Source organism: Caproiciproducens lactatisolvens, assembly GCF_052443335.1.
In the GTDB taxonomy this organism is placed as follows: Bacteria; Bacillota; Clostridia; order Oscillospirales; family Acutalibacteraceae; genus Caproiciproducens.
In genome coordinates this window covers 2,531,209-2,587,408 of record NZ_CP195750.1, presented here as the reverse complement: position 1 = coordinate 2,587,408, position 56,200 = coordinate 2,531,209, and the positions used below count along the sequence as shown (strand labels likewise).

56 protein-coding genes (2 of these 56 running past the window's edge) are annotated in these 56,200 nt (G+C 53.7%); 40 read left to right on the top strand and 16 right to left on the bottom strand.

The genetic code is table 11. The features are described from left to right. Positions 1-905, top strand: the 3' portion of a protein-coding gene (locus ACRQV7_RS12665) for a hypothetical protein (RefSeq protein WP_444658418.1). 325 nt of this gene lie to the left of the window's left edge; the window shows 905 of its 1,230 coding nt (coding positions 326-1,230); the start codon falls outside the window, past its left edge; it ends in the stop codon at positions 903-905. A 236-nt stretch (positions 906-1,141) separates the two neighbouring features. On the opposite strand, the gene ACRQV7_RS12660 is transcribed toward ACRQV7_RS12665, so the two are convergent. Genes ACRQV7_RS12660 through ACRQV7_RS12650 form a run of 3 tightly spaced genes read right to left on the bottom strand, consistent with a single transcriptional unit; the run spans position 1,142 to position 5,315 of the window. Further along, positions 1,142-3,088, bottom strand: a complete 1,947-nt coding sequence (locus ACRQV7_RS12660) for an ABC transporter ATP-binding protein (protein WP_444658417.1) — start codon at positions 3,086-3,088, stop codon at positions 1,142-1,144. After that, positions 3,081-4,832, bottom strand: coding sequence for an ABC transporter ATP-binding protein (locus ACRQV7_RS12655; RefSeq protein ID WP_444658416.1), 1,752 nt, complete (start codon positions 4,830-4,832; stop codon positions 3,081-3,083). The genes ACRQV7_RS12660 and ACRQV7_RS12655 overlap by 8 nt, the downstream gene beginning before the upstream one ends. 30 nt (positions 4,833-4,862) lie before the next feature. Beyond that, the gene (locus tag ACRQV7_RS12650; RefSeq protein WP_444658415.1) at positions 4,863-5,315 is read right to left on the bottom strand and encodes a MarR family winged helix-turn-helix transcriptional regulator; all 453 of its coding nucleotides are present in this window, start codon (positions 5,313-5,315) and stop codon (positions 4,863-4,865) included. Positions 5,316-5,648: 333 nt separating this feature from the next. Between ACRQV7_RS12650 and ACRQV7_RS12645 the strand changes: the two genes are divergently transcribed. From ACRQV7_RS12645 to ACRQV7_RS12635, 3 genes are all read left to right on the top strand, one after another. Continuing rightward, positions 5,649-6,446 (top strand): DeoR/GlpR family DNA-binding transcription regulator, encoded by a 798-nt coding sequence (locus ACRQV7_RS12645; RefSeq protein WP_444658414.1) that lies wholly within the window; start codon positions 5,649-5,651, stop codon positions 6,444-6,446. Further along, positions 6,443-6,637: a hypothetical protein gene (locus ACRQV7_RS12640; RefSeq protein WP_444658413.1), complete on the top strand. Its 195-nt coding sequence runs from the start codon at positions 6,443-6,445 to the stop codon at positions 6,635-6,637. The genes ACRQV7_RS12645 and ACRQV7_RS12640 overlap by 4 nt, the downstream gene beginning before the upstream one ends. Before the next feature lie 112 nt (positions 6,638-6,749). After that, positions 6,750-7,745, top strand: coding sequence for a reverse transcriptase family protein (locus ACRQV7_RS12635; RefSeq protein WP_444658412.1), 996 nt, complete (start codon positions 6,750-6,752; stop codon positions 7,743-7,745). A 73-nt stretch (positions 7,746-7,818) separates the two neighbouring features. On the opposite strand, the gene ACRQV7_RS12630 is transcribed toward ACRQV7_RS12635, so the two are convergent. Then, positions 7,819-8,076, bottom strand: coding sequence for an HPr family phosphocarrier protein (locus ACRQV7_RS12630; protein WP_444658411.1), 258 nt, complete (start codon positions 8,074-8,076; stop codon positions 7,819-7,821). 388 nt (positions 8,077-8,464) lie between these two features. Between ACRQV7_RS12630 and ACRQV7_RS12625 the strand changes: the two genes are divergently transcribed. From ACRQV7_RS12625 to ACRQV7_RS12590, 8 genes are all read left to right on the top strand, one after another. Then, positions 8,465-10,321: a BglG family transcription antiterminator gene (locus ACRQV7_RS12625; protein ID WP_444658410.1), complete on the top strand. Its 1,857-nt coding sequence runs from the start codon at positions 8,465-8,467 to the stop codon at positions 10,319-10,321. A 12-nt stretch (positions 10,322-10,333) separates the two neighbouring features. Continuing rightward, a complete protein-coding gene (locus tag ACRQV7_RS12620) occupies positions 10,334-10,795 on the top strand; it encodes a PTS sugar transporter subunit IIA (protein WP_444658409.1) in 462 nt (153 codons plus the stop codon). Between the two features lie 16 nt (positions 10,796-10,811). Then, positions 10,812-11,138 carry a PTS fructose transporter subunit IIB gene (locus ACRQV7_RS12615; RefSeq protein WP_444658408.1) on the top strand — a complete coding sequence of 109 codons (327 nt, stop codon included), beginning with the start codon at positions 10,812-10,814 and terminating at the stop codon, positions 11,136-11,138. 30 nt (positions 11,139-11,168) lie between these two features. Then, the gene (locus ACRQV7_RS12610) at positions 11,169-12,416 is read left to right on the top strand and encodes a PTS fructose transporter subunit IIC (RefSeq protein WP_444658407.1); all 1,248 of its coding nucleotides are present in this window, start codon (positions 11,169-11,171) and stop codon (positions 12,414-12,416) included. Between the two features lie 65 nt (positions 12,417-12,481). After that, the gene (locus ACRQV7_RS12605) at positions 12,482-13,555 is read left to right on the top strand and encodes a M24 family metallopeptidase (protein ID WP_444658406.1); all 1,074 of its coding nucleotides are present in this window, start codon (positions 12,482-12,484) and stop codon (positions 13,553-13,555) included. A gap of 3 nt (positions 13,556-13,558) precedes the next feature. Continuing rightward, positions 13,559-14,617: an aminopeptidase gene (gene ypdE, locus ACRQV7_RS12600; protein ID WP_444658405.1), complete on the top strand. Its 1,059-nt coding sequence runs from the start codon at positions 13,559-13,561 to the stop codon at positions 14,615-14,617. After that, complete coding sequence (locus ACRQV7_RS12595; protein ID WP_444658404.1) at positions 14,614-15,798, top strand: MalY/PatB family protein; 1,185 nt, start codon at positions 14,614-14,616, stop codon at positions 15,796-15,798. The genes ypdE and ACRQV7_RS12595 overlap by 4 nt, the downstream gene beginning before the upstream one ends. Positions 15,799-15,839: 41 nt before the next feature. Continuing rightward, positions 15,840-16,805: a type I phosphomannose isomerase catalytic subunit gene (locus tag ACRQV7_RS12590; RefSeq protein ID WP_444658403.1), complete on the top strand. Its 966-nt coding sequence runs from the start codon at positions 15,840-15,842 to the stop codon at positions 16,803-16,805. Positions 16,806-16,892: 87 nt separating this feature from the next. On the opposite strand, the gene ACRQV7_RS12585 is transcribed toward ACRQV7_RS12590, so the two are convergent. Beyond that, positions 16,893-17,177 carry a helix-turn-helix domain-containing protein gene (locus tag ACRQV7_RS12585; RefSeq protein ID WP_444658402.1) on the bottom strand — a complete coding sequence of 95 codons (285 nt, stop codon included), beginning with the start codon at positions 17,175-17,177 and terminating at the stop codon, positions 16,893-16,895. Positions 17,178-17,191: 14 nt separating this feature from the next. Next, positions 17,192-18,184: a hypothetical protein gene (locus ACRQV7_RS12580; protein WP_444658401.1), complete on the bottom strand. Its 993-nt coding sequence runs from the start codon at positions 18,182-18,184 to the stop codon at positions 17,192-17,194. Between the two features lie 310 nt (positions 18,185-18,494). Between ACRQV7_RS12580 and ACRQV7_RS12575 the strand changes: the two genes are divergently transcribed. The 11 genes from ACRQV7_RS12575 (at position 18,495) to ACRQV7_RS12525 (ending at position 29,366) form a co-directional block, all read left to right on the top strand. After that, positions 18,495-19,169: a GntR family transcriptional regulator gene (locus tag ACRQV7_RS12575; protein WP_444658400.1), complete on the top strand. Its 675-nt coding sequence runs from the start codon at positions 18,495-18,497 to the stop codon at positions 19,167-19,169. Positions 19,170-19,367: 198 nt separating this feature from the next. Next, entirely contained in the window at positions 19,368-20,450 is a 1,083-nt protein-coding gene (locus ACRQV7_RS12570) for an iron-containing alcohol dehydrogenase (protein WP_444658399.1), read from the top strand. Between the two features lie 60 nt (positions 20,451-20,510). Next, complete coding sequence (locus tag ACRQV7_RS12565) at positions 20,511-21,710, top strand: ABC transporter substrate-binding protein (protein WP_275715194.1); 1,200 nt, start codon at positions 20,511-20,513, stop codon at positions 21,708-21,710. 94 nt (positions 21,711-21,804) lie between these two features. Further along, positions 21,805-22,674 (top strand): branched-chain amino acid ABC transporter permease, encoded by an 870-nt coding sequence (locus ACRQV7_RS12560; RefSeq protein WP_442867990.1) that lies wholly within the window; start codon positions 21,805-21,807, stop codon positions 22,672-22,674. Between the two features lie 13 nt (positions 22,675-22,687). Then, positions 22,688-23,680: a branched-chain amino acid ABC transporter permease gene (locus ACRQV7_RS12555; protein WP_444658398.1), complete on the top strand. Its 993-nt coding sequence runs from the start codon at positions 22,688-22,690 to the stop codon at positions 23,678-23,680. Further along, a complete protein-coding gene (locus ACRQV7_RS12550; RefSeq protein WP_444658397.1) occupies positions 23,673-24,455 on the top strand; it encodes an ABC transporter ATP-binding protein in 783 nt (260 codons plus the stop codon). The genes ACRQV7_RS12555 and ACRQV7_RS12550 overlap by 8 nt, the downstream gene beginning before the upstream one ends. Positions 24,456-24,475: 20 nt before the next feature. Next, complete coding sequence (locus ACRQV7_RS12545; protein ID WP_275715200.1) at positions 24,476-25,186, top strand: ABC transporter ATP-binding protein; 711 nt, start codon at positions 24,476-24,478, stop codon at positions 25,184-25,186. A 30-nt stretch (positions 25,187-25,216) separates the two neighbouring features. Then, positions 25,217-26,506 (top strand): lactate racemase domain-containing protein, encoded by a 1,290-nt coding sequence (locus tag ACRQV7_RS12540; protein ID WP_444658396.1) that lies wholly within the window; start codon positions 25,217-25,219, stop codon positions 26,504-26,506. 120 nt (positions 26,507-26,626) lie between these two features. Continuing rightward, positions 26,627-27,277, top strand: coding sequence for a GntR family transcriptional regulator (locus ACRQV7_RS12535; RefSeq protein WP_444658395.1), 651 nt, complete (start codon positions 26,627-26,629; stop codon positions 27,275-27,277). Positions 27,278-27,441: 164 nt separating this feature from the next. Continuing rightward, a complete protein-coding gene (locus ACRQV7_RS12530; protein WP_275715208.1) occupies positions 27,442-28,344 on the top strand; it encodes a dihydrodipicolinate synthase family protein in 903 nt (300 codons plus the stop codon). 122 nt (positions 28,345-28,466) lie between these two features. After that, positions 28,467-29,366: a ribokinase gene (locus ACRQV7_RS12525; RefSeq protein ID WP_444658394.1), complete on the top strand. Its 900-nt coding sequence runs from the start codon at positions 28,467-28,469 to the stop codon at positions 29,364-29,366. 66 nt (positions 29,367-29,432) lie between these two features. On the opposite strand, the gene ACRQV7_RS12520 is transcribed toward ACRQV7_RS12525, so the two are convergent. After that, positions 29,433-30,953, bottom strand: a complete 1,521-nt coding sequence (locus ACRQV7_RS12520; protein ID WP_444658393.1) for a DUF4183 domain-containing protein — start codon at positions 30,951-30,953, stop codon at positions 29,433-29,435. A gap of 109 nt (positions 30,954-31,062) precedes the next feature. Here ACRQV7_RS12520 and ACRQV7_RS12515 point away from each other — a divergent pair, with 109 nt between their 5' ends. From ACRQV7_RS12515 to ACRQV7_RS12450, 14 genes are all read left to right on the top strand, one after another. Continuing rightward, complete coding sequence (locus ACRQV7_RS12515; protein WP_444658392.1) at positions 31,063-32,073, top strand: NAD-dependent 4,6-dehydratase LegB; 1,011 nt, start codon at positions 31,063-31,065, stop codon at positions 32,071-32,073. After that, positions 32,070-33,254 (top strand): LegC family aminotransferase, encoded by a 1,185-nt coding sequence (locus ACRQV7_RS12510; protein ID WP_444658391.1) that lies wholly within the window; start codon positions 32,070-32,072, stop codon positions 33,252-33,254. Before ACRQV7_RS12515 ends, ACRQV7_RS12510 begins: the two co-directional genes overlap by 4 nt. Beyond that, entirely contained in the window at positions 33,251-34,474 is a 1,224-nt protein-coding gene (gene neuC / locus ACRQV7_RS12505; protein ID WP_444658390.1) for a UDP-N-acetylglucosamine 2-epimerase, read from the top strand. The genes ACRQV7_RS12510 and neuC overlap by 4 nt, the downstream gene beginning before the upstream one ends. Further along, positions 34,461-35,522: a GNAT family N-acetyltransferase gene (locus ACRQV7_RS12500; RefSeq protein WP_444658389.1), complete on the top strand. Its 1,062-nt coding sequence runs from the start codon at positions 34,461-34,463 to the stop codon at positions 35,520-35,522. The genes neuC and ACRQV7_RS12500 overlap by 14 nt, the downstream gene beginning before the upstream one ends. 14 nt (positions 35,523-35,536) lie before the next feature. Beyond that, complete coding sequence (gene neuB / locus ACRQV7_RS12495) at positions 35,537-36,535, top strand: N-acetylneuraminate synthase (protein ID WP_444658388.1); 999 nt, start codon at positions 35,537-35,539, stop codon at positions 36,533-36,535. After that, positions 36,525-37,568 carry a Gfo/Idh/MocA family protein gene (locus tag ACRQV7_RS12490; RefSeq protein ID WP_444658387.1) on the top strand — a complete coding sequence of 348 codons (1,044 nt, stop codon included), beginning with the start codon at positions 36,525-36,527 and terminating at the stop codon, positions 37,566-37,568. Before neuB ends, ACRQV7_RS12490 begins: the two co-directional genes overlap by 11 nt. Beyond that, positions 37,565-38,500: a Gfo/Idh/MocA family protein gene (locus ACRQV7_RS12485; protein ID WP_444658386.1), complete on the top strand. Its 936-nt coding sequence runs from the start codon at positions 37,565-37,567 to the stop codon at positions 38,498-38,500. Before ACRQV7_RS12490 ends, ACRQV7_RS12485 begins: the two co-directional genes overlap by 4 nt. Next, a complete protein-coding gene (locus ACRQV7_RS12480; protein ID WP_444658385.1) occupies positions 38,497-39,246 on the top strand; it encodes an acylneuraminate cytidylyltransferase family protein in 750 nt (249 codons plus the stop codon). Before ACRQV7_RS12485 ends, ACRQV7_RS12480 begins: the two co-directional genes overlap by 4 nt. A gap of 125 nt (positions 39,247-39,371) precedes the next feature. Then, positions 39,372-40,418, top strand: coding sequence for a nucleotidyltransferase family protein (locus ACRQV7_RS12475; RefSeq protein WP_444658384.1), 1,047 nt, complete (start codon positions 39,372-39,374; stop codon positions 40,416-40,418). Positions 40,419-40,475: 57 nt separating this feature from the next. Further along, complete coding sequence (locus tag ACRQV7_RS12470) at positions 40,476-40,790, top strand: hypothetical protein (RefSeq protein WP_444658383.1); 315 nt, start codon at positions 40,476-40,478, stop codon at positions 40,788-40,790. Continuing rightward, positions 40,783-41,118: a hypothetical protein gene (locus tag ACRQV7_RS12465; RefSeq protein ID WP_444658382.1), complete on the top strand. Its 336-nt coding sequence runs from the start codon at positions 40,783-40,785 to the stop codon at positions 41,116-41,118. Before ACRQV7_RS12470 ends, ACRQV7_RS12465 begins: the two co-directional genes overlap by 8 nt. Next, on the top strand, positions 41,096-43,048 hold the full coding sequence (locus tag ACRQV7_RS12460; protein WP_444658381.1) for a motility associated factor glycosyltransferase family protein: 1,953 nt from the start codon (positions 41,096-41,098) through the stop codon (positions 43,046-43,048). Before ACRQV7_RS12465 ends, ACRQV7_RS12460 begins: the two co-directional genes overlap by 23 nt. After that, positions 43,032-43,403, top strand: coding sequence for a tetratricopeptide repeat protein (locus ACRQV7_RS12455; RefSeq protein ID WP_444658380.1), 372 nt, complete (start codon positions 43,032-43,034; stop codon positions 43,401-43,403). Before ACRQV7_RS12460 ends, ACRQV7_RS12455 begins: the two co-directional genes overlap by 17 nt. A 2-nt stretch (positions 43,404-43,405) precedes the next feature. Then, complete coding sequence (locus ACRQV7_RS12450; RefSeq protein ID WP_444658379.1) at positions 43,406-45,961, top strand: glycosyltransferase; 2,556 nt, start codon at positions 43,406-43,408, stop codon at positions 45,959-45,961. Positions 45,962-46,055: 94 nt separating this feature from the next. Here ACRQV7_RS12450 and ACRQV7_RS12445 read toward each other — a convergent pair whose 3' ends face one another. Then, the gene (locus ACRQV7_RS12445) at positions 46,056-46,427 is read right to left on the bottom strand and encodes a DUF4183 domain-containing protein (protein WP_275715242.1); all 372 of its coding nucleotides are present in this window, start codon (positions 46,425-46,427) and stop codon (positions 46,056-46,058) included. A 233-nt stretch (positions 46,428-46,660) separates the two neighbouring features. Here ACRQV7_RS12445 and ACRQV7_RS12440 point away from each other — a divergent pair, with 233 nt between their 5' ends. Next, positions 46,661-47,326 carry a class I SAM-dependent methyltransferase gene (locus tag ACRQV7_RS12440; protein WP_444658378.1) on the top strand — a complete coding sequence of 222 codons (666 nt, stop codon included), beginning with the start codon at positions 46,661-46,663 and terminating at the stop codon, positions 47,324-47,326. A 124-nt stretch (positions 47,327-47,450) separates the two neighbouring features. On the opposite strand, the gene ACRQV7_RS12435 is transcribed toward ACRQV7_RS12440, so the two are convergent. From ACRQV7_RS12435 to ACRQV7_RS12400, 8 genes are all read right to left on the bottom strand, one after another. Continuing rightward, on the bottom strand, positions 47,451-47,915 hold the full coding sequence (locus ACRQV7_RS12435; protein ID WP_444658377.1) for a hypothetical protein: 465 nt from the start codon (positions 47,913-47,915) through the stop codon (positions 47,451-47,453). A 76-nt stretch (positions 47,916-47,991) separates the two neighbouring features. After that, positions 47,992-48,717 carry a FadR/GntR family transcriptional regulator gene (locus ACRQV7_RS12430; protein WP_444658376.1) on the bottom strand — a complete coding sequence of 242 codons (726 nt, stop codon included), beginning with the start codon at positions 48,715-48,717 and terminating at the stop codon, positions 47,992-47,994. A 32-nt stretch (positions 48,718-48,749) separates the two neighbouring features. Beyond that, on the bottom strand, positions 48,750-49,517 hold the full coding sequence (locus tag ACRQV7_RS12425; RefSeq protein ID WP_444658375.1) for a fumarylacetoacetate hydrolase family protein: 768 nt from the start codon (positions 49,515-49,517) through the stop codon (positions 48,750-48,752). 17 nt (positions 49,518-49,534) lie between these two features. Then, positions 49,535-50,245: an ABC transporter ATP-binding protein gene (locus ACRQV7_RS12420; RefSeq protein WP_275715252.1), complete on the bottom strand. Its 711-nt coding sequence runs from the start codon at positions 50,243-50,245 to the stop codon at positions 49,535-49,537. 16 nt (positions 50,246-50,261) lie between these two features. After that, positions 50,262-51,041 (bottom strand): ABC transporter ATP-binding protein, encoded by a 780-nt coding sequence (locus ACRQV7_RS12415; protein ID WP_444658374.1) that lies wholly within the window; start codon positions 51,039-51,041, stop codon positions 50,262-50,264. Further along, a complete protein-coding gene (locus ACRQV7_RS12410) occupies positions 51,038-52,036 on the bottom strand; it encodes a branched-chain amino acid ABC transporter permease (RefSeq protein ID WP_444658373.1) in 999 nt (332 codons plus the stop codon). The genes ACRQV7_RS12415 and ACRQV7_RS12410 overlap by 4 nt, the downstream gene beginning before the upstream one ends. Positions 52,037-52,053: 17 nt before the next feature. Then, the gene (locus ACRQV7_RS12405) at positions 52,054-52,944 is read right to left on the bottom strand and encodes a branched-chain amino acid ABC transporter permease (RefSeq protein WP_275715258.1); all 891 of its coding nucleotides are present in this window, start codon (positions 52,942-52,944) and stop codon (positions 52,054-52,056) included. A 73-nt stretch (positions 52,945-53,017) separates the two neighbouring features. Continuing rightward, positions 53,018-54,268, bottom strand: coding sequence for an ABC transporter substrate-binding protein (locus ACRQV7_RS12400; RefSeq protein ID WP_444658372.1), 1,251 nt, complete (start codon positions 54,266-54,268; stop codon positions 53,018-53,020). A 338-nt stretch (positions 54,269-54,606) separates the two neighbouring features. Here ACRQV7_RS12400 and ACRQV7_RS12395 point away from each other — a divergent pair, with 338 nt between their 5' ends. Together ACRQV7_RS12395 and ACRQV7_RS12390 are read left to right on the top strand one after the other, a co-directional pair. Next, positions 54,607-55,341, top strand: coding sequence for a FadR/GntR family transcriptional regulator (locus ACRQV7_RS12395; RefSeq protein ID WP_275715262.1), 735 nt, complete (start codon positions 54,607-54,609; stop codon positions 55,339-55,341). A 142-nt stretch (positions 55,342-55,483) separates the two neighbouring features. Then, positions 55,484-56,200, top strand: partial view of an iron-containing alcohol dehydrogenase gene (locus ACRQV7_RS12390; RefSeq protein ID WP_275715264.1) — the 5' portion only. It continues 366 nt past the right edge of the window; the window shows 717 of its 1,083 coding nt (coding positions 1-717); the start codon lies at positions 55,484-55,486; its stop codon lies beyond the right edge, outside the window.

Here is a 56,200-nt window from a genome sequence, read left to right as displayed (position 1 = left end):
TCTCTATTCTGTTCGATTACGTCGGCGCCGCTGCGGGGGCGCGGATCGTATACAGCCTTGCCTCAAATAAGAAAAAAGGGGAACTTCTGGCGGCCGCCGCATGGCTGTGCATCTTGTTCCACCCGGTCGTTTTCATTAATTCGGCCTTTTGGGGGCAGTGCGATTTCATTTATGTGTCCTTTTTATTGCTGTGCATAAAAGAACTGATCCGGGAATCCTATGTGCCGGCTTTCGTGTGGTTTTCTTTTGCCCTTGCGTTTAAGCTTCAGGCCGTATTTTTTTTGCCGGTGCTTTTGATTCTATATTTCACAAATCGGTCCCATTCTGTCGTGCACTATTTGATCATCCCGCTGGGGGTGTCCGTTTTGTCGATTCCGGCTCTGGTCGCAGGAAGACCTGTCACAGATATTTTTAAGATTTATTTGGAGCAGACCCAGTTCAAACAACTGGTGTCCCACTTTCCCGGACTGTATTATCTGTTGATGGGAACCTACTCCCAATACGCGGTCGTGGGAATTTGTCTTTGCGTTGCTTTCTTGGGGGCGGGCGCCGTCCTTTGGATTTCGTATCAAAAGCCCGTCCGGGAGGAAAATATTTTATTGCTGGGCATGTGGGCTTCTTCCGTCTGCACGTATTTTTTGCCTTCCATGCATGAACGGTATTCATTCCTGACGGTGGTCCTGAGCGTTCTCTATATGCTTTCCGTGCGGAAAGACAGGCTGCCCGCCGTTCTGATCGCCGCCGGCTGGTCGTTCACCACAATGCTGACCTGTGTCAACGCAGTCAATATGGCGAATAAAATTCCGGTGGATTACATCGCTTTGTCAGCGGTGGATCTGGTGCTTGTGGCGGCGGTCACCTGGCTGATGATCCGCAGGGCGACGGAAAATACGTCGTCGGACTGAAACGGATTTTTGTCACGGAGTTCCGGCCGGGACTTTCACCTCCGTCACGAGAATATGCGGCTGATGAAAAAATAAGGGCTTGCCGTCTGTGAACTGAAGACGGCAAGCCCTTTCGGCTGTTTTTTAAAGCAATCCACTTTTTTGGAGAAAAAACGGTCTTTCGCTCTGCGGACCCGTTTCAGCGCTGTTTTTTGGCTTGACCGATACGCTCTGCAGGTCGGGCGGAACGGCTGGATTTATTCGAGTTCAAACGCGCCGGTGTAGAGCTGATAATATTTCCCCTTTTCGCTGATCAGCTGTTCGTGGCTGCCGCGCTCGATGATGCGGCCGTGTTCCAGAACCATAATGACGTCGGAATTCTGCACGGTGGAAAGGCGGTGTGCGATGACAAATACCGTTCTGCCTTTCATCAGCGCATCCATACCCTTCTGAACAATGGCTTCGGTTCTGGTGTCGATGGAGGAGGTGGCCTCGTCAAGGATCATGACGGGCGGGTCGGCCACCGCCGCGCGGGCAATGGAAATCAGCTGCCGCTGCCCCTGCGAAAGGCCGCTGCCGTCGCCCTCCAGCACGGTATGATACCCCTGCGGAAGCATGCGGATAAATCCGTCGGCGTTCGAGAGCTTTGCGGCCGCAATGCATTCCTCGTCCGTCGCGTCCAGCTTGCCGTAGCGGATGTTGTCCATCACCGTTCCCGTAAAGAGGTTCACGTCCTGCAAAACGATGCCGAGCGACCGTCGGAGATCGGCTTTCCTTATTTTGTTGATATTGATTCCGTCATACCGGATCTTCCCGTCGGCAATGTCATAGAACCGGTTGATCAGGTTGGTGATCGTCGTTTTTCCGGCGCCGGTCGCTCCTACAAAGGCGACCTTTTGGCCCGGCTCTGCGTAAAGCGTGATGTTGTGCAGGACGACGTTGTTTTCTTCGTAGCCGAAGTCCACGTCGTAAAAGCGGATGTCTCCCTGCAGCGGCGTATAGGTCACCGCTCCGTCGCTGTGCGGATATTTCCACGCCCATGTGTCCGTCCGTTCCCTGCATTCTTTTATTTCGCCGTTTTCTATTTTTGCATTGACCAGGGTGACGTATCCATCGTCCTGCTCGCTTTCCTCATCCATCAGGTCAAAGATTCTTGACGCGCCGGCGAGCGCCATGATTACCATGTTGAACTGCATGGAAATCTGGCCGATCGGGTTGATGAAGCTGCGGGAAAGGGTAAGGAAGGATACGATCGTACCGATCGTCAGGGTCTGGACCCCGGCGAAGCTCAGGTTGGGAATTCCCGCGATGCCCGCCGCGCCGCCGATGATGGCAAGGAGCACATAGAGCATATAGCCCAGATTGCCGACCACCGGCATGGTGATATTTCCGTACTTGTTCGCCTCGGTCGCGCAGTAGCAGAGGTCTTCGTTCTTTTTATCGAAGCCCTCCTCGGTTTTTTCTTCGTGACAGAAAACCTTTACGACTTTCTGACCGTTGATCATTTCTTCAATATAGCCGTTGACGTCTCCCAAAGACTGCTGCTGCTTCATAAAGAAGGCTCCGCTTCTTCCCACCAGGGCTTTGATTACCTTCAGCAAAATCACGGCGAACACGGCGACGAAAGCGGTAAGGCCGACGCTGAGATAAAGCATGGAGAAAAACGCAGCCGCCACGGAAACAAGGGACGCAAACATCTGCGGCAAGCTCTGGGAGATCGCCTGACGCAGCGTGTCGGTATCGTTGGTATAGCGGCTCATGATATCGCCGTGCGTATGCGTGTCAAAATATCGGATCGGCAGGCTCTGCATATGCGTGAACATTTCATCGCGGATTCTTTTCAGCGTGCCCTGCTCAATGATGACCATCATCTGGTTGTAGAACAAGGTGGACAGCACGCCGATGATGTAGATCGACCCCATTAAGAGAATCGCTTTGAAAAGGCCCGTGAAGGAAGGGGAGGCCTGGCCCAGCAGAGGGATAATGTACTTGTCGATCAGCGTCTGAAGAAACAAAGAGGACGCCGCGCCCGCGGCCGCGCTGATCAGGATACAGATAAAAACGAGGATCAGCTGAATCCGGTAGCCGGCCATATAGGCAAGCAGCCTTTTGATCGTACCCGGCTTAAAACGCTGCATCGGGGGCCTGCCGCCCGCCGCCGTTTTGCCGTATGCCTGCGGATTGTCTTTCGGCATTTTACTCATGGAGAGCGCCTCCTCTGTTCTGAGACTCGTAGACTTCCCTGTAAATGGCACAGGTTCCGAGCAGTTCCTCGTGCGTCCCGACCGCGTTGATTTTGCCGTCGTCGAGCACAATGATTTTGTCGGCGTCCTGAACGGAGGAAACACGCTGCGCGATGATAATTTTCGTCGTGTTCGGGATGTCCTTCCGAAACGCCTGGCGGATCAATTCGTCGGTTTTGGTGTCGACCGCGCTGGTGGAATCGTCCAGAATCAGAATTTTGGGCTTTTTCAGCAATGCCCGCGCGATGCACAGCCGCTGTTTCTGTCCGCCGGACACATTGGTGCCGCCCTGCTCGATATAGGTATCGTACTGATCCGGGAATTCCCGGATGAAGCCGTCGGCCTGGGCGAGCCTGCAGGCATGGATCATTTCTTCCTCCGTGGCGTCCGCACTGCCCCAGCGGAGGTTCTCTTTGACCGTGCCGGAAAAAAGAACATTTTTCTGCAGCACCATCGCCACCTGATTGCGGAGCGATTCAAGATCGTAATCCTGCACGTCGACGCCGCCGACGGTTACCCTTCCTGCGGTGACATCATAAAGGCGCGGAATCAGCTGAACAAGGCTCGATTTCGAGGAGCCGGTTCCGCCGAGGATACCGACCGTCTCCCCTGACGCGATGGACAGGTTGATCCCGTCAAGGACCGGCTTGTCGGCCTTTCTGGAATAAGTAAAAGTGACGTTTTCAAAGGTGATGGAACCGTCTTCTACTGTGCAGACAGGGTTTTCCCCGTTTTTGAGATCACTTTCCTCATTCAGGATTTCCACAATACGCTCCGACGACGCGCGTGCGATAATGATCATGACAAACACCATGGAAAGCATCATCAGGCTCATGAGGATCTGCAGGGCGTAGGTGATCAGGCTGGCCAGTTCTCCTGTCGAAAGCCCGATTACGGGATTGTTGTTGCTGGCGATGATTTCTTTGGCGCCAAACCAGGAAAGCAAGAGCATGCTGGCATAGAGGCAAAGCTGCATCAGCGGCATATTGAACGCGATTCTTTTTTCCGCCTTTGTGAAATCCTGAAAAATCGACTGGGAAATACCCGCGAACTTTTCGTCCTCATGGTCTTCGCGGGTATAGGATTTGACGACCCGGATGCCGAGCAGATTTTCCTGAACAATGCGGTTCAGCTTGTCGTAGGTGTTGAACACCCGAACGAAAATCGGGTGAACGTGCGTTGTGATCATAAAAAGGCCGACGCCGAGCACGGGGATCGTCGCAAGAAAGATCAGGGAAAGATGAGCGTCGATCCGGAAGGAAAAAATCAATGCGAACACGATCATCACGGGCGCCCGCACCCCGAGGCGGACCAGCATCTGGTAAGCGTTCTGCACATTGGTGACGTCAGTGGTCAGCCGTGTGATGATACTGGCGGTTGAAAATTTATCAATATTGGAAAAAGAAAATTTCTGCACGTTATAGAACATATCGCGGCGTAAATTTTTTGCAAAGCCCGAAGAAGCGATCGCCGCGCTGCGGCCCGCAAGAACGCCGGTCAGCAGCGAGATCATCGCGCAGACAATCAGCGCAAGCCCGATCCACAGAACATTGGGCATGCTTTTCTGATTGATTCCGTAGTCGATCAGATACGCCATCAGCGTAGGAATGACGATTTCAAGGATCGACTCGAAGGTCACATATGCCGGGGCAAGCAGGGAATTCTTTTTATATTCTCTCACGCTGGAGAGAAGCTTTTTCATCATATAAAATCTCCTTAACGTTTTACTGAAATATCAGGAAAGAGCAGGATTCATATCGGATATATTTGTCCGCATCCTTTGCAGGTAAGAGTACAGCGTTTCCACTTCTTCCTCCGTAAATCCGCTTGTCAGGGTCCGTTCCATCCTCTCGGCGTCCTCCCGCATGAGCCCTTTGATTTTCCACGCTTTTTCTGTGAGGACAATCTTTTTCAGGCGCGCGTCCTGTGCAACCGCCTGTCTTTGAATCAGGCCCTTTTGTTCCATCAGGCTGAGTACTTTCGACGCTGTGGAGCGGGTGATGGTAAAGTGATCCTCCAGATCCTTCTGATAGATATTTTTGTCCGCATTATCGGCAAGGTAGCCGATAATCCACCCGTTGTTTCCGGTGATGGTTTCGATTTCATTTTTATGGGAAGAAAATTCGAAATAACGCCGGATCATGTTGTTCAGCGAGCGAAGCTCCAGCCCGATCTTCATCTTTTCCATACAGCACTTCCTTTTTATGCGCAATAGGATTTGCAATACTGTTTTATGTCATACAGTTCTATCTACAACATTATAGTAATAAGCATGGCACTCGTCAATTGTCAGCATACATAAATTTTCACCGAAAAATCGAAGCAGAAACTGGTAAAATCGTCTATCCCCGGAAAGAGCAAGCTGACCGCCGGGACTGCCGCCGCTTTTACGGCCCGGATTGACGGTTTTTTCCAATGGTGGTAAAATGATACTAATAAAACAAAACAGAACAGATTGCTCTGTTTGATAATGAATTATCCGGATGCCAAAACGGCTTTCAGGAAAAGGGAGGTTCGGGCAATGGAAATGAGTGCCGCGCGGCGCAGAATGGAAATCTATCAGCTTCTGCAAAAGGAGAGCTCCGTGGCGGTCAATGATCTGGCGGAGCGGTTCCATGTTTCCGCCATGACGATCCGCAGGGACCTTCTTTTCTTTGAAAAGCAGGGCTTTGTGATCACCAGCTACGGGGGAGCGTACTTAAATACCCGCACGGCGATCGAGCCGAGCTTTTCCGTGAAATCCGGCCAGCTGACCGACCGGAAGCGGGCCATCGGGTATGAAGCATCCCGGCTGATCGAGGACGGGGATACCATCATTATCGACTGCGGGACCACAACGCTGCAAATCGCCAGATGCATCCAGGAGAAAAAGCTGACCGTTATTACCAACTCGTGGCCGGTGATCCAATATTTGGGAAGCCGCCCGAAAATCCGGCTGATTCTTGCCCCCGGGGAATACAACGAGGTTTCCGCAGGAGCCGTCAGCGGAATGACCGCCGAGTTTTTTCAGAATTTCCGGGCGGACAAGGTGTTTGCCGGCACGCACGGGTGCAGTCTGGAGTACGGCGCAACGGTGCCGGGACCGGAGGATGCTTTGGTAAAGAAGGCATTGCTCCGCGCGGGCAACCGGAAATACCTTCTGGCGGACCATACCAAATTCGGACAGACGTATCTGACCCGATACGCCGATCTTTCCGAATTTGACTGCGTCATCACCGACGGCGGCATTCCGCAGACGTATTACTCCAAACTGGAGAAGGTGTGTAAAAAAATCGTCACCGCCGGGCCGGACGCGGAAAAACGGGAGCAAAAGGATTGAGAGCCGCGGCGGCGGGGGACAAAAAATCGGGGGTGGGCTGGATTATTTCGGTCCGATGTGGTAAAGTACAGGATAAGCGGAAACGGCAGCAGATTCTGCGGATTTTTTTCGCAGGAGGACGGCGAGTCGCCGCCCCCGAAAGGGCAAACGGACCGGCGCTGCGCGCGCAGAAAGCAATCCTCACCGTGTAACCATACACTTCGTGTATTTCAAAACACGGCTGCGGTTGCATTCCGAAGGAGAATTTTGTGCCTTTTCCGCTTATTAAAAAATCAGCCGGGTCTGCGGCAGGAGGCAGCGGCCATGCTTCATACGCTTGAAGATTTTTGCAGATATCTTTACCATAACCGGGACGGGCGGAAGTTTTACCGGTGCTATTACCAGCTTCTGCGCCTTTCCCGTGAAAAATACCGGTGCGGCTGCTACACCCTTCGCGAGCTGCCGAAGGGAGAAAGCGGCACGCGGCTGCTCTGTGTTCCGAACCGCGCGCTCAGAAGGGTGCAGAAAGGCATTTTAGGGCTGCTGCCCGCCGCCGGACCGCGCTGCGCGACCGCTTATTTGCCGGGAAAATCCGTACTGGACAACGCGCGGCCTCATCTGGGACAGCCTCTGGTGGTCAAGCTGGACATCCATGCTTTTTTTGACAGCATTTCTTTCGCGCAGGTATTCCGCGCCGTTGACCGGGCGCTGGAGGTTTCGCCCTGCGTTGGGTGCCATTATCTCAATGCGGATGACCGCTCTTTTTTGGAAAACCGGAATTACAACGGTGTTCTCAGCTTTTATTTTGCGCGTTTTTGTACCCTGGGCGGCTCGCTTCCCCAGGGCGCGCCGACCAGTCCTCTCCTTTCCAATCTGGTTTTCGGGCCGATCGACGGGCAGATCAGCGCGTATTGCGGCAGGCGCGGGATCGCCTATACCCGTTACAGCGACGATATGACTTTTTCCGGTTCCTTCAATCCGCTGGCGCTCATCGATTTTGTGCGGCGCGTTCTGGCGGAAAACGGGTTCACCCTAAACGACCGGAAGACGCGGATATTAAATCGCGGACAGCGGAGAAAGATCACCGGGGTAGTGGCAAACCAAAAGCTTCAGGCCCCCAGGGAATACCGCCGCGAAATCCGCCGGGAGCTGTACTATATCCGGAAATACGGATGGGAATCCCATCTTGCCCATGAAAACATAGCGCAGGGGCCGGAGGAGTACCGGCGCAGCCTGCTCGGGCGCGTCGGCTTTGTGCTGCAGCTTTGTCCGGCGGACGGCGAATTTCTGCGGTACAGGCAGTGGCTTTTGGAAAATTGAAAAACAATAAAACAGCACCCCAATCGTTAGACAGAGATACTGAATAACGATTGGGGTGCTGTTTGTTCCCGGCTTATAAATTGGCCTTGAAAAAAGCCTGCAGCGTTTCAAAAGCTTTTGCCTCGTCGCCGCCTTCCACAGTAACGGTTACCGTCTCACCCTTTTTGGCGGCCAGCCCCATGACCGCGAAAATCTTTTTGGCGTTTGCCGCATTTCCGTCCTTGATTACCTGAATGTCCGAAGCAAACGCCGCCGCTGTCTTTACAAGCAGCCCGGCCGGACGGGCGTGGATTCCTTCGGCATCCGTAATGGTATAAGTAAACTGCTTCATAGAAATACTCCCCTTGATGATTTACGCCGCGGCGTAGATTTTTTTACTGCTTACTATGATATCATACCCGCAATAAAATGCAACCTCCGCTGTTTTCGGCGAAGCCGCGTTCCGTGCGCGGACAACCTTGGATTATTATTTTATGGAATGATATCCTCCGTATTCCTGCCTGTACGGTTCCGCTTTTTTCGCACTTCTGCCGGATGGCACACAGGCGAAAAGCCTTGAAACCGCCGGAAATTCAAGAATCGGACACATAAATTATACAAGATAGACAGTAATTTGTTTCCAGTGGCACCATCCCATGTCAAAGATTATAAGGAAATTCCCGAATAAAAAGTTATAATAGAATTGACCGGTGAGATCAAAATAAAAGCGAGGTGATTGGATGCTGACGAAAATTCAAATCAAACTGATACAACATCTCAGCGAGACGCAGACTCCCCTGACGGCGGAGGACATTGCCAAGCTGATCGATATTTCCTCCCGTACCGCCAAACGGTATGTTGAAATCATCAATGATGAAATCAAGGAAGACGGGCTGGAAATCGTTTCAAAGCGCGGCGTGGGCTATGAGCTGAAAGGCGACCTCAGGGCGGTGAAAAAGCTGCTGAGCGGCGAGTCCTACGAAGACAGCGCCGAACGTGTCAGAAGCATTCTTCTGACGATCATCCAGTCACAGCCCGTCACAATAGAAACGCTTTCCGGCTGCGTGCATTTGAGCCCTTCCACCGTAAACAAGATGATGCCGTCCATCAAGGACTATCTCCACAAATACAGCCTGGAGCTGTCTTCAAAGCCCTATTACGGACTGTTGATAGACGGCGGGGAAATCAACATCCGCGCACTGCTGACGGACATCGGATTCAACAACGGGCAGAGCAGCTTTCAGGTCAATCTGCCGAATCTGAGCGAAGACGAGTATCAGCAGATCGACGGTACCGTGCTGGAGCACTTGAAGAAGATTCACGTCGTCGCCGCGGACAGGGATATTCAGAATCTGTCCATGCGCATCGCCGTTTCCTTTTCCCGCGCAAGGCAGGGCTGCCGTCTGACCGATCTTTCGCTGCCGAAAAACGTGCGCCGGTATCACCTGCAGGTGATCCATCAGATGATGGACCCGCTCGCAAAGTCCTTTGGCATTGCGCTGAACGACGAAGAGGTTCAATATATTGCCGCGCTTTCCGGCCCCGTGATCCAGAGCTTTGAAGCGGATAAGGTAAATGTGGAAGACCATATCCACAACTTTGTAAAGGACCGGATCAGGGAAATCTCCCTGATTTCCGGCTCCGACTATTCCGCCGACGAAAAAGTGACCGAATCCCTGTCCGTACACATCAAAATTCTTCTGGAGCGGATGGAGAGCCAGATCCCGGTGAAAAATCCCCTGCTCAGCCAGATCAAAAAGAAGTATCCGATCGAGATGAACTACGCGATCTTTCTGGCGCAGAAGATTGAAAAGGAGTACGGCGTAACCATAGGCGAAGACGAATTAGGATACCTTGCCATGCATTTCGGCGCGTTCCATGAAAGGATGAACAGCCGGAAAAAGGCAGTCGTTCTGTGCAGCTACGGAATCGGCACAAGCCAGCTGATTACCGAGCGGATCAGCAGGGAAATCCCGGAGCTTGAAATTGCCGGCGTGTACCCGATCCACTATCTGGAAAGCGCGCTCGCACACGATCCCGATATTGTTATTTCCACCGTCGATATCGACGGCTATCACAGTGATATCCCTCTGGTGGTCATCGAGGATTTTCTGGGCAGCGACTGTATTATCCGGATCAGGGACGCCCTTTATCACAGCGGGGAAGAAAAGCCCGGCCTCGCCGCCATGTTCCGTCCGGAAGCATTTTTCCGGCTTCAGGCGCAGACGCGGGAAGAGGCGATTGAAGAGATTGGAAAAAGAATGCTGGCGATGGGCCTCATTCAAAAAAGTACGCTGGATTCCGTTAAGATGAGGGAGAAGAAATCCTCCACGGACATCGGCAATCTGGTGGCCGTTCCGCACACCATCTTTCAGGGGGAGCTGCCTTCCGTGGTAGGGATCGGCATTTTACAGCAGCCGATTAAATGGGGGGAGGAGAACGTTCAGCTGCTGTTCTTTATCAGCTTCAACAGTGCCGACAGCGCCAACGCATCCATGTTCCGGCAGCTGTACGGATGCGTAAAGGATATCAGACGGGTAAACCAGCTGATTGCTTCCTCTTCTTACGATGAATTTATGAATCATTTTTCTTTTTGAAGGAGAACACATATGCAGGAAGATAGCGTTTTTAAGAGGGAGTACGTCCTGCTGGATGCGGACGTTTCCACGAAAGAGGAATGCCTGGCCTTCATCGCCGAAAAGGCGGTGGAGTTCGGTATCAGTTCCGGCGTACAGGCGACCGTCGACGGCTTTATGGAGCGTGAAAACGTGGACAGCACCGGCTTCAGCGACGGGTTTGCCATTCCGCACACGCGCTGCGACGCGGTCCTGAAACCCTCGGTGCTTGTGGTCAAGACAAAGCACGGCATCGACTGGCCGTCCATGGACGGCGAACCGACCGTGGCGGTTCTCGCTCTGCTGGTTCCAAAGGAAGTGGGGGGCACGGTGCACCTGAAGCTCCTTTCCGCGCTTTCGCGCAAGCTGGTCAACGCGGAGTTTCAGAAATCACTGCTCAATTCATGTGATCCCGATGAAATATTCGGTATTATCAATCAAGCGATTCAAAGTTAAGAAGGAGGAACAGAATATGGCAAAGAAACTGGTGGCTCTGTGCGCCTGCACAATGGGTCTGGCCCATACCTTCATGGCCGCGCAGTCCCTGGAGGAAGCGGCGAAGGAGCTGGGGTATGAGGTAAAGATCGAAACGCAGGGCGCGGACGGGATCCAGAACGCGCTTACCCCAAAGGATCTTGCAGAAGCCTACATGATTATTCAGGCCGTGGCGATCACGCCGGAAAACAACGACCGTTTCGACAACTACGACGTGTATGAAATCAGCCTGCAGGACGCCATCAAAAACGCCAAAGGCACCATTCGGGAAATCGAGGAAATGATTTCCGCAGAAGCACAATAATTACATAATTTATTTTGAGGAGGAGTTAAAATGGCAATTACCAAAAAGAGCGCAGTCAACGGCGGAGCCGGCCGTCCGAAATTGAACATCGGTTCCACTGCCCCCGCACCGGAAAAAAAGAGCGTCTGGGCAGAGCTTTCCAAACATGTTATGACCGGTATTTCCAACATGATTCCGTTCCTGATCATGGGCGGACTGATCCTGGCACTTTCCCAGCTGATTCCTTACGTCATCCTCGGTGTCGATCCCTCCATGGGCATTGTTGACGCGATGAACTCCGGAAAATACACGGGGTCGTCCATCGGCCTGCTGAAATTTGCCAACCTGACCGCGGAATTCGGCGGAACCCTGTTCGGCTTTGCCATTCCGATGTTCGCGGCCTTCATGGCGAACTCCATCGGCGGAAAGCTCGCTTTCCCGGCCGGTTTTATCGGCGGCCTGATGGCTACCAAGCCGACTTCCATCCTGAGCCTTGTGGACAGCAAGTGGGAAGCCAATTCCCCGGTTGCTTCCACCTTCCTGGGCGCGATCCTGATTGCGATCGCAGCCGGTTATTTTGTAAAATGGCTGAATAAGTCCATTAAAGTAAGCCACAACATGCTTGCTTTCAAGAGCACCTTCCTGATTCCGATTATCGCGGCCGCCGGCGTGATGCTCGGTATGCACTATGTCGTTACCCCGCTTGGCGGACTGATCAACTCCTGGATCAAAGCGGCTCTGGGCGCGGCAGGCGCAGCTGGCAGCTACGGATACGCCATCGCGCTTTCCGCGGCGACCGCCATTGACCTTGGCGGCCCGATCAACAAGGCCGCAGGATTTGTGGCGCTGAGCTTTACGACCGACAAGCTGCTGCCGATTACGGCCCGCTGCATCGCCATTGTCGTTCCGTCCATCGGCCTCGGCCTTGCGACGATCATCGACAAACTGGTTGTCGGCAGACATGTCTTTGACAAGCAGTTCTATCCCCAGGGCAAAACCGCCATGTTCCTTGCCTTCATGGGCATCAGCGAAGGCTCCATCCCGTTCGCCCTTGAGAAACCCTCCATCACGATTCCTGCCTATATGATCGGCGCGATCGTCGGCGGTACCTCCGCCGTCGCCATGGGCGCCGTCCAGTGGTTCCCGGAATCCGCTGTCTGGGCATGGCCGCTGATCTCCAATATCGCCGCTTATATTGCGGGCATCGTCATCGGAGCGGTCATCACCGCGCTGATCGTTATTTTCGCACGGAACAATCTGATTAAAAAAGGCAAGCTGGAAGTAGACTCCAACGACTGATTACATAGGAGCTGAGAGAAAGGGGTACGTTTCGTACTCCTTTCTTAAATCATATAGGAGAAAACATGAACAGACTTGAAAAATGCCGCGCGCTTCTGGCGGGCCGCAACGCTCAGGCAATGCTGTGCACCTCTTACCACAACAAATTTTATCTTTCCGGGCTGTACAGCTCCTCGGGCTATGTGCTGATTACGCAGAAGCAGAAATATGTGATTGTGGATTCGCGCTATTACGAGGAAGTACGGCAGAACAACCGGGACGCACAGGTCTTTCTGATGACCGGGGAAAAGACCTATGACCTGCTCATCAACAGAATTCTTGAAGAAGAAAATATCCGTACCGTCGGTTTTGAAGGCGACGATCTGTCCTACGACCGGTACCGGTCGCTGGAAAAGAAGCTCCGCGCTTCGCTGGTTCCCGTCAATATCAATCCGATCCGGGCGGTCAAAGACGCTCAGGAAATTGAGACGATACAGAAAGCCTGCGCCATTGCGGACCGCGCTTACACGCACATTCTCGGCTTTGTCAGGGCCGGTATGCGCGAGGACGAAATCGCGAACGAGCTGGTTTACTTTATGAAGCAAAACGGCGCGATGAAGGAATCCTTCGACACCATTGCCGCCAGCGGTGTAAGGGGTTCCATGCCGCACGCCAAGGCCGGCGCCAGGCGGATTGAAGCCGGCGACCTTGTCACCCTTGACTTTGGGGCAAAGGTCGGCCAGTACTGCTCCGATATCACCCGCACGTTCGCGGTCGGGAAAATGCCGGTACCCGAATTGCGGAAAATCTATGAAACCGTCCGGAAAGCCCAGCAGAAGGGGATAGAGGCCGTCAGCGCCGGAACCCGCTTCTGCGACGCGGACCGGGCGGCCAGGTCGGTGATTGAAAAAGCCGGGTACGGCGGGTATTTCGGCCACAACCTGGGCCATTCGCTGGGCATCAACGATCACGAGGATCCGCGCCTTTCCCCCACGGAGGAAGCGCGCATGGAGGCCGGGATGGTCGTGACCGTAGAGCCGGGCATCTATGTGCCGGGACTGGGCGGCGTGCGGATTGAAGACGACGTGCTGGTAACGGAAAACGGCTCCCGGGTGCTGACCCGCTCGCCCAAGCAGCTGATTGTTGCAGATAAGGAGTAACCAATGGATATTGAGCTGGTAAAAAAACTGAGCAACGCGGACGCGGTCGCTTCGCACGAGGACGAGGTCAGAAGCATCCTGCTGAAAGAGCTGGAGGGTGTTTCGGACGAAGTCGATTTCGACAGGCTGGGCTCCGCCATCTTCCATAAAAAGGGGGATACGCAGGGCCCGCGCGTCATGGTGTGCGCCCATATGGACGAAGTCGGCTTCCTCGTCAGAAGCGTCAGCAAAATCGGCATGCTCCATGTCATTCCGGTCGGGAGCGTCCGCACTTTCTCCAAGTTCATGCAGGGGGTCCGGGTCACAACGGAATCCGGGCGTAAAATCCCCGGCGTTTTGAATTCCGTGTACGCGGACGGCGACGTGAAGGATCTGGTCGTCGACATCGGCGCCGTTTCCGATGAAGAAGCCCTTTCTCTGGGAATCCGCGCGGGGGATATGGTGACCTTCAGCAGCGAATGTCAGGAATACGGAATCGACGGTACCTTTGCGGGTAAGGCCTTTGACGACCGGCTCGGCTGCTACGTGATGGCGGAAACGCTGAAGCGCCTGGCGGGCACCCCGCTTCCGAACCAGCTGTATCTGGCGGCTACGTCCAGCGAAGAGGTGGGGCTGAGGGGCGGAAAGACCTCCGCGTACAGGATTCGGCCCGATATCGTGATCGTGCTGGACATCGCCTGCTGGGGAAACGAGCTGGTCAGGGACCACACCAACAACCGGCAGATCGGGCACGGCCCCATGCTGCTGCACTACGATAAGACCATGGTGCCTTCCTCCCGCCTTTTGAACCATATTCAGAAGGTCGCGGACCAAAACGGCGTTGCGCTGCAGCAGGATATGTTCAGCAACGGCGGTACGGACGGCGGCCAGGCGCACCTGACCCGGGACGGCGCGGTGTGCGCCGTGCTCGGCATCCCGCTTCGCTACGGCCACAGCCCGTGGTCCATCGGCAGCCGTGCCGATGTGGACAACGCGGTGCTTCTGCTGACGGAGCTGATCAAAAGCCTGGACCGGATCGCTTACCTTTCTACCGTGGATTTTGCGCACAGGAGGCAGCCATGACGGATTTTGACCTTTTCCCCGACCGCTACGCGGAAAAATGCCGCAAATGGGACAGAGCGAAAATTGAAGAGCACTTCGGCCCGGTCGGCGATGATTATATTCCCATGTGGATTGCCGACATGGATTTCCGCGCGCCGGAGCCGCTGCTGAACAGGCTGCGTCAGGCCGTGGATATCGGCGTTTTCGGCTATACCTACGTTTATGAGGAATTCTACGACGCGGTGATCCGTTACTTTGAACGGCATCATCACGCTTCCCCGAAAAAGGAATGGCTGACCCTGTGCTACGGCACGGTTTCCACTCTGCATTATACGGTGCAGGCCTTCTGCCGGAAGGGTGATTCCGTCATGCTCAGCACGCCGGTCTACGACCCCTTTGCGCGGGCGGCGGCCGCGTTTGGTGCGCAGGTGATCGAAAATGAATTGATCGTGGAAAACAACCGTTACCGGATGGATTTTGAGAAAATGGAGGAGCAGCTCAAACAGTACCGCCCGAAGCTGTATCTGCTCTGCAATCCTCACAACCCCTCCGGCAGGATCTGGAGCCGGGAAGAGCTGGTCACGCTGATTTCCCTGTGCCGGAAATACGGGACCGTCGTCGTCGCCGACGAGGTACACAGCGGGCTGATTTTTGACGGGATTTATACCTCCACCGTTGAGACCGGGGAACTTTTTCAAAATGTTATCCTTTTATCTTCACCGAATAAGCAGTATAATTTAGGTGGCCTGAAAACCTCTTACGCCATCATTGAGAATGACGAGCTGCGCAAGATCTTCCGCGACCGCCTGACGAAAAATTCCATCACTTCGCCGACGGTGTTCGGCATCCTCGCGCTCGTTGCCTGTTACAACGAGGGCGAGGAATACACCCGCGCGCTGACGGGCTATCTTGGGGAAAATTATCGTTACGCCCGCGAGTCCATCGGGACCCGGATTCCCCGGCTGTCCTACATGGAGATGGAATCCTCCTATCTGCTGTGGGTGAATATTCGGAAAACGGGGATGGACAGCGACACCTTTACCCGCCGCCTTGCAAAGGAAACGGGCGTGCTGGTGGAAAGCGGGAACAATTTTGTCGGCAACGGCGAAGGGTATATCCGCATCAATCTGGGGACGCAGTTCCGAAACGTAAAGGAAGCGTTTGCGCGGATGGGAAAATTCGTCGGAAAGGTTTCTCTGTAATGCGTAAAAGGCCGGGACAACAACGGAAAGGGGTCATTGACTTGGGACCGCTGAAACTCATTGCTCCCTGCAAGGATTATCTTTGGGGAGGAACAAAGCTCAGGACGGAGTACCGCCAGCAAAGCGTCGCGCAGAAGCTGGCGGAAAGCTGGATGCTCTCCTGCCATCCGGACGGACTGTCCGTGATTTCCGGGGGAATCTTCGACGGAATGACGCTGAAGGACCTGATCGCGCAGGAGGGACGGGGGATTCTGGGGACAAACTGCGGCCGTTTTGAGCAGTTCCCGGTGCTGGTTAAGCTGATCGACGCGCAGGACCGTCTGTCCATACAGGTCCATCCCGACAACGAATACGCTCTGGAGCACGAGGGCGAATACGGCAAGACGGAAATGTGGTATATTCTGGAAAACGAGCCGGGCGCCTATCTTTACTACGGCTTCCGGAAGGAAATCAGCAAAGAGGAATTCGCCGGGCGAATTCATAATCAGACCTTGACGGAAGTGTTAAACAAAGTGGAGGTCCACCCGGGCGACGTGTTCTTTATCGACGCGGGAACGCTTCACGCGATCGGCGCGGGGATCGTCCTTGCCGAAATCCAGCAGAGTTCCAACACGACCTACCGCATTTACGATTATGGAAGAGTCGGCGCGGACGGAAAACCGCGCGCGCTGCACGTGGACAAAGCGCTGGATGTCACGCAGCTGAAACGGCCCGTCCGCTCGGCGAAGCCGCAGGGCGAACCGGTGAGGGACGGGGACTGTGTCAGAACGCTGCTCGCGTCCTGTCCGTATTTTACCGTATCCCGGATTGCGCTTTCCGGTGAAACGGCAATGACGGCCGACACCTTTAGCTTTCAGTCGCTGCTGTGTGTTTCCGGCGAAGGAACGCTTTGCCGCGAGGAAGAAACGCCGGTTCCGCTTCAAAAGGGAGACAGCCTCTTTATCCCCGCGGGGATGGGCGGTTATGCGCTGAAGGGCAGTCTGGAATTTCTGCTTACCACGCTCTGAACGATTCCTGAACCGTATAGAAAACCGCCGCCGGGATTTGCTCCCGACGGCGGTTTTCTGCATGTTCCGAAAATTTCTGTACGGCGGTCAACCGGGGTCGCTTTCTTTTTTCGGGGCTGTCTGCAAAACATTCTTGATTTGCGGAATACTGAGTCCATCCTCTTTTAATTTTTTAATCCATTGGATTCTTTTCACGGTCTCTTCTCTTCGATACCTTCTGGTCAGGTTTTGCTCAGCCTGTTCAAACGGCAGCATGTTTTCTTCCGTGTAAAACTTGAGCGTACTGTAGCGGCACCCGATAATACGCACCAGTTCGCCGATGGAGACATATTCGGAGGCCAGGATAGCATCCATAGTACGTTGTCTCGACATGATTTTTTACTCCTTCAAAAAGGGAGGCGGGGCATTAGGCGGACTCCGTGAATCGGAACCCTCCCGTAAATCGCCTGCGGAACTGCCTTATAAACCAGATTGTCTATTTTAATGATCGGAACCGCCCCGGTCTGTAGTACCGTGAATGTATGACCGTATAATTTTAGCCGGTTTTTAACGTCCTCCAGCCTTTTGTCCGAATTGGAAAACCAAGCCTCCGTATCAATAAAAACCGATTGAGAGCGCTCAAGAACAGGATAAACAAAATTGATACCCGCAGCGAAAGGTCTTTTAAAAACTCTTTTTTTCCAATGCAGGAACTGCTTGACCGCCAGCTCTGCGCCGCGGCGGATGCGGATAGGGTATAAGGCTTTCGCAAGAGGATTTTGGTGATAAAGCCCGTTCATTCTGACGGCGACCGTTTCCAGGTCATTGAGGGAAAAGAAGTCGCTGAAACAGCCGCTTTCACGCAAAAGCCAGAGCATACAGACGGTTTCATCCGTTACAGGGCCGTTTTCCAGAATTTCCGCCTTTACGTTTTCTGTAATTGCCGCGTATTCCGAAATGCTGCTGCGATATTCCATATACGGGACTCCGGAAGAATCGAAATACAGGTCGCAACCCAGCAGATTCGGAATCTCTTCGATCAGGTCCTGACTTCTCAGGGAATCGGCAACGTTCTTTTCCAGCTTTTTTAACCTCTTGCCGGACAGCGCGGAAGCCGCTTTCAGGCACTGTTTCAGGCTGAAAGCCCGTGAGGCATTGACCTTTTTATGCTGAATCGGTTCCAGGACAGCTTGACGGTATCCTTCCGAATCGGGGAAAGCGATATTCTGTAAATCCACCGTATTCCAGCCCTTGTCCGTGTGATTGTCCAGAAGCACTTCCAGAATTATGGAAGCGGCCATGCATCGGAGGGCCACCTTTTTTACAGTAGTCAGGTAAAGGCTGTTCTGTGCATTCAGCGCGATCATCGAAAAGCTCTGCGTTAACTTCAAATCCTTCACAAAAAGTCCCCCTATTTATGAAATAGCTGAATTTTACTTACTACTTACTACTTACTACTTACTACACTATCTTATTCCGGTTTTTCGTATTTGTCAATCTTATCTTTAAACATATTTTATTTGATCGGCAAACTTCTCGGCATGACCAGTAATTTTGCTTATGAAATTTAAAATGATAATCTATGAAGATGTTTCCGCAATAGTAAGAGTCTAAAAAAATTTTTTATATTAAATTTTTAATTTCCTATTGTTTTTTGTACAGGTTTGATATATGATAAAGAAAAGATCGAAATACGAAGGACGATGCACCGTGTCAATAAAAAAAAATCTGGACATGATTGTCTATGAGAAAATAAAAGACAGTCTGATCAGCGGGGAGTATCTGCAGGGGCAGAAAATTTTTGTCGACGAACTGACGGACAAATACGGCGTAAGCCGTACCCCCGTCATACAGGCGGTTAAATTGCTTGCGAACGAGCGGATTCTTGAAGTGAAAAGCAACGGGCGCATCATCGTTCCCCAGTACGACGATAAGGAGATCACCGATATCTGTAAGGCGAGAATCCTGATTGAACGATTTGCCGTCACGGAAATATGCGATAGAAAAGACGGTAACGCTGTGGAATCCCTGACTCAGCCCGCACTTCTGTGCGGCGAGTATGTTAAGCAGGGGGAATACGTGAAATCCTGTAAGGAAGACCTCAACTTTCACAAGAAAATGGTGGCTTTGGCGGGCAACGACTGCATTACGGACGTCTACGACTCCATTCAGGGCAGGTTCCTGGTCGCCAGCTACCTTACCATGAATTCCGCAAGCCGAATGCAGGGAGTTGCGTCCGCCGACCATATGGCCTTGCTCGCCCATCTGAAACAGTTTGATGAAGAAAAGGCTATTGCTTTGGTCGAAGAACATATTTTAAGTATTCGCGGCCAACTGCTGGAAATTCGTAAAAAGTCCGGCTTTCCAAGCGTCAATGAAATGTAAATAGAAAAATAAAACATCCCTCCCCAATCGGGAGGGGTTTAAAAAAATAAATAAAAAATTTTTTATTTAAAATTAAAAATAAAGTTATTGCTCGATCTGGCTGATTTTGGGCCGTTTTCTCTGCGGCGGCCCCGGAATTCAGCTTTTGAGATATTACATGGATTTACACTGATTGATCCAGAAACAGGAGGTCACAGAATGTTAGACGGTAACAACATTCAGGTGGGCGCTGGAAGATATACCCAATGCCACGGCGCGCTGAAGCAGATCGGGCAGGAAGTATCCTTCTGCGGTAAAACAGCCTACATAGTAACTGATTCAACGGTTTGGAGCAAAACCGGCCATATTGTAAAGGAAAGCATGGAAAAAAGCGGAATCCGCTTTACGGTCGACGAGTTCGACGGGCCTTCCACACAAAAATCCTTTGAGTGGATCGCGAAAAGGCTGCGGGACACCGGCTCGGAAGTGGTTATCGGTCTGGGCGGCGGCAAGGTGATTGATATCGCCAAGGGGGCGGGAAATCTTACGGACAGAAAAATCATCACGGCGCCCACTTCCGCCGCGACCTGTGCGGCCTACGCGGTCCTTTATGTAACCTACGGCGAGGACGGTTCCGTTGCATGCAGCCAGTTTTTAACACATGAAATCAGCGCGGTGCTGGTGGACCTGGATTTTGTCGCCGACGACTGTCCCACACGCTACCTTGCTTCCGGCATTGCGGACGCAATGGCCAAAAAACCGGAATTTTACTTTACCATGCTCAATCTTGGCGCGGAGGGAATGACGGCAACTTCGGAAGTCGCCACGGGGATCGCGGACTATACCTATAAGAACTATATCAAAAAAGCGCTGCAGGCGATTGAAGACGCGAAAAACAGAGTGGACAGCGCACTGCTCGACGATGTGATCTGTATGAATATCATGCTGACCGGCATGGTCTCCGATTTATCCACAGGAGGAAAGCAGCTGGCCATTGCCCACAACTTCTACGACGCCGTCTGCTGCCTGCACAGGGAAGCGAGAAAAAATTTCCTCCATGGAGAGATCGTCGGCCTGGCCATCCCCCTGCAAATGGCTGTCAACGGTTCGCCTCAGAAGGAGACCGACGAAGCGAAAACCCTGCTCGCCGCCATGGGGATTCCCACCCGGATTGAGCAGCTGGGGATCGACTGCACGCCGGAAACCGTGCGGGAGCTGATCGATTATACGCACCGGAAGACGATCCCGGAAGATAAGGCCCTCTATGAAAAAATCAAGGAATGTATGAAGGTCATTATGTAACCTGTTTTGTTATGAAGGTTGATTCATAACAAAATGCGGATAAATGAAAGGAGATTACCTATGAAAAAAACCAGATTAGTAGCATTTGTTCTGGCATTTTGTATGGCCCTGAGCCTTGCGGGCTGCAACGGTTCTTCTGCCCCCACGGATTCCTCCGGCGCGGCCAGCGCGCAGACCTCCGCCGGTTCAGGTTCCGCGTCCTCCGGCGACACGATCAAGATCGGCCTGATCGCCATGCTGACGGGCGCGAACCCCCTCAACGGACTCAGAATGCAGCAGGCGGTTCAGCTCGCGGTTGATGAGTACAACGAAAAGGGTGGCTTGCTCGGGAAAAAGGTGGAACTTCTGACGGAGGACGACCAGACTTTGCAGGACATGGCGGTCACCTGCGCCAATAAGCTGATCAGCGAAGGGGTCGTAGGGATCGTCGGCCCGCACAGAAGCACGAACGCCATGGCTGTGGAACAGGTTGTGGCTTCCGCTGGGGTGCCGACCTTAACCGGAGGGACAACGCCGAAAATTTCCCAGCTCAATAATAAGTTTTTGTTCCGCTGCCGTGCGTCCGACGCGGTTTTCGCGGAGGTAGCCGCCCAGTATGCGGTTGAAAAGCTTGGCTCGAAAAAAGTCGGCATGTTTTATAATAACGATGAGTTCGGCACCGGAGGCAACGAGGTGGCAAAGGCCTATTGCCAAAAAGCGGGCGTAGAGTATGTTGAGGAAGGTCATAACACCAATGATAAAGACTTTACCGGCCAGATCATGAAGATGAAAAACGCAAAGGTGGATACCGTTCTGATATGGACCCATGACCCTGAGCTTGCCATTCATGCCCGCCAGATCAAGGACCTGGGGCTCAATGTCAATGTTGTCTGCTCACCCGGAATCACCATGCCGCAGGTGATTGAAATGTGCAAGCCCGAGCAGATTGAGGGTTGGTACGGTGTGACGGATTTCGTTTCCACCAGCACGGTCGATGTGACCAAGACTTTTGTCAAGAATTTTGAAGCAAAGTACAATGTCCCCGCGGAGCTCTATTCCGCTTCTTATTACGGGGCGGCCGTTTCTCTGCTGGAAGCCATCAAGACCGCCGGCTCAACGGACAGAACCAAGGTCAGGGACGCGCTTGCCGCTACCAAGGACCTGCAGGTCCCGGTCGGCACTATGACAACGGATGCGACCAACGACATGGTCCATGAGGTCCACGTTGCGAAGATGGTCAACGCCGAGCCCGTCTATCAGGAAACGGTAAAACTGCAGTAACGTTACCCGGGAAGGAGTTTATATGCCTCCCTCACATCGTTTATGGCGGGGAGGCATATAACGATGATCCGCATGTAGAAAAGGAGTGCAAGCCATGTTGGCAATATTGATTCAACTTTTGGTCAGCGGGATCGCGCTGGGCTTTATCTATGCTTTGGTCGGCATAGAATATACACTCGTCTGGAACTCTACAGGCTTGCTTAATTTCAGCCATGATAAGCTGATTACCTTGGGCGCATATATTTTCGGAGGAACTCTGGTGTTGGGGCTGGGCCTTAATTCCTGGCTGTCGGTGATCATCGCGATGATCGTCTCCGGTATCGTCGGGGCGCTGGTCGCATCCACCATCTTCAACCCGCTGAGAAACATGCGTTCCACCATTTTCGCCGTCATGGGCACAATTATGCTTGGCAGAATTCTTTACGAAGCCACCCGTCTGATTTGGGGGCCGATTCCCTTTACCGTCCCTAACTGGCTGACGGGAAATGTGATTATCCATGACATCAGCATTACAAAGGCAAATCTTTACATCTGCATTGTCTCCATTATTGTCGTCGCCTGTCTGCAGACCTTTCTCACTTTTACCAAAACCGGCAAGGCCATGCGCTGCGTCGCACAGAACAAAAAAGCGGCGGCGCTGATGGGAATCAACGTGTCCCAGAACATCTGCATCACAACAGGAATCAGTTCCATTATCTGCTGCATCATTGGTATGCTGATTATCCCGCTGTTCAATATTGATGTGAATATGGCTTCCATGATCGGGCTGAAGGGCTTTTCAGCCGGCGTGATCGGCGGGTTCGGATATATGCCAGGCGCTATTCTGGGCGGCCTGATTATCGGAATTGTTGAAAATCTTTCCGTTGCGGTTTTGCCCGCGGTGTATAAGGATGTCGTATCCTTTGTTCTTCTCATTTTGTTCTTACTGATTCGTCCCGGCGGAATACTGGGCAAGAGAGCATGAAAGGGGTGGCGGTATGACAAAATCAAATATCGCAAAACTGGCCGGCATCGTTTTATTGGGCATCTTCACGCTGTTGGTGCCCGTATTTGTCAAAAACGATTATTATATGCTGGTGATCAACCGTCTGCTGATCAACATCGTCATTGTGCTGGGACTGAATTTTATCACCGGCCTGACCGGCCAGATGAATCTGGGGACAGCCGGCATCTTCGCTCTGGGGGCCTATACCTCCGCGCTGCTTTCCAAAAATCTGGGGATTTCCCCGTGGCTCGGGATGCTGGCCGCGGTTTGCATGGGCCTTCTGATCGGCGTTGGCCTCGGCTTTCCAAGCCTTCGTATCAAGGGCGTTTATCTGTCCCTCACCACCATCGGCTTTGCGGAAGTGGTCAGGCTGCTCTGCGCAAACCTGAACGATGTTACCGGCGGCACGCAGGGGCTGCGCCAGATTCCCCCCTTTTCCATTTTCGGGTTCAAATTCAACACACAGCAGAGCGTGTATTACCTTTTTCTGATGATTGCCCTGATCGCCTTTTTCATCGCGTGCCGGATTACATACTCCAAGTGGGGCAGGGTGTTTAAATCCCTGCGCGACAATGTGGAAGCGGTGGAAATGTGCGGGGTGAATATCGCGAGCGTAAAAATCAAGGCGTTTACCCTTGCCGCTGTGTTCGGTTCGATAGGCGGCAGCATGTACGCGCATTACATGGGTTATATGAATCCATCCACCTTCAATACGGACCTTTCCGCCAACTTCGTCATCATGCTGATGGTGGGCGGTATCGGCTCCGTGGTCGGCAACGTGGTGGGTGCGGTGATCGTGACCGCCCTGCCGGAGGTTTTAAGGTTTTTGGGGACTTACTATCAGCTGGTTTTCGCCACCATTATCGTCCTCGGCGCGATTTTTCTGCCGAACGGCTGGGGCGACGGGATCAGAAGGCTGTGCCGCTGGCTGAGAAAGAAATGTGCGGGACGAAAAACACAGCAAGGCGGTGCGGAAAATGAGTAGTTTATTGCAGGTCAGCAACATTACAAAACGTTTTCAGGGACTTGTGGCGGTAAACGATCTGTCGCTCACCATGGAACACCGTACGATCCACGCTCTGATCGGTCCGAACGGAGCCGGAAAAACCACCACTATCAACCTGATTACGGGCGTGACTCCACTCACCTCCGGCGAGGTACAGCTGGACGGAAAAACCATTTCCGGGCTTCCCACCTTTCAGGTGGCCCGTTCCGGCATCGGCAGAACGTTTCAGAACATCAAGGTGTTCCCCAGCATGACGCTGCTGGAAAATGTCATGGTCGGCGGGCACGAGATAGCACCCATGGGAATTTTGAAGGGTCTGTTCAACATGCGCGGTGCGCAGAAGGAAGAAAAGCTGCTGAAGGACAAAGCGGAGCAGATTCTTGACTATATCGGCATGTATAAATGGAAGGACGAGCTGATGGAAAACCTGCCCTACGGCAGACAGAAAATTTCAGAGCTGGCCCGCGCCCTGATGACCGGCCCGAAGCTGATCCTTCTGGACGAACCGGCGGCGGGGCTGAACCCTTCGGAGCGTTCGGAACTGGTCAAGGTTATTATGAAGGTATACGAGGACGGAACCGACTTTTTCCTGATCGAGCACAATATGGACGTTATCATGAAGATCAGCAGCAAAATTACGGTGCTGAATTTCGGCTCAAAAATCGCCGAGGGGACGCCGAAGGAAATCCAGAACAACGACGAGGTCATCAAGGCGTACCTGGGGCGCAAATATCAGGCACAGGGCCGGAACTAATACGGCGGGAGGTGTGAAGATTGCTTAAAATTAACGGAATAGACGCTTTTTACGGCAAGGTGCAGGCGTTACATAATATCTCCATGGAAATCGGTGACGGGGAAATCATTTCGATTATCGGTTCCAACGGCGCGGGAAAAACGACCCTGATGAACTGCATTATGGGAGTGGTAAAGGCCAGAAACGGCACTATCGAGTACCGTGGCGAAAATATCACGGATAAGAAGACCCACATGATTATGCGTAAGGGGATCGTATACATCCCGGAGGGACGCGAGGTGTTCCCGAACATGACCGTGCTGAACAATCTGGAAATGGGCGCGTATTCAAAAACGTTTTCCAAAAAGCAGCTGAACGAGCATCTTGATTCCATGTATGAGCTCTTTCCCAGGCTGAAGGAACGCGCCGGTCAGAAGGCCGGAAGTCTCAGCGGCGGCGAACAGCAGATGCTGGCGATCGCGCGCGGACTGATGAGCGACCCGCTGCTGCTGATGTGCGACGAGCCGTCTCTGGGACTGGCGCCGGTCATTGTGGACGATATGTTCAACGTATTGGTCAAGGTCAATAAAATGATGAATATCCCGATTATTATCGTGGAGCAGAACGCTTATATGGCTCTGAGCGTTTCCAACCGCTGTTATGTGCTGGAAAACGGTCTGGTCACCGCTTCCGGCGACAGCGACACGCTCCTGAACAGCGACGAAATCAAGAAGGCGTATCTGGGCGGCTGACACGCCGCCCGGGTCAAAGGAGAACCGACGATGTATATTGATTTTCCCGAAGTCCATCTGACGGTTCAGGGAATGGAGCATGTCGTCATCCCGAAAATGGTGACCATCCGGCAGAAATATGATGCCGGTAAGATTACGGATCTCGCACGGCACATCCGTTTCCAGATGGAGAACAATCTGGAAAACAGGGAGCGTTTCCGCGGCAGGCGGATCTGCCTGACCGTGGGCAGCCGGGGGATTCCCCATCTGGTGCTGATACTGAAAACCGTCTGCGGTATTCTGAAAGAATGGGGGGCGCAGCCGTTCCTTGTTCCCGCAATGGGGAGCCACGGCGGTGCGACCGCCGAAGGCCAGAGGGAATTGCTTGCGGGGTACCACGTCACGGAGGAATCCATAGGGGTACCCATCCTTTCTTCCATGGAGGTAGTCCGGTACGGCGAGCTGCCGGACGGAACCCCTCTTTACTGCGACAGAAACGCATGGGAGTCCGACGGGATCGTCGTGTTCAATAAAGTCAAGCCGCACACGAATTTCAGGGGAAAGCACGAAAGCGGGATGGCGAAGATGATTGCCATCGGGCTTGCAAAGCATAAAGGGGCGTCCATGTTCCATATGGAGGGGTTCGGACGCTTTGCGGAACTGATCCCCAAAATTGTGCAGATATTTCTGGAAAAGGCCCCCGTCGTTTTTGCGGTCGGAGTGGTGCAGAACGCATATGACGAAATCTGCAGTCTGGAAGTCTGCGAAAAGGAAGGGCTCCTTCAAAAGGACGCTGAACTGCTGGAGGTCGCCAAAAGGAGGATGCCCAAATTCAAATTTGAGGACTGCGACGTCCTCATCCTTGACGAAATCGGAAAAAATATCAGCGGAAACGGCTATGATCCCAATATTGTGGGGAGGAATACCTCCGAAGGGTTTCCCGGCGAATTCCACGCCAAAAAGCTGTTTATCCGCGGACTGACGCGGGAAACCCATCACAATGGCAGCGGGCTGGCAATGGCGGATATTTCTACCCGCCGCTGCCTGAACGAGGTCGACTGGGAGCCTACCTGGATAAACGCCGTCACCGCGACGGTGCTTAACGCCGGGCGTATCCCGATGTACGCCAACAACGACCGGGAAGCCTTGCTCCTCTGTATCCGGACCTGCAACGGGACCCGCTTCGACCGCGTCCGCATCGCGAGAGTCAAAAATACGCTTTCTCTGGACCGGATTCAGGTGTCGGAAGCGCTGTATGAAGAAATCCGGGACAGGGAAGACGTGGAACTGGCCGGCGGTCCGGAAGAAATGCAGTTTGACGAAAAGGGTTTTCTTCTTTGAGCGGGTTGGATGCTGGATAATACAAAATAAAAAATTTTTTATTTTAAATTTATTTATTGACATGGATATCTGAAAATGCTATGATAAATATATCCTAAGAAAGTTAATGAGTGAGTGTACATGTCAGTAAAAAAGAATCTGGATCTGATTGTAATCGACAAACTGAAGGACTGCATTATCAACGGGGAATGGGTCCCCGGCCAGCAGCTGTTTATCGACGAGATTGCCGAACAATACGAAATAAGCCGCACGCCGATCATTCAGGCGGTCAAGGCGATGAGCGTGGAAGGAATGCTGACGCTTACCAACAGCGGCAAGGTCGTCGTTCCGAAGTTCACCCGGGAACAGATTTATGATATCTGTTCGGTAAGGCTCCTTCTGGAAAAGTTTGCAATCAAACAGATCTGCTCCAATGAAAGCATTCGCATCACGGAGCTGACCCAGATTGCCGACCGATGCGCCTGTACGCTGATTGAAGGCAAAATCGCCGAGTCGCGCAAGCTGGATATGCTTTTTCACAAACAGCTTGTTAAATGCGGAGGAAACGAATGTCTGGACAGCGTATACGTAAAAGTGCAGGGCCAGTTCGAGGTGTCCAGTTACCTGATAGCGCCGCACGGAGAGGATCAGCAGTCCATCGCGGTCGACGAGCATTTTCAATTGCTCCGCACATTAAAAGTTTACGATTACAAGGCGGCGGAGGAAGTGATTGACTTCCATATCAACACGGCCGCCGAAAAAATCGTCAGCCGCCTGAGCGACAGGGAGTAACAGCGCCGCAAAGGCGCAAATCCGTGCGGGCGGTATATCAAAAATCCAAGTGGCGGAAGCCGCTTCATTTTTATAAAATTAAAAATTTTTTATTTTTAATTTTAAATATGTAATTAATCAGCAAGCAGAGAGGCTGATTAAAAATAAAAAAGGAGAGCAACACAATGAAAAAAATCAAAAAGGCTTATGGCTTAACTCCGGCATCCATGACAATCTGGAACGCAGATCAGACCTACAACAAAAAGGGCATGGAAAAATACCTGACCTGGCTTCTGGACAACGGCGCACAGTCCATTTCCGTGTGCGGCAGCACCGGTGAAAACATCGCGATGAATATGGAGGAGCAGAGGGAAATTATCGCTCACGTCGCAAGCTTTCTCGGCGGTCAGGTTCCGCTGGTCTGCGGCACCGGCAGATACGACACGCTGAACACCATCAAGATGAGTAAATTTGCTCAGGAGCAGGGCGCCGACTGCGTCATGGTGATTCTTCCGTTCTACCTCAATCCCCACAAGAAAGCCGTTTTACAGCACTTCCGCGATCTGAGAGCCGCCCTCGACATCGACATCATGATCTACAACAACCCCTGGTTCGCGGGCTACGAGCTCAACCATAACGAAGTACAGTCGCTGGTCGACGATGGCACCATCCAGTCCATTAAAGCCGCCCACGGCGACCCGAACAGAGTCCACGAGCTGAAGTACTACTGCGGCGACAGGCTCAGCGTGTTTTACGGCCACGACTACTGCGCAATGGAGGGCCTGCTCGCCGGCGCGGACGGCTGGCTGTCCGGTTTCCCGGCGGTTCTTCCCAAACAGTGCCGCGCGCTGCTTGACGCCTGCAAGGAAAAGAATGTTGACAAAGCGATCGCCGAGCAATATAATATGCAGGATTACATAGACTACTTCTTCAACGACAAGGTCAACGGCGTTCCGCACTGGCAGGAAATCTGCAAATATACGCTGACCGCACAGGGCTTGGACGTGGGCCTGCCCCGCAAGCCGCTGGGCGATCTGGATGCGGAAAACAAAAAGAAGATCGAAAAGCTTCTTGCAAACATGAAATAAGCTTTCCTTTGTCTTACAGACGGCCTCCCCTGAATACGGCCGGAAAAATTAAAATCTGACACGGCAATACCGGCACCGCTGAAAATCGCGCGTGCCGGTATTTGATTAAAGGAGATATTTTTATGAAGGTGCTGAATTTCGGATCTCTCAATTACGATAACGTGTATTCCGTCGATCATATCGTTCAGCAGGGGGAAACCATCTTTTCCACCAAACTGGAGCTGTTCTGCGGCGGAAAAGGGCTGAACCAGTCCGTGGCGCTGGCCAGAGCCGGGGCCGAGGTCTGCCACGCGGGGATGGTGGGGCCGGATGGGGAACGGTTGCGGGATGCCTGCCGAGAAAACGGCATTGACTGCCGGTACATCCGCACGGTGGATCGGAGAACCGGTCACGCGGTCATTCAGGTGAGCGGGGCGGGTCAGAACAGCATCGTCCTGTTCGGCGGCGCCAACCGGCGGAACACAAAAGAATTTGTAGACGAGGTCCTGGCGGACTTCGGAGAAGGAGACCTCGTGCTGCTGCAGAATGAAATCAATCTTGTCGACGATATCATTGACAAGGCCTATGAGAAAAAGATGCAGATTGCGCTGAACCCGTCTCCGTTCGACAGCTCCCTGTCCGAATGTGATTTCCGGAAGGTATCTGTTTTCCTCATTAATGAAATTGAGGGAGCGCAGATTACGGGAAAAAAGGAGCCGGAAGAAATGATGAAGGAGATGCTGCGCCGTTATCCCAACGCAAAGGTGGTCCTGACGCTCGGAAAAGCGGGCGTTATTTATGGAGATCAGGCGCACAGATACGCGCACGGGACCTATCGGGTGGAGGTGGTCGACACCACAGCCGCGGGAGACACCTTCACCGGTTATTTTTTGGCGTCCTATCTCAACGGAAACACCATTCCGGAAGCGCTGCGCGTCGCGTCCGTCGCGTCGTCCATGGCGGTGTCGAAAATGGGTGCGGCCGACTCCATTCCTTACCGCGAGGATGTGCTGAAATCGCGTTTGGAACCGGTGTGCGGATGAAAAAAACCATGGAAACGCGAGGGACTGTTGCGAAACAGTCCCTCGCGTTATTGGATATATGATTAATTACAAAGCGGGGCGTTCCTGTTTCGGAATGCTTCCGTTTTTTTCTGATACTTCGAGCTGCTTTTGAATCGTTCCGAACTCCCGCAGGAAAGCAAGCTCGTTTTCCGGCACTTCCGAGTATCTTCTGATCCACCTTCGGAAAGCGGAATCGGAAATATCGTATCCGCGCACGGGCCCTTCGGGGCGGGGGTCGATATACTGCAGGGAAATGGGAGCCCCTTCTATGGGGGCGTCCTGCGTTTTCAGAATGAGATAGCCCTTTTGAACCGCGTAATTGACGTCCGGCTGAATGACGCCGTTGACAAACAGATTCAGATAGGCGCTTTGCTTCGGGTCCGGAATGCCTTTGTCACCGTACATCAGCAGCTGATCCTGACCGGTATAGATCTTTTTCTCGCTGGAGCGGGCGTTGAACTGATAGGTTTCCGTCTTGAAAAGGTGGCCGTCCGGGTCCCTGATGACCAGCGCCTCCAGAATGACCAGCTGTCCTTTTTCGGGAACGTCCGTCGTGGTCAGCTCCAGAAGCCCTTTGCGGACGATATAGTTTCCGGTCGGCTGCAGCACACCGTTGACATAAAGATTGAAGTAAGAGACCTCTTTCGGGTCGGGGATGCCCCGGACGCCGTATTTTTTCAGTTCATCCCCATTTGTGAAGATCCTTTTCGTGCCGTCGGAAACGGCGTTGTATTGATCGTTGACGACCGTCATCTTCTGATTGGAGTCGTTTCGGAGGGTGACGAACAAAATCATCACCGCCTGCCCTGCGGCGGGCGCGTTTTTCGTTGTCAGCTGCAGAAGGCCTTTTGTGATCACGTAGTTTTTCTTTGGCTGCAGAACCCCGTTCACAAACACGTTGCAGTAGGAGACTTCCCGCGGGGACAGAATCCCCCTGTCACCGTATTGGGTGAGTTCGTCCTGATTGGTGTATGCTTTTTTGACTCCGTCCGATAAAGCGTTGTACTGGTAAATCTCCGCTTTTAAGGTCATGCTCTGATAATACAGGGAGGTTCCGCTTTTGAAAAGGACAGAATCGTAGATTCTGTCGGCATGGATGCAGACCGCGCTTTTTACCGTAAGGGAAGAATCCACCTCCGGAATCCGGAGGTTTACTTTTAATCTGGAATCGGCGGCGGTGTCGATATAGATAAAAATTTTGACCCGGTCGGTACCGGCGCCGCTTTTGGGACAAACCGGCACGGCACAGCAATGAAAGCTGCTTACCGCAAAATGGAGCAGAGTCCCTTGGGGCGCGTAAAGGGAAATACACCGGATGATGCTGAACGGAAGAGGGGCCGACATCGTGCTCCCGTCCAGAGACACAGTGACGAAGCCCTCCAGCAGAACGGTCACAATGCTTTGGACGGCTGTTTTCCCGTCCGGGAGCCTGATCTGCTCCTGAGGACGGTCATTTTGGGACGATAGCTCCGTATAGCGAACCGCGCCCGGTTCATATGGGTTTAAGGCGTTTCCGTTTTTATCCGTTAAACGGCAGGTAATCAGGGGGAATTTACTTTTTAACATAGGATTCACTCCATTTTGCAAACGCCGACATTCTCCAGGGGAATTACTTCTATTTTTTATGTGGCGGAATATATTATAGAATAGCGGTAACTTTGTCAGGAGGAATAAGATGAACTTCAATGGGAAAAGAATTCTGGTTACCGGCGCGGACGGTTTTATCGGTTCCCACCTGACGGAAGGTCTGGTCAGAAAAGGAACCTGTGTCCGCGCCTTTGTCTGTTACAATTCGTTTAACTCCTGGGGCTGGCTCGACCAGTCCCCGGCTGAGATTAAAAGCAGTCTGGAAGTGCTGGAAGGGGACATCAGGGATCCTTACCGGGTGAAACAGGCAATGGAAGGCTGCGACGTTGTTTTTCACCTGGCCGCTTTGGTAGCGATCCCTTATTCATATTATTCTCCCGGTGCATATATTGACACGAATATAAAGGGAACCTTTCACGTTTTGCAGGCGGCGCGGGAGCTCGGGACGGAAAAAATCATCCACACGTCGACCAGCGAGGTCTACGGGACGGCCCGGGCGGTTCCCATACCGGAAACCCATCCTTTGCACGCGCAGTCCCCCTACGCCGCGTCAAAGACCGGAGCCGACCAGCTGGCTCTTTCTTTTTATGATTCCTTTCACACGCCGGTCGCCGTCGTCCGCCCGTTCAACACCTACGGACCCAGACAGTCGGCCCGGGCGGTCATCCCGACCGTCATCACCCAGATCGCCGCGGGCAAACGGAAAATCCGCCTCGGTTCCCTGACCCCCACCAGGGATTTCAATTATGTCCGGGACACGGTGCGGGGATTGACAGAAGCCGCCGAGTGCGACGCGACGGTCGGCGAGGTCGTCAATATCGGCAGCAGCTACGAGGTTTCCATAGGGGAAACGGCGCGGCTCATCGCGGAGGTGATGGGGGCCGAAATCGAAATAGAAACCGACCCCGAGCGGGTGCGCCCACAAAAAAGCGAGGTGGAGCGCCTTTGCGCGGATACCGCCAAAGCAGCCGGGCTGTTCGGCTGGAAGCCGGAGTACGCGGGCAGGGAGGGGCTGAAACGGGGACTGAAAGAGACCGCGGAATGGTTCAGCGATCCCGAACATCTGAAGCTGTATAAGACCGACAGGTATAATCTATGAGTACGGCAAAAAACGAGGACCTTTCGGCGATCCTTTCTGCGCTGAAAGAAGTACTGGACGGGGCGGAGAAGCCCGTTCCGCTGCACGAGCCCTGCTTTCGCGGCAGGGAATGGGAGTATGTGCGGGACTGCCTCGACTCGGGCTTTGTGTCGTCCGCGGGAAGCTATGTGGACCGGTTTGAAGAGCGGCTCGCCCAGTTCACGGGAGTGAGGCGCGCCGTGGCGGTGGTCAACGGGACGGCCGCTCTGTATCTGTGCCTCAGGCTGGCAGAGATCGGGCGGGACGACGAGGTGCTTGTCCCCGCGCTGACCTTTGTCGCCACGGCGAACGCGGTGTGCTACTGCGGGGCCATCCCTCATTTTATAGACAGCGATCCGGATACGCTGGGGGCCGACCCCGCGAAGCTGGACGCCTATCTTGCGAAAACAGCCGGCCAGAAGGACGGCTGCTGCCGCAACCGGATCACCGGACGGCCGATCCGGGCCGTGATCGCCGTGCATACGTTCGGCCATCCCGCCGACCTTGACCCGCTTTCAGAGGTGTGTAAAAAATACCGGCTGGAGCTGATCGAAGACGCCGCGGAGTCCCTGGGCTCCTATTATCAGGGCGTCCACACCGGAAATTTCGGAAAGCTTTCCTCCCTCAGCTTCAACGGCAATAAAATCGTCACCACCGGCGGGGGCGGGGCCGTCCTGACGAACGACGAAGAACTCGCCAAGCTGGCCAAACATATCAGCACCACCGCAAAGCTGCCGCACCGGTGGGCTTTTCTCCATGACTGCGTCGGGTATAATTTCCGGATGCCGAACATCAACGCCGCGCTCGGATGCGCCCAGTTGGAGCAGCTGGACGGGTTTATCCGAAAGAAACGGGCTCTTGCCGAAAAATACCGGCAGGCTTTCTCGGATGTCCCCGGGATTGCCTTTTTCCGCGAACCGTCCTACGCGAAGAGCAATTACTGGCTGAACGCCCTGCTTCTTGACCGGGAGGATATGGCCCTTCGCGACCGTATCCTTTCCGAAACCAACCGGCAGGGAATCCTGACCCGCCCGGCCTGGACTTTAATGAGTGAATTACCGATGTTTCAGGACTGTCCCCATATGGATTTGTCCGCGGCGGAAAGCCTGGAACAGCGGATCATTAACGTTCCCAGCAGCGCCCGTCTGGGGGAAAGTCCATGAGCGCCGCCGTGCGCCGAATCTGCATTGTTACGGGGACGCGGGCGGAATACGGGTTGCTGAATCCCCTTTTAAAGGAACTGGAACAAGCGCCGGAATTTCAGGTCCAGCTAATCGCGACGGGAATGCACCTGTCGCCGGAATTCGGGCTGACATACCGGGAAATTGAGGAGGACGGCTTTTCCATCGATAAAAAGGTGGAGACGCTTCTGTCGAGCGATACCCCGGCGGGAATCGCCAAGTCCGTGGGGCTCGGCGTGATCGGCTTCGCGGACGCTTTCTCGGAGCTGAAGCCAGACCTGTTGGTGGCGACGGGCGACCGCTACGAAATGCTGGCGGCGGCCCAGGCCGCGCTCTTCGCGAAAATCCCTATCGCCCATATCGGCGGGGGGGATACGACGGAGGGCGCCTTTGACGAGGCCATCCGGCACAGTATTACAAAGATGTCCCAGCTTCATTTTGTGACCAACGAAGAAGCTGATCGGAGGGTCAGGCAGCTGGGCGAGGACCCGTCCCGTATTTACAATGTCGGCAGCCTTGGAATCGACCGGATTCTTTCCCTGCCTAAAATGAGCCGCACCGAGCTGGAAAAGTCGCTTCCCTTCCGGTTTCTAAAAAGGAATCTGCTGATTACGTTTCACCCCGTCACGCTGGACATCGAAAGCTCCGGGGAGCAGTTCCGGGAGCTGGCGGCGGCGCTGCACGGCCTCAGCCCCGACGTGGGGCTGATCTTCACAAAGCCGAACGCCGACCCGCAGGGGCGGGAAATCATCCGCCTGCTGGACAGTTTTGCGGCCTGCCATCCGAACGCCGCCGTGTTTCCGTCCCTGGGGCAGCCGCGCTATTTCAGCCTGATCGCCCAGGCGGACGCGGTGGTTGGGAACTCCTCCAGCGGGGTTTACGAGGTCCCTTCTTTTCATAAGCCGACGGTCGACATCGGCGACCGTCAAAAGGGCAGGCTTTTTGCTTCTTCCGTTATCCACTGCGCTGCGAAAAGGCAGGAAATAGAGAAAGCGGTTCGGGCGGCGTTTACAAAAGACTGCTCGGACGCAGTCAATCCGTACGGCATGGGCGGCAGCGCGCAAAAAATCGTCAGGGCGCTCCGGTCCGTTCCGGATTATCGCCGCCTGCTGAAAAAGCATTTCTATCAGGCGGGGTGTGCGGAAATCCGGCATGGGGAATCCGGGCTTTCCGGACTGGGAGGAAACAATGGGGACTCTTGAGATCATTCCTTTTGAAAAACGGGAAAACTGGGACGCAATCGTCCGTTCCTTTCCCCGATACGACGTGTACTATCTCAGCGGATATGTTTCCGCTTTCCGCTATACGGGGGACGGCGATCCGCTTCTGCTTTCTTATCGCGGGGAAAAGATGCGGCTTTGCTACGTTGTGCAGCAGAGGGATATCGCCGGATCTCCCCCTTACGGCCAAATTCTGGAGCAGGGGCGGTATTTTGACTGGTCGACGCCCTACGGCTACGGCGGGCCGCTGACAGACGGCTTTGACGGGCGGGAGATCGGGGATTTTTTCAGGCAGCTTACGGATTACTGCCGCTCGGCCCGGATCGTGTCGCAGTTCATCCGTTTCCACCCTCTCCTTCAGAATCACAGGGTTTTTGAGGAAAGCTGCGAGCTGTGGAAAAACAGGCAGACCGTTTTCATCGATACTTCCGATAAGGCCGTCATCGACGCCAATCTGGAATCGAGGTGCCGGGGCGCTGTTCGTAAAGCGCTGAAAAATCATATCCGGATTGAAAACGGCCAAAATGAGGAAGCGCGGCGGACCTTTGTCCGGCTGTATTACGATACCATGCACAGAAGGAATGCTGCCGGCTATTATTATTTCAGCGAGGAATTCTTCAACGATTTTTTTACCAATATGGCCGACTGCTGCCGCCTGTTTTACGCGGTACTGGACGGTGAAACCATCTGTTCCGCAATCATCCTGTGCTGCAACGGACGGATGCACTATCATCTTTCCGCGGCGCAGAGGGACTCCCTTTCTTTGTCGCCCAATAACCTGCTGCTTTACACGGCGGCGTGCTGGGGGGCTGAAAACGGATACCGGCAGTTTCACCTCGGCGGCGGTGTAGAGGCGCAGGACAGCCTGTTTCTATTCAAGAGATCCTTTCATAAAAAAGGCCTGGCGGATTTTTATATCGGGCGGAATATTTTTTGGGAAGAAGCCTATCGGGAGCTGCTGGATATCCGCGCGGCTTCGGACAAAGACTTCCGCCCGGACAACGGCCGACTGATCCAGTACCGGGCGTAACGGGGGCAGGGCAAATGAAAAAAACACTGATCGTGGCGGAAGCGGGCGTGAACCATAACGGCAGAATCGATCTGGCCTGCCGGCTGATTGACGCCGCCGCGGAGGCCGGGGCGGACTATGTAAAATTCCAGACCTGGAAAAGCGAAGCGATCATATCAAAATACGCAAAGAAGGCGGCGTATCAGAAAGAGACCACCGGCCCGGAAGAATCCATGCTGGACATGGTCAGAAAGCTGGAACTGCCCTTTGAGAATTTCCGGCGGCTCAAGGACCACTGCGACGCGGCGGGGATCGGGTTTTTGTCCACTCCGTTTGACACGGAAAGCGCCCGGTTTTTATCCTCCCTGGGCATAAAAATCCTCAAGATCCCTTCGGGCGAGATCACGAATCTGCCGCTGCTGGAAACCATCGCCGGGCTGCCCGGCTCTGTTTTTCTGTCGACCGGCATGAGCGAGCTCTGGGAAATCCGGGACGCCGTCTCCGTCCTGCAAAGGAACGCGAAAAAAGATATTACGGTGCTGCACTGCAACACGCAGTATCCGACGCCCATGAGGGACGTAAACCTGCGCGCCATGCAGACCCTGAAGGAACAGCTGGGGCTGCCGGTGGGGCTGTCGGACCATTCGCAGGGAATCGAGGTTCCCATTGCCGCCGCGGCGCTCGGGGCCCGGGTCATCGAAAAGCATTTCACGCTGAGCCGCGGGATGGAGGGCCCCGACCACCGGGCGAGCATAGAGCCGGATGAGCTTTGCAGGATGGTCAGGGACATCCGCAATATCGAGCAGGCGCTCGGCAGCGGGGAAAAGCATGTGACGGATTCCGAGAGGGAGAACCGCGGCATCGTCAGAAAGAGCATCGTCGCTTCCCGCAAGATTTTCAAGGGAGAGGTGTTTACCGGGGACAATATCACGGCGAAAAGGCCGGGGACGGGGATTTCGCCGATGCGCTGGTATGATGTTCTGGGAGCGAAGGCCGTCCGGAATTTTGAGGAAGACGAAGAGATTGAGTTTTAGGCGGGAGCGGATTTTACGGCCGTATTCGGAAAGGAAATTTGCGATGAAGCTTCTGGTGATTGGTCTGGGCTCCATGGGCAGAAGGAGGATTGGACTGCTCTTAAACCACTTTGACGGCATCACGGTATGCGGGGCCGACATCCGGGAAGAGAGAAGAGCCCAGGCCCAGGCGCTTTTCGGCATTCCCGTTTACGCGGACGCTTCCACGGCGGCCGAACGGGAAAAGCCGTACGCCGCTCTAATCTGCACTCCCCCGGCCGGCCACAGCGCCGTCATTCTGGACTGCGTGAAAAAGGGACTGCACATTTTCAGTGAAATCAATTTGCTTTCAGACCGGTATGAGGAGATTTTGCAGGCCGCAAAAGAGCACCGGGTCAAACTGTTTTTATCCTCCACCCTGCTTTACCGGGGGGAGATCGAAAAGATCAGGGACTGTGTTCTGGAGCAGCCGGAAAGGGTGAATTACCGGTACCATGTCGGCCAGTACCTGCCGGATTGGCATCCGTGGGAAAACTACCGCGATTTTTTCGTGAGCGACCCGCGAACCAGCGCCTGCCGGGAGATTTTTGCGATTGAACTGCCGTGGATTCTGCATACCTTTGGGAAGATAAGGCGGCTTACGGTTTTCAAAGATCATCTCTCCTCGCTGGAGCTCGGGTACCCCGATAATTATTTTGTTGTGCTGGAACATCGAAACGGGAACAAGGGAATCTGGATCGTGGATGTCGTCTCCAGAAAAGCGGAACGGAACCTTCTGGTCTATTCGGAAAAGCTGCACCTTACCTGGGACGGAACGCCGGATAGCCTGTACCGGTACAATATAGAGGAAAAAAGGACGGAGAAAATAGAGACCTGCTCCAGCGTGCTCAGGGATGAAAAGTATGCGGAGACGATCACGGAAAACGCTTATCTGAAGGAGCTCAGGGTATTTGTCGATAAAATAACCGACGGAAAAAACAGGGAACGGTATACCTTTGAGGAGGACCGGAAAACCCTGCGGCTGATCGACAGAATCGAGGGGACAGGGCCTTGAAGGTCTGCTTCTGCGGGCTGGGTTCCATAGGAAAACGGCACCTCCGGAATTTGACCGCCGTTGCCCGCGGGCGGAACCTCCCGCTGGAAATCTACGCGCTGAGAAAAACCGGCGCGGCGCTGGACCGGGAAACGGAAGCGCTTCTCGCCGGACAGCTTTTTGGGGAAGAGGAGCTCGACAGCGATTATGACATCGCCTTCATCACCAACCCCACCAGCCTGCATTATGCCGCAATCCGGGCAATGGCGGGCAGAGCAAAGCATCTGTTCATTGAGAAGCCGCTGTTTGACGGCGGGGATTACCGGCTGGAAGCCCTGCACCTGAACCCCCGGGGCGTGTATTATGTCGCGGGGCCGCTGCGGTTTTCGCCCGTGATTCAAAAGCTTGGGGAAATTTTACCCGGAGAACAGGTTTACAGCGTCCGGGTCATCTGTTCCAGCTATCTGCCGGACTGGCGGCCGGGCGCCGACTACCGGCTGGTGTACAGCGCCAGAAAGGAGCTGGGCGGCGGCGTCGCGCTGGACCTGATTCATGAGTGGGATTATCTGGTCGCCCTGTTTGGCTTTCCGCAAACGGTTTCCAGCGTTTTAGGGAAATATTCGCGCCTTGAAATCAATAGCGGGGACCTGGCGGTCTACCTTGCTCGGTACCCGGATAAAGCGGTCGAGGTGCATCTGGACTATTTCGGCAGGGTGCCGAGGCGCGAAATAGAGCTTTTTACCGAAGCCGGCACCATTACCGGCGATCTTTTGGCAAACACCGTCTCGTTTACGGACGGCAGGGAACGGCTTCGCTTTGAGGAAGAGGAAAATGAAAGCTATCTCAGGGAAATGCGCTTTTTTATCGATCATATTTGCGACAGAACTCCGTACAGCAATCTTCGCCGCTGTCAGGCAATTTTAAATATTGCTTTGGGAAAGGAGGTCCTATGAACATTCTGATTACGATCTGCGGCAGAGCCGGTTCAAAAGGAATTCCAAATAAAAACATGCGGCTCTTTTTCGGGAAACCGCTGATCGATTATTCCATAGCGGCGGCCTGTCTTTTTAAGAGAAAGCACCGTTTTGATACGGTGGACGTCTGTGTCAGCAGCGACAGCGACCAGCTTTTGAAAATGGCCGAACCTTACGGCCCAATCTGCATCAAAAGGCCGGAGGAGCTTGCCCTGGATGTGTCGCCCAAGCTTCCGGCCATCCGGTACTCGCTTCACGAGATGGAGCAGGAATCCGGAAGACAGTACGATTATGTCGTTGATCTGGATATCACGTCGCCCTTCCGCAAGACCGCGGACATCGAATCCGCGCTGGAGAAAGCCGTGAGAAATCCGGATACGGATGTTGTTTTCTCCGTGGTTCCCTCCAGAAGGAATCCCTATTTCAACATGGTGGAACAAAGGGACGGGGAAATGAGGAAGGTGCTGGACGGCGGCTTTACGGCGCGGCAGCAGGCGCCGAAGGTCTACGACATGAACGCGTCCATCTACTGCTACCGGCGAAACAGCCTGTACAGCAGGCTGAAGCTGTCCCCCCTTGACGGAAAATTCGATGTTTTCCTGATGCGGGACACCGCGGTGCTGGACCTTGACTGCGAGGACGACTTCAATCTTCTGGAAATACTGGCGTGCTATTTCTTTCAGGAGGAGTTCAAAGAGCTGTACGACTATGTCAGCAGGATGTAAGGCGGAGGAAGATCCGACGACATGCCCTGTCACCAAAAATGCCCCGAAAAATATAATGGGAACAGAGATTCCGGCATATAATGAACAACTGTTTATTAAAAATACTGCACGGACAGGGGCACGCCATGAACGACTGGGAAAAAATACGAATATCACCGGATACAAAAATTCAGAAGGCCATTGAAATCATCGATGCGAGCTCCCGGCAGATCGCCGTGGTAACGGACCGGGACGGAAAATTGCTGGGTACGGTTACGGACGGGGACATCCGCCGGGGCATCCTGAAGGGCATTCCGCTGAGCTGCCCGGTGGAAGACATTATGAACCCCCATCCGGTTACGATCCCCGAAATGAAGGATCAAACGAGCATCCTGAATATTCTGAAAGTCAATAAGCTCCGGCATCTTCCCGTGGTGGACGGCGCGGGCCGGGTAGTGGGGGTCGAGTGGATCGACGACCTGATCCAGTTGTCCAGAAACGAGAACTGGGTCGTGATCATGGCGGGGGGAGAGGGGAAACGGCTCGGCCCGCTGACGGACGGCTGCCCGAAACCGATGCTGAAAATCGGCGGCAAACCCGTGCTGGAAACCATTTTAAACCAGTTTATCAAGCAGGGATTTTATCAGTTCTGCCTTTCGGTCAACTACCTGTCGGAACAGATCCGGGATTATTTCGGCGACGGTTCCAAATGGGGCGCGGAGATCCGGTATATTATGGAAAAGGACGTGATGGGGACGGCGGGCTCTTTGAGCCTGTTTCCGGTAAAAACAGACCGGCCGGTGCTTGTCGTCAACGGGGATATCCTGACAAAGCTGAGCTTTGAGCAACTGCTCGATTTTCACCTGAGCCGTCGGGCGCGGGCGACCGTCGCCGTGGCGACCTACGATTTTCAGGTCCCGTACGGGGTGGTGAAAGTCAATAAAGACAGGCTGATCGGGTTTGACGAAAAACCCGTTTACGCCAGCTTTATCAACGCGGGGATTTATGTGCTGAACCCCGAGGTTTTGAGCGGCATTCCGAATGCCTATTTTGACATGAACCGTCTGCTGGAAAATATGCTGAAAAACAAGGAACCGGTCTGCATTTTCCCGATTCGGGAATATTGGATCGATATTGGAAAGCCGGAGGATTTTCATCAGGCAAATCTGGATTTTCCCGGGGTGTTCCGATGAAACGCGGCCGGGCCGCAAAGGGGAGCCCCCGGTTACGGAAACGACGGGAGGGAGCATATGAGAATCAGAGAAAATTTTCACGATGGCTGTGAGCTTTATACGGAGGAACTGCGCAAACGGACTGCGGACATATTTCGGCAAGCGTTTCAGATTACGGAAATGAAGCGGCTGCTGGCTGAAATACGGAAGCAGTCCGTTTTGCTGCGGGAGGTATTTCTGACGGAGGAGGAAATGGAGGAAGAACAGAAAACAGCGGATGATTTCGACGCCAAAATGCGGGGGACGGTCTCTTTTACCCTGAACAATCTGGAAACGTACCAGCAATCCGCCTGGAAAGAATTGATTTACAAAGGAGACGTCGGCCATGAATGAGTTCACTCCGCTCTGTGAGCGGAACGGCCGGTTCCGGGAATCCCTGCGTTCGTCCGTCGGTCATTTCAGAAGGGGAGAGGACCACTTGGGGCTTGACGAATTCCTGAACAGCCTGGATGATCTGGAAAGCATCCTCGATTATTTACAATACGTGGGAGAACCGGAAATAGAAATAGAGGAATTGCTGGAGGCCCTGAAAGAGCTGCCCGCGTATCTGCGCGCGCAGGATGTGACCGCCCTGACCGACGCGCTGGAATTCACGGTTTATCCGCTGACTGAGAAATGGATCGGGGGTGTGACGGAAAATGACGATAGCCCCAGAGGATAAAACAAGGGAGACGTATGAAAAAAATCTGCGGCTCCTGGCTCCGTGGATACAGGACTCCCTGACAAAAATAGAGGAAGAGGAGCTGTGGCGGAAAATAGAGGTTCGCTACAACGGGGAGGGACTCCCCGTCTGCCGGTATCATCAGGGGGAAAACAGCTTCCGGATCACGGGCGCGCGGCCCGCTGAGGAAGCACAGCAGTGGTACGCATCCCTCCGGGAGCGTGAAACGGGTTGCATCTTTCTGTACGGCAGCGGCTTCGGCTATCCGCTGTTTGAGGTGTTCGCGCAAAAAAGGCCCAACACGCTGGTGATCCTGTTCGAGGAAGACCTGTACCTTTTTAAAGCGATGCTGTATTATTTCGACCTGACGCCGATCATCGAGACGCGCAAAATCATGATTTTCATCGGTGACAGCGGCCATTTCGCCAGGGCCTTCGACCAGCTGTTTCTCAGCATTGTTTTTTACAGCTGCACTTATCCCACCCCTGCCTTTACCCTTGCCGCAAGGCGGAATTTCAGGGAGCAGTATCTGAAAATCCACAGGTATGTCTATGCGAGGCTGTCCCTGTTTACATTCTATACGGGAAACGACCATATGGACAATCTGATCGGGTTTTGCAATCTGCTGGGAAATGCCGGGGAAGTGCTGCGAAACCCGTATTTAAGCTGTCTGAAGGACCGGTACAAAAATGTTCCCGCGTTCATTGTCGCCAACGGTCCGTCGCTGGATAAAAATATGAAACAGCTGAAAAAAATCCGGGGAAAAGGGCTGGTGATCTCGGTGGAGTCCGCCATCGTTCCGCTGATGAAAAATCACATTGAACCGGATATCCTGACCATCATTGAGCGCACTCCGGAAACCTATACCTATCATTTTGAAAACAGGGATTACCCAAAGGACATGGCCTTAATCTGCCTCGCGCTGGTCGATCAAAGGGTTTTTCCCTCCTTCCCCGGCCCCCGGATTCCCGTGTTCCGGAAAGGGGAGGCTTTAAACGACTGGTTCAACCGGCACCTTGGGGACGAAAGCGCGCTGGAAGCGGGCGCCAATGTGTCCCACCTCGCTTTGGAACTCGCCGCGTATCTGGGCGCGAATCCCATCGTGTTTGTGGGGCAGGATTTTGCCTACGGCCCCAGGGGCGCCACCCACAGCAGGGGCGCGGCCTACAATGAGGAAAAAGGGAAAAAAGCGAAGGAAATCTTACAGGCGATGCCCGTCGTCTATGTGGAAGGAAACAACGGCAGGAAGCTTCCCTCCAACTGGCTGTGGTCGGATTTCAAATTAGGGCTGGAAATGAAGATCGCCGCCCATCCGGAAATCCGTTTTCTCAACGCCACGGAGGGCGGGGCCAAAATAGAGGGAACGGCCTGCGAAAAGCTGAGTCAGGTGATTCAGGAATACTGTACGCAGCCCATTCCCTGCCGTATGAATGAATTTATTTTGGAGAATAAGGAAAAGCTGTCTCTTCCCGAAAGGCGGGAACGTCTTGCGCAGTTTATCACGGCGGTGGAAACCTATGCGGGCCTGTACAGGAATCTGGTCGGGGAGGCGGTCGGCGCCCGGCTGGACTGCAAAAGGATGGTCCGGCTGAACGAAGGGGAAGACAGCGAAAAATACCGCGCGCTGCTTGACCGGACATACCGGAAAAATTGGGAGCGGTATCAGCTCTTTCTTTCGGACGCTATGTACCGCTGCTTCCTGCAGCAGGTTTTCTTTGTCTATTATTATCTGATGAACCGGCTGGGACCGCCGGATACGCCGGAGAAGATCACAGAGGTTTTCAAGCTGCAGTATAATTTTTTCAGCCATCTGCAGGTTGTCTGCCAGAGTGTCTCGGTCCATCTGGAAAACGCTGTGGAGGAACTGAACAGGGTGCTGGATGAACTGGAAAACGAAACGGAGGGGGCGGAAAATGAACAGCCTGAATGACCTGCAGCGGAAACTCGGACTTTTCCTGAAGGAGCCGGAAAATCCCCGGCTCCTCAACGGGATCGGGGTGCTGCTCTATCAGATGGAGGATTGGGAAAATGCCGGAAGGTATTTGAAAAAGGCATATGAGCTGGACCCGTCCGATCAGGATATCCTTTATAATTACGCAGCCCTGCTGGGCACCCGGTTCCGGTGGAAGGAAGCCGCCGCCGTCTATGGGGCGTATCTTGCGCTTTGCCCTCATGATGAAAAGGCGATCGAAAAGATGGGGGATTCCTTCTATCAGCTCGGCGAGTACGATTCGGCGGCCCGGACGTATAAACTGCTCCGGGAAACGCGGAAAGGAGCGTCCTGATCATGGAGGAAGGAAAACGGCTGAGCCTGTGCATGGTTACAAAAGACGATGAGGAATTCCTTTCCGCGTGCTTTGAAGAGCTTCAGGGTGTCGCCGACGAAACCATTGTCGTCGATATCGGTTCCCGCGACGGGACGGCCGCGCTTGCCCAAAGGCTCGGCGCGAAGGTTTATCAGATGAAATGGGGGGACAGCTGCGGCGAAGCGAAAAATTTCTGCCTTGATCACGCAAACGGAAGATGGGTCCTGTTCCTGCAGCCGGGCGAAAAGATCCGCGAAGAGCACGTGGAAAGAATCCTTCCGCTTCTGGACAATCCGAACGTGGAAGGGTATCTGTTTCATGTGAACAATCCCTCGGAGGAACATTCCGTTTCCTCCCCCGTACAGTCGCTCCGTTTGTTTCGGAACCGCGGGAAATACCGCTTCCGGTACCGGTCGTTCGAGCAAATTCCGGATGAGCTGCTCGGCGCGCTGGAACTGGCTCCCGTTACGGTTGTACACAGGGATGATTCCGTGCTTTCCAGGGAACTCGATATGCGGGTCCCTCTCCTTTCAAAGGATTTGGAAGAGCATCCGCAGGACGGTTATATACAGTATCTGGCCGGTATCGAGCTTCTGAACCGCCGGCAGTACGGGGAGAGCCTTCCGTATTTACAGGCGGCGTACGCCGGTGCGAGCTTCGGGGAGCTCTTCGCCCCCCATTTACTGAAATGCCTGGGCTGGGCTTATCTTTGCCTGCAGCGGTATGAGGAAGCGCTGAAAATCCTGAACGAGGGCGTTGAAAACTTCCCTTTTTACTCGGATTTTTTGATTCTGCGCGGGGAGCTGCACAAACAGCTGGAACGGTATGGGGAAGCGTTTCAGGACTTGAAAGCCTGTATGAAAATCAGGGAGCAGCCCGATACCTGCGTGCCGGGGCCGGAGATCGACAGCGCCGTTCTGTTTGAAACGCTGGGAGAGCTCCATGAGCGGCTGTGCAACGACCGTCAGGCGCTGCGCTGTTACTGCAGGGCCTGTGAGCGGGACGGTGCGGATGACAGCCTTCTGTATTCCGTCGGGCGGCTGGCCCAAAAGACCGGTTCGCCGGAAATCATGGAAAACCTGTGGGAACAGTCCGTCCGGCAAAAAAATCCGCGGCGGCTGATGATACTGACGGATATTCTTTTCCAGCAGCGGGAGTATCCGAAAATTCTAAAAAATCTGGAATGCCTGGAATCGTTGCTGGGAAAAGGGGAGCAGACGGAAAGCATCCGCCTTTCCTGCAGCCTGATGCTGGGGGACGCTGTGGAGGATTTTTCGGCCGTTGACGGGAACAGCTCTTTTTACAGCGAGCTTTTGCTGCGGCGGATAGAAAACTGCTGGTTTCGCGACGATTGGCCGCAGGCACAGCGGCTGCTTCTGGAAATGGACGGCGTGCAGGAGATCGACGCGCCGTTAAAGTCCCTGTTCCGGCTGATTCAGGACCTGTTTACCGGAAGGCAGACGGGGACCCGGGCGCTCGGGCGGCCGGAGGCTGAAACGGCGGTCCGGCTTCACAACCATCTTCTCTGGCTGGGCCGGCAGGAAAAAGCGTCGGTCCTACTGCCGGTTTTGCTTGCGTCGGCGGACGGGGAAGGCATGATGAGCCTTGCGCAGGAATGGGCGCGGCAGGACCGGTTTCCAATGCTCCGGACAATTTTCGGCCATGTTTCCGGTGAAGAACAGCAGATCGCGTTCAAGCGGCAGGTCATAGAGCAGCTGCTGTCCGACGGTCTTCTGGAAACGGCGAAAAAGGTGATGCAGCTGGGCAAACCGCAGTCCATAGGGGATTTGGAGTATGTGCTTTGGGCCAGATTCTTTATGGAGAAGCTGGGAAAATGGATACGGAGTTTGCGGGGAGGGACGCAGGAGAGCGAAGAAGGCGAAGCTTTCCCCGCGCCGGACCGGCCGGACGATGCGCTGTTACGGTTTTATCACAGCTTGGATCCGGCGGCGAAATCGGGCGAAGGCGCTTTCGGTGAGGACGATGCAAACCTTGCAAACGGGGAAATACACAATCGTATCGGAGATTTTTATGAAAGACAAAAGAAAGGGGAGATGGCCCTGTGCGCTTATCTGCGGGCGCTGCAACGGGATTTCCTGAACGAATACGCACAAAAAAAGGTGAAGGCGCTGTTTAAAGAAGCGCCGGACCGCTTCCGTGACTTTTTGGAACAGACGGAATGGGTGCCGGAAGGAGAATGGTTCTGCCACCGGGAGGAGTTTGTCTACTTTATTTACGGGTTGATCCATTTTCAGAGCTGCCTGTTTGAACAGTCCTATGCATTTTTTTCCCAGACGGCTGCGGGGGAAAAGAGTTACCCCGCCGCGCTCGCCTACCGGGTCGGGATTCTGTGGCTGGAAGGAAAGGAAACGGAAGCCGGAGCCCTGCTGGATCAGCAGGGGAGAACGGCGGAACTGATTCGGCTGCTCGACCGGATATGCAGAAGCTATGTTTTGTGCAGGCTGGAGGAAGGACGCCGGAAATACCCGTACAGCGAACGGATATCCAGAGAGAGGGAAGAGATACGCAATGGATAATGAAAAGGATGCGCGGTAAAACGCATCCTCTTCGTGCCTGCGAAAGCGGAACAAGGGGGGCGGCTGTTCGGTGGGAAACGGCCGTGTACTCCGTTTAGCCGGTGATGGAAGTGACCGGCGCGAAGTTGGTTACACCCAAAGTAATGGGGGAACTGGCCAGAATGGTGACCGGTGCGGTGAGCGCGGCGTTGCCGATGGTAATGCCGGCCGCGGAATCGACGGTGTACATACCGGACTGAGTCAGTGTGCCGTTGATGAATAACATATAGAAACCGTTGTTATCGGTTGCGGTCGTTATCTCGGCTACCGTGGCGCCGTCGTCATCCACCAGACTGCCGGGCGCTATGGTGTAGGAAACAGTGGAGGTGATGGTGATATCCGCAGAGGTTGTTCCAAAATACCTCGACTGTGTCGGCACTGTTTCGGTTGCACCGGCCATAACCAGTTTGAATAACTGTAATGCCATTGATATCCTTCTTTCTTTTTTCAGTGTCAATTTCCCGTTTGCGGGCGGTATCCCGTGTCAGCGGCTGCAGGACCGGGCGGGGGCTTGGGCTTTCCATGCGGTTGGGCAGAAAATATCCTTCTTAATCCCTGCCGCCCGTGTTTCAGGGTACATGACACTAAGCTATATATATAGTATGCGGCGGGCTTTTTGCAGGGAACCGCAAGATGATTTCGACGATAGGGGGAACGAAAATGGACAGCTTTGACCCGGCATGGGAAGAGATTTTTCAAAATCAGGAATGGGGCAGGTACCCCGGCGAAGAAGTCATCCGCTTTGTCGCGAGGAATTTTTACAAAGGCGACCGGACCCGGATAAAACTGCTGGACGCCGGCTGCGGAACGGGGGCCGTCACCTGGTACATGGCCAGAGAGGGCTTTGACGTTTACGCTTTCGACGGTTCGGAAACGGCCGTCCTTAAAGCCAGGGAAAGAATGCGGGAGGAGGGGCTGCGCGCCCGTATCTGTGTCAGCGATGCCGCCGGTATGCCCTATTCCGATTGCTTTTTCGACGGTTTGGTGGACTCGGCCATGATCAACGGCAATACGGTCCAAAACATAAAAATGATTTTACAGGAATGCTTCCGCGTGCTGAAGCCGGGCGGCAAATTCTTCTCCACCGGCCTGTTCAAGGCGGGAATGACCTACGGTACAGGGGAGAAGCTGGAAGAAAATACTTACCGGGAAATTACCGCGGGGAATCTGGCCCACAGGGGCACGGTCCATTTTTTCGGGGAGCAGGAGATTCAGGCTCTCTGGTCGGAAGCCGGATTCCGGAATATTGTCATTGACTCCATCGAAAGAACCGAGCAGGGCGGGCAAAACAGGATATCGTATTATCTGGCGGAGGCCGAAAAATAACCGCTCCGGCGGCAAAGAAACAACCCCCTCTGCGGACAGTGGCTGTCTGTCCGCTTTGGGGGTCGTTCCTTATTTGCCTGGAAGAGTTTATGACTTCAATTTATGTCATGAATGATTGGAGCTTTCAGATTTCGGGAATCCCCTCCAGCGGCTCCGCGGGGCTGAGGCGGGGAGCGTCCATTGCGGGACTGGCCACAATGATCGTAACCGGCGTGTCGTCCTGCGCCACGGCGACGAAATGGGCCTTGCCGGGATGGATGACGATTTGCGTGCCGGCGGGGACTCTGACGAGCTGGACGCTGTCCATATCGATCTTTCCGTCTTTTATGTCAGCAAACGGCATGATGGCGGTCCCCTGCACAAAATAGAACATTTCGCAGTCCTCATGGTACTCCAGCTCCGCAAAAACCGGCGTATGCTTCCAGATGTTCAGCACCCCGCCCGCCAGTGTGCTCTGTTTCATACCGGCGCGCAGGGTCGTCGCTCTCCACTCAAACCAGTTTTCCCGGTAAACCTGCGCGGCCCCGGGCATCTGGACGTCTACGCCCCTGACCAGGCCGGGGGCAATATCCTGTATTTCCTTTTTCATTGCAAAACTCTCCTTTTTATTTCATCCGGCCTTCTGCTGAAAGCCGGATGAGTTCAATCTGTATAAGGCTTTTCTGTCACAGCGTTTTTTTCATACTTTCGGGCTGCAGATTTTTCAGCATTTTCAGATAATTGATGCGTGAATTGGCAACGTGGACTCTCATCTCTTCTACAGCGTCTTCTACCTGATTGGTTACCATTGCGTTGTACATTTTGCGGTGCCCTTCCTGCGCGTTCAGGCCTTCCCTGTGGCTTTTGAAGGACTCGCAGCGCAGCTCCCGCTGCAGCCAGTTGATATTGTCCATGATGTTCAGGATAAACTGGTTCCGGCTTGTCTCTAAAATTGCCTTGTGAAATTCATAATCGGTTGTTTCCATGACGCTTGGGTCGCCCGATTCCACCGCCTGCTCGAACGCCAGCAGCTTCTCGTGTATCTTTTCCATGTCCGCGGGAGTCGCCCGTTCCATCGCCAGCTTGATCGCCAGCGGCTCCATTGCGCCTCTCACGTTGACAAAGTCGGTGATTCTCGTTTTATTCTGCTCATACCAATCCTCGGCGTTCTGCTTTTCATTGCCGACGGGATTGATGATGAACACGCCTTTGCCGCACAGCACCTCTACGATTCCTTCCGCCTCCAGCACGCGGATCGCTTCCCGGACCGCGGAGCGGCCGATGTTCAGGATTTGTCCGATTTCCGCCTGTGTCGGCAGCCGGTCGCCGATCTGATAGCCTTCGGTCTGTATCAGTTCTTTCAGTTTTTCTACTGTCTGGTCAGTTACAGACACCTTGTGAATGGGTTTCATATTCCTCACTCCCTTTGCTGCAAAGCTTCCTTTTATCGTATTTGGGCGGCTCTCACTGTGTTTGTCAGCCGTCCGATCTGTTCGATTTCCACATCCACCGCGTCGCCGGGACGAATGGGCCCTACGCCGGAAGGGGTTCCCGTCAGAACGACGTCCCCCGGTTCCAGAGTCATGATCCGCGAAAGGTAGCTGACAAGCTCATACGGCTGAAACAGCAGCTGGGACGTGTTGGAGTGCTGGACCAGGCGGCCGTTCAGATAGGTCCGTATTTCCAGATTTGCGGGGTCGGCCTGCGTCTGGATGCAGGGGCCCAGCGGCAGAAAGGTATCAAACCCCTTCGCGATGGTCCACTGCCCGTCCGTCGGCTGATAGTCGCGCGCGCTGACGTCGTTTGCGCAGGTGTATCCCAATATGTATTCCGCCGCGTTTGCCTTTTTAACCTGTTTTGCCTTTTTCCCGATCACGATCGCCAGCTCGCCCTCGTAATCCACGTGGGAGGAAATGGCGGGATACTCGATTTCCTGCTGCGGCGCGATTACCGCAGTGCTCGGTTTCAGGAACACGACCGGCGATTCCGGCGTTTTTGCCCCGGATTCCGCAATGTGGTCCTTGTAGTTCAGCCCGATGCAGACCGCCTTTCCCGGCATGACCGGGCTTAAAAGCCGGACCCGGCAAAGCGGAACCGTTTCCCCGGTTTCGGAAAAGCCGCTCCCGATATCGCCCTTCAGGCGGCGGACGGTCTGTTCTTCCAGGCTTCCGAATTCCGTTTTTTCTTCAAACTGGTAACGGATCAGTTTCATAATGCACCATCTTTCCTTTATCCGCCAAGATACGCTTTTTTGATCGTCGGGCTGTTCAGCAGTTCCTTGCTGTTTCCGCACTGCACCATGTGGCCCACTTCCATGACATAGGTCCTGTCGGAAATGGACATGGCCATAAATGCGTTCTGTTCTACGATGATGACGGGGATTTTGCGGACCTCGTGGATTTTTACGATCGCGTCAAACATTTCGCTGACGGTAACTGGGGCAAGGCCCAGAGAAGGCTCGTCGAACATAATGAGCTTCGGGTCGGACATCATTCCTCTGCAAATGGCAAGCATCTGCTGTTCGCCGCCGCTGAGGGTGCCCGCCAGCTGCTTGGAGCGTTCCTTCAGCCGGGGGAAAAGGGCGTAGGATTCCTCGATGTTTTTGTTCAGCTCCGCTTTGGAAAATTTTCTGTTAAATGCGCCCATTTCCAGATTTTCAAGCACGGACATTTCGGGAAAAACCTCGCGGCCTTCCGGAACATAGACGATTCCCCTGTGAACGATCTTGTGGGCGCGGACATTGCCGATCTCCTCGCCCATGAATTCGATGGAGCCGCTGCTGGCTTTGTTCAGCCCGGCGATCGCTTTCATCAGCGTGGACTTTCCCGCGCCGTTGGCGCCGATGATGGACACGATCTCTTTGTCGTTGATCTCCATGGAAACGTCGAAGAGGGCTTGCACTTTCCCGTAAAATACGTCAATCTTATTAATCTTTAGCACGGTTCAACCTCCTCCTTTAGGCTTTCTCGGACTGGTATCTGTTGCCCAGATATGCCTTGATGACTTCCTCGTTGTTCTTAATCTCATCCGGCGTACCCTCTGCGATTTTTGCACCGAAGTTCAGAACGGTGATCCGGCTGCAAATGTTCATGACGACGTCCATGTTGTGTTCAATCAGGAACAGGTCGATGCCAAGGTCGAAGGTTTTCAGCATGATATTGACGAACTCCACACGCTCGGAAGGATTCAGCCCGGCCGCGGGCTCGTCGAGGAAAAGCAGCTTGGGGTCCATCATCAGCGCGCGGCCCAGCTCGGTCATTTTCTGGCGTCCGTACGGCAGCGACGAGACTTTTTCGTCCTTCAGGTCGTACATGCCGATAAAATCCAGAACCTGTTTTGCCTTTTCCTCCACCTGTTTTTCTTCCTGCCTGCTTTTGGCGGGATCGACCAGAAAGCGGAGAATGCCGGCGGGCATCATCTGATGACCGCCCACCATCAGGTTTTCCATTACCGTCATGGAGGTGAACAGCTTCAGGTTCTGGAACGTCCTTCCGATTCCCAGCCGGGCGATCTGGTGGGTAGGCATTCCGCTGATTTCGGTGTCCCCGTAGAAAATCCGGCCGCTCGTTACCGGAAAAGCGCCGGTAATCATGTTGATGGTCGTGGTTTTTCCGGAACCGTTCGGCCCGATCAGCGCGTGGATGTTCCGCTCAGCCATTTCGAAGGTCAAATCGCGTACCGCGACCAGCCCGGAAAAGTTTTTTACAACATTTTCAGTTCTTAATATTGTCTTCATTTGGCGATCCTTCCTCCCCATATTTCCCGGGCTTTCTTAATGGAATGGAATATATCGAAATGCCTTTCCTGCCTTTCCGATTTTTTGAAAAGCGACACAATGCCGTACGGCAGGAACACTGCGAAAATCAGCGTGATAATACTGAAAATCAGCCAGTAATAATTCTGCATAAAGCGCAGGATTTCCGGCAAAAGGGTTACCATGACGGCGCCCAGTATGTTTCCCGCTACGGAGCCGATGCCGCCGATCATCATCATAACAAGGTAGTTTACCGACAGGTCCTGATTGAACGCCGTCGGATTGATGTAGCCCATCATGTGGGTATACAGGAAACCGCCGATACAGCCGTAGACGGCCGCCATTGTGAAAGCAAGGATTTTCAGGTTTGCGACGTCGATTCCGCACGCTTCCACCGCGTCGCTGTTGTCGCGGATGGCTTTGAAGACCCTGCCCCATTTGGAGGAAACGATTCTTGCCGCCGCGATGGCCATAATAATGGTAAGAGCAAAATAGAGGTAATAGATTTTAAACGGCGTGTTGAATTCAAACCCGAACAGATTCAGGAAAGGGATGTTCTGAACGCCCTGGGAGCCTCCCGTAAAATCGATGGCGTTGGTGAGAATCAGCCTGACGACCTCGCTGAAACCGATCGTGGTCAGCGACAGATAGACGCCCTTTACACGCAGGCTGGGGTAGCCGAGCCCTCTTCCGATCAGGAAGCCGATCACAATGGCAATCGGGAAGCCGAGCCAGACCGGGGTGCCCAGCTTGGTGCACGTCAGCGCGGAGCCGTAGGCGCCCAGCGCGAAAATGCCCGCCGTGCCCAGATTCATCTGGCCGGTCAGGCCGGTAATAAAGTTCAGGCCCATGACCACGATGATATTGACAAACACCTGATTCATCAGCTGCTGGTGATAAAGATTGCTGTCAAACAGAGGGAATGCAATGAGCAAAGCCATTACCAGGGCCATCAGCGCAATTTTAACTTTTTTCATATCCGGCATGCTCCTTTCTAACGCAGGTTTTTCCGGTGTCCCAAAATGCCGGACGGACGGACCAGCAGGAAGATGATCATCAGCACGAAGCCGACACAGTCCTTGTAAACGGCCGGAAGCACGATGGTGCTGAAATTTTCCAGGACGCCGAGGAAAACGCCGCCCGCGATGACGCCGGGCAGATAGCCGAAGCCGCCGATGACGCCGGAGGAAAAGCCCTTGAGCCCGATCATATTCGCCATGGCGGTATCCACCGTGAACAGCGGGATGACGAGCATGCCGATGACCGTACATACCAGGGAACTGAGCACGATGGTAAACACGATGTTCTTGCTGACGTCAATTCCCATCAGCGTGGCGGCTTTTTTGTTCTGCTGTACGCAGCGCATGGCCTTTCCCGTTTTGGTCGTCTTGAAGAAAATCTGCAGCGAGGCGACCAGCAGAGACGATATGACAATGATCCAGACATTGACGCGGCCGATAATAATGTTTCCGATCTGATAGGTTCCCGTCAGATAATTCGGAAGGGTGAAGGGAATGGGCCCCCAGATCAGACGCACCAATTCCGAGATGATCCGTCCAAGCACGACGGTGCCCATAACGGCAAAAATAGGAGAGGCCATGCTGCGCAGGGGATTGAAAATCCCGACCGCCACCAGCACGCCGAAAAGAAACATTACCAGCAAGGACGCGAGCACCCCCAGGGCCGGGGGAAGGCCCATCCGGATTACGAAGGTACCCGCAAAGATGTAGGCGCTCAGCATAATGAATTTGTCATGGCTGAAATTCAGAAGACCGGTTGAATTCCAGACCAGAGTGTATTCGATGCCGACCAGAGCATAAATAAAGCCCATGGCAACGCCGCTTACGATTAATTGCAAGACGCTTTCCAGCATTGTTTTTTTCATCTTCTTTCCGTATTGTCATAAAAAATCCGCCTGTTGCTGCGGCGCAAGATGCAACAACAGGCGGGAAGTGCACTTACTTTACGTCGACAGAAATCGTCTTGATAACCTGAGGAACCTTGCTCTTGATCTGAACCAGCTTGCACTCGTGGATCAACTCGTTGTTGCTGTCGGCATGATATGTACCGGATAATCCGGAAACATCCTTGGTGCTGGCCAAAGCCTCGCGGATTGCTTCCCTGTCGGCTTTGCCGGCGCGGGTGATCGCGTCCGCGATCAGGTAAGTGACGCTGTAGTTGTTGCCCGCGTACTGATCCGGGGCAATCCCGTATTTTTCTTTAAAACGTTTTGCAAAATCCTGCACTTCCTCGGACGGATCGGTAATTACGAAATCGCATACGCTGTAGAAGCCTTCGACGGCCTTTTCGTCGATCAGGTCGAGCACCTGCTGCGTGGAGGTGGCGGTGGAGGTGATGACAGGCTTGTTCAGGTTAAGCTCATAGAACTGACGTGCTGTCAGCGCGGATTCCGCGTCGTCCGTCCAGGAAATCACGACGTCGACATTTTCGTTTTTCAGCTTCATGATCTGACCGGTCAGGTCCTTGTCGCCGGAGTTGTGTCCTTCGGAAACGAAGGGGACGCCGACCTTGGTAAGATAGGCTTCGATCACGCCTTTGCCGCCTACGCCGAAATCGTTGTTGTTGTAGGAGATTCCGACTTTTTTGGCGCCCAGGTCCTCCACCGCGTATTTCGCGGCGACTTCCGCGGAAATCGCGTCGCAGGGCCTGATTTTAAACAGATATTCGTTGCCGATGGTTCTCAGCTTCGGGCTGGTTCCCTGTGACAGGAACGGAACCTTCGCCTTTTTCAGGGTATCGCTGGCCGCCATGACGCTGCCGCTCAGGTGGGGCCCGATAATGGCGACCACGTCGGGGTTGCTGGCCAGCTTGTTGACCGCGTTGATAACGACGCTCTGGTTCGATTGGTCGTCCGCGACCTCAATCACCAGCTCCTTGCCCAGCACGCCGCCCTTGGCGTTGATTTCCTCAACCGCCATTTTTACACCCTGCAGCGTTCTTTCGCCTGCCATCGGGATGCTTCCGGTGATACCTGCGGAAACGCCGATGGTGATTTTGCCGTCAAACTTCTGCTCTGCAGCGGAATTTGCCGTGCTCGGACTGCCGGAAGCGTCCGACGACTGTGAATTGCCCGCGCACCCATAGGAAAATGTCAAACATAATGCCATTACCAAAGCCGTGATCTTCCTGAACCAACTCTTGCCGATGGTGGTTGCCCCGTGTGCACTCATGGTTTCGACCTTTTTCATTGTTTTTTTCTCCTCCTAAAATAATACTGAATGGGATTCGCGAAGACCTTCACGCCGATTTGTAAGATCATAAAATCATATGATTGTCTGATAACATATGTAAATTATACGAGAGTAAATTCCATCTGTCAAGAGTGTTTTTAAGTTAATTATATATTTATTTTTAATCTTTTAATTTTTTTATGTGCAATATTTTAAAATCATCTGTAAGGAGATCTGACAAAAAATGCAAATTTGGCTTAAGATCATGAAGTTCTTAGTTGCTTTTTTCTTTCAAACATTTTATAATTATTTTTAGTAATACGTTTCCTGTATTATTGAGAGGAGTGTTCTGCTGTATGCAGCCAATCACAAAGGTTTCCATCACGGACAAAGTGGTCGAAGCTATTAAAGAATATATTATTACCGGGAACTATTCTTCCGGGGATAAGCTCCCTTCCGAAAACGGACTGAGCCAGCAGCTTCAGGTGGGCCGTTCCACCATTCGGGAAGCCCTTCGCATTCTGCAGGCGATGGGGTATGTGGATATTCAGCACGGGAGAGGCGCGTTTGTCGCCCAGCCGCGCGACATTACCGCCAGCATTGCAAAGAACTGGTTTTCTGTGAACAATTATAAAATTGCGGACATCATGGAAGTACGCCTTGCGGTGGAGCAGATGATGGCAAAGCTCTGCGCCACAAATATGACGGACAGCGAGCTGGCCAGCCTGATGGAAATCCACGAAAATTTTGTGCAGGCCATTCATACCGGACAGATCAACCAGATCATTATGTACGACGAATATTTTCACGCCGGCATCGCGAAAGGCTCGCACAATCCGCTGTTTATCACCATTAACGCGCAGATTTCCGATGCGCTCAGGTCCTACCGCGCCCACTCGTATTCCATTCCGGAAAACCGTACGCACGCGGTGAAGCCTCACCAGGATATCATTCAGGCACTGGTCAGGCACGACCCCGCCGAAGCCTCCAAAGCAATGGAAACGCACATCCTGATCGCGCTGGAAGATATGTCCATGCTGGTGCAGGGGCAGGACAGTTCGGAGACCGCGCACGAGGCTTTTAACAAATAAATCCGGATTTTATCAATCCTGTTTTTCATAAAAGGGTTGTAATTTCCCGATATTGATGGTATTATTTTTACAATCATAGATTGTCTGATATCAGTCAGTATGCTCAACGAACAATGTTACAATACAGAAGGAGTACGGATTTATGAATAATCGGGAAGCGATCCAACTTGGCGCGGGGCGGTACATACAGTATTACGGCGCTTTGGACGAAATCGGCGCCGAAGCTTCGTCCATCGGCCGGAAAGCCTATATTTTAGGCGATGAAACCACACTGGCCAAGGTAATGAAGAAAATGGGAATGAAGCTGCAGCAGGCCGGGGTGGACTATGCGGTAAAGGCATTTGACGGGCCGGCAGTGGATGCAAGCTTTGAACAGATCGCTCAGGAGGTCCGCGGGAGCGGCGCTGACGTTATCATCGGTGTGGGCGGCGGCAAAACCATAGACATCGCAAAAGCCGCCAGCGACCTGACGGACGTGAAGATCATTACGGTCCCCACTTCCTCCGCCACCTGCGCCTCCTACGCCGTCCTTTATGTCGCTTACAATGAAAACGGGTCGGTCAACGGAAGCCGGTTTATGCATCACGAGGTCAGTGCGGTCATTGTCGATCTGGAGATCGTCCAGGACGACTGCCCGCCGCGCTATTTCGCCTCCGGCATCGCGGACGCGATGGCGAAGAACCCGGAAATCATGTTTACCATGATCCGGCTGGGAACCGCCAACAACCGTGCCAATACCGACGCCGCGACGGTCGTTGCGAAATACACCTACGACAACTATCTGGAAAAGGCGCAGAAGGCCTATGAAGCCTTCGTAAACGGGGAACACTGCGATCTGGTGGAAGACATCGTTTGCTGC

Excerpts from the sequence above, each read along its gene's own strand:
- ACRQV7_RS12560 (WP_442867990.1), top strand. The coding sequence starts at position 21,805 with ATGTTGGCAATATTGATTCAACTTTTGGTCAGCGGGATCGCGCTGGGC.
- ACRQV7_RS12445 (WP_275715242.1), bottom strand. The coding sequence starts at position 46,427 with ATGGCATTACAGTTATTCAAACTGGTTATGGCCGGTGCAACCGAAACA.
- ACRQV7_RS12455 (WP_444658380.1), top strand. The coding sequence starts at position 43,032 with ATGAACAGCCTGAATGACCTGCAGCGGAAACTCGGACTTTTCCTGAAG.
- ACRQV7_RS12415 (WP_444658374.1), bottom strand. The coding sequence starts at position 51,041 with ATGAAGACAATATTAAGAACTGAAAATGTTGTAAAAAACTTTTCCGGG.
- ACRQV7_RS12635 (WP_444658412.1), top strand. The coding sequence starts at position 6,750 with ATGCTTCATACGCTTGAAGATTTTTGCAGATATCTTTACCATAACCGG.
- ACRQV7_RS12555 (WP_444658398.1), top strand. The coding sequence starts at position 22,688 with ATGACAAAATCAAATATCGCAAAACTGGCCGGCATCGTTTTATTGGGC.
- ACRQV7_RS12540 (WP_444658396.1), top strand. The coding sequence starts at position 25,217 with ATGTATATTGATTTTCCCGAAGTCCATCTGACGGTTCAGGGAATGGAG.
- ACRQV7_RS12515 (WP_444658392.1), top strand. The coding sequence starts at position 31,063 with ATGAACTTCAATGGGAAAAGAATTCTGGTTACCGGCGCGGACGGTTTT.
- ACRQV7_RS12510 (WP_444658391.1), top strand. The coding sequence starts at position 32,070 with ATGAGTACGGCAAAAAACGAGGACCTTTCGGCGATCCTTTCTGCGCTG.
- ACRQV7_RS12565 (WP_275715194.1), top strand. The coding sequence starts at position 20,511 with ATGAAAAAAACCAGATTAGTAGCATTTGTTCTGGCATTTTGTATGGCC.
- ACRQV7_RS12615 (WP_444658408.1), top strand. The coding sequence starts at position 10,812 with ATGGCAAAGAAACTGGTGGCTCTGTGCGCCTGCACAATGGGTCTGGCC.
- ACRQV7_RS12585 (WP_444658402.1), bottom strand. The coding sequence starts at position 17,177 with ATGTCGAGACAACGTACTATGGATGCTATCCTGGCCTCCGAATATGTC.
- ACRQV7_RS12475 (WP_444658384.1), top strand. The coding sequence starts at position 39,372 with ATGAACGACTGGGAAAAAATACGAATATCACCGGATACAAAAATTCAG.
- ypdE (WP_444658405.1), top strand. The coding sequence starts at position 13,559 with ATGGATATTGAGCTGGTAAAAAAACTGAGCAACGCGGACGCGGTCGCT.
- ACRQV7_RS12610 (WP_444658407.1), top strand. The coding sequence starts at position 11,169 with ATGGCAATTACCAAAAAGAGCGCAGTCAACGGCGGAGCCGGCCGTCCG.
- ACRQV7_RS12400 (WP_444658372.1), bottom strand. The coding sequence starts at position 54,268 with ATGAAAAAGGTCGAAACCATGAGTGCACACGGGGCAACCACCATCGGC.
- ACRQV7_RS12535 (WP_444658395.1), top strand. The coding sequence starts at position 26,627 with ATGTCAGTAAAAAAGAATCTGGATCTGATTGTAATCGACAAACTGAAG.
- ACRQV7_RS12655 (WP_444658416.1), bottom strand. The coding sequence starts at position 4,832 with ATGATGAAAAAGCTTCTCTCCAGCGTGAGAGAATATAAAAAGAATTCC.
- ACRQV7_RS12450 (WP_444658379.1), top strand. The coding sequence starts at position 43,406 with ATGGAGGAAGGAAAACGGCTGAGCCTGTGCATGGTTACAAAAGACGAT.
- ACRQV7_RS12460 (WP_444658381.1), top strand. The coding sequence starts at position 41,096 with ATGACGATAGCCCCAGAGGATAAAACAAGGGAGACGTATGAAAAAAAT.
- ACRQV7_RS12625 (WP_444658410.1), top strand. The coding sequence starts at position 8,465 with ATGCTGACGAAAATTCAAATCAAACTGATACAACATCTCAGCGAGACG.
- ACRQV7_RS12435 (WP_444658377.1), bottom strand. The coding sequence starts at position 47,915 with ATGAAAAAGGAAATACAGGATATTGCCCCCGGCCTGGTCAGGGGCGTA.
- ACRQV7_RS12410 (WP_444658373.1), bottom strand. The coding sequence starts at position 52,036 with ATGAAAAAAGTTAAAATTGCGCTGATGGCCCTGGTAATGGCTTTGCTC.
- ACRQV7_RS12550 (WP_444658397.1), top strand. The coding sequence starts at position 23,673 with ATGAGTAGTTTATTGCAGGTCAGCAACATTACAAAACGTTTTCAGGGA.
- ACRQV7_RS12620 (WP_444658409.1), top strand. The coding sequence starts at position 10,334 with ATGCAGGAAGATAGCGTTTTTAAGAGGGAGTACGTCCTGCTGGATGCG.
- ACRQV7_RS12395 (WP_275715262.1), top strand. The coding sequence starts at position 54,607 with ATGCAGCCAATCACAAAGGTTTCCATCACGGACAAAGTGGTCGAAGCT.
- ACRQV7_RS12500 (WP_444658389.1), top strand. The coding sequence starts at position 34,461 with ATGGGGACTCTTGAGATCATTCCTTTTGAAAAACGGGAAAACTGGGAC.
- ACRQV7_RS12525 (WP_444658394.1), top strand. The coding sequence starts at position 28,467 with ATGAAGGTGCTGAATTTCGGATCTCTCAATTACGATAACGTGTATTCC.
- ACRQV7_RS12440 (WP_444658378.1), top strand. The coding sequence starts at position 46,661 with ATGGACAGCTTTGACCCGGCATGGGAAGAGATTTTTCAAAATCAGGAA.
- ACRQV7_RS12520 (WP_444658393.1), bottom strand. The coding sequence starts at position 30,953 with ATGTTAAAAAGTAAATTCCCCCTGATTACCTGCCGTTTAACGGATAAA.
- ACRQV7_RS12470 (WP_444658383.1), top strand. The coding sequence starts at position 40,476 with ATGAGAATCAGAGAAAATTTTCACGATGGCTGTGAGCTTTATACGGAG.
- neuC (WP_444658390.1), top strand. The coding sequence starts at position 33,251 with ATGAGCGCCGCCGTGCGCCGAATCTGCATTGTTACGGGGACGCGGGCG.
- ACRQV7_RS12595 (WP_444658404.1), top strand. The coding sequence starts at position 14,614 with ATGACGGATTTTGACCTTTTCCCCGACCGCTACGCGGAAAAATGCCGC.
- ACRQV7_RS12430 (WP_444658376.1), bottom strand. The coding sequence starts at position 48,717 with ATGAAACCCATTCACAAGGTGTCTGTAACTGACCAGACAGTAGAAAAA.
- ACRQV7_RS12660 (WP_444658417.1), bottom strand. The coding sequence starts at position 3,088 with ATGAGTAAAATGCCGAAAGACAATCCGCAGGCATACGGCAAAACGGCG.
- ACRQV7_RS12630 (WP_444658411.1), bottom strand. The coding sequence starts at position 8,076 with ATGAAGCAGTTTACTTATACCATTACGGATGCCGAAGGAATCCACGCC.
- ACRQV7_RS12605 (WP_444658406.1), top strand. The coding sequence starts at position 12,482 with ATGAACAGACTTGAAAAATGCCGCGCGCTTCTGGCGGGCCGCAACGCT.
- ACRQV7_RS12405 (WP_275715258.1), bottom strand. The coding sequence starts at position 52,944 with ATGAAAAAAACAATGCTGGAAAGCGTCTTGCAATTAATCGTAAGCGGC.
- ACRQV7_RS12570 (WP_444658399.1), top strand. The coding sequence starts at position 19,368 with ATGTTAGACGGTAACAACATTCAGGTGGGCGCTGGAAGATATACCCAA.
- ACRQV7_RS12480 (WP_444658385.1), top strand. The coding sequence starts at position 38,497 with ATGAACATTCTGATTACGATCTGCGGCAGAGCCGGTTCAAAAGGAATT.
- ACRQV7_RS12425 (WP_444658375.1), bottom strand. The coding sequence starts at position 49,517 with ATGAAACTGATCCGTTACCAGTTTGAAGAAAAAACGGAATTCGGAAGC.
- neuB (WP_444658388.1), top strand. The coding sequence starts at position 35,537 with ATGAAAAAAACACTGATCGTGGCGGAAGCGGGCGTGAACCATAACGGC.
- ACRQV7_RS12650 (WP_444658415.1), bottom strand. The coding sequence starts at position 5,315 with ATGGAAAAGATGAAGATCGGGCTGGAGCTTCGCTCGCTGAACAACATG.
- ACRQV7_RS12645 (WP_444658414.1), top strand. The coding sequence starts at position 5,649 with ATGGAAATGAGTGCCGCGCGGCGCAGAATGGAAATCTATCAGCTTCTG.
- ACRQV7_RS12465 (WP_444658382.1), top strand. The coding sequence starts at position 40,783 with ATGAATGAGTTCACTCCGCTCTGTGAGCGGAACGGCCGGTTCCGGGAA.
- ACRQV7_RS12530 (WP_275715208.1), top strand. The coding sequence starts at position 27,442 with ATGAAAAAAATCAAAAAGGCTTATGGCTTAACTCCGGCATCCATGACA.